This is a genomic window from Pedobacter sp. MC2016-14 (assembly GCF_020991475.1).
Lineage (GTDB): Bacteria > Bacteroidota > Bacteroidia > Sphingobacteriales > Sphingobacteriaceae > Pedobacter.
Genome location: NZ_JAJMPA010000001.1, coordinates 692,057 through 749,727, shown reverse-complemented (window position 1 = coordinate 749,727; position 57,671 = coordinate 692,057). Strand labels below are relative to the sequence as shown.

Below are 57,671 nucleotides of genomic sequence, written 5' to 3'. Positions count from 1 at the left end.
AAAGAAGGCTGGGCATTGGAAACAGAAGATGGTGTGGTGATGAATGGCAGTACTGTAGAGCACATTAAAGAGGCTGCTGCGGTAATGGGGCAGTATTGCGACATTCTTGGGCTTCGCTCTTTCCCTAAACTGCTTAACCGTGACGAGGATTACAACGAAGATTTTTTTAATAAATTTATAAAATACTGTGGAGTACCTGTAGTAAGCCTTGAAAGTGCTACCCGCCATCCACTACAAAGTCTTGCCGACCTGGTGACCATTCGTGAAACCTGGAAGGCGGAAAGCAAACCTAAAGTTGTTTTGACCTGGGCGCCCCATGTTAAAGCTTTGCCACAAGCAGTACCCAATTCTTTTGCAGAATGGATGTGTAAAGCACAGGCAGAGGGCCTGGTAGATTTTACCATTGCACAGCCAGAGGGATACGAGCTTTCTGAGGATTTTACAAAGGGAGCGACCATTCTGCACAACCAGGAGGAAGCTTTAAAAGATGCAGATTATATTTACGTTAAAAACTGGTCTAGCTTTAAGGAATATGGTAAGGTACTTACTTATCCTGATGGATGGATGATGACCAATGAAAAACTTAAAGGCACCAATGACGCTAAGGTAATGCATTGTTTGCCAGTACGCCGTGATCTGGAACTGTCGTCTGAGATTCTTGATGGACCAAATTCACTGGTAATTCATGAAGCAGGTAACCGGTTATGGGCAGCGCAGGCAGTTTTGAAAGATTTATTGCAAAACCTATCTTAGCATGATGAAAAGTCAGCTAACTGTTATTAAGATTGGTGGAAATGTTATAGATAATTCTGAAAAGCTACACCAGTTTCTGCTGGACTTTACCGCTTTGCCGGGTCAGAAGATTCTGATTCACGGTGGTGGAAAGATTGCAACGGAACTGGGTTTGTCACTAGGTATTGAAGCTAAGATGGTGGAAGGCCGTAGAATTACTGATATTGAGACCTTGCGGATAGTAACCATGGTTTATGCCGGACTGATCAATAAAAATATGGTAGCACAGTTGCAGGCTAAAGGTTGTAATGCCATTGGTTTAACTGGTGCAGATGGTAATATCGTCAAGGCGGTTAAACGTCCGGTAAAAGACATTGATTATGGTTTTGTTGGTGATCTGGATGTAAGTTCTGTTTCTTCAGCTACATTGGGTCAGTTGTTAAATGCGGGGCTGGTTCCTGTATTGTGTGCCATTACTCATGATGGTGATACCCAATTGTTAAATACCAATGCAGATACCATTGCCTCGGCCGTGGCTGTAGCGATGTCCGACTTATACGACACACGTTTGGTTTACTGTTTTGAAAAGAAAGGTGTACTTAGTGATGTAGATGATGACAGTTCTCTGGTTCCAGAAATCAGGATGAACGAATTTGAGGGCTTAAAGGCAGAAGGTGTGGTTTCTGGTGGAATGATCCCTAAGTTGCACAATGCATTTGAAGCTATAAAAAGTGGTGTAACCGAAGTATATATCGGCAAAGCGGATGAATTGGTACAAATAAATGAGGGTGGATTTGGCACCCGTTTAATTCAATAACTATGGAACAATATAAAGGGAAAATAGCCATTTTAGGCAGCGGAAATATAGGTTTGTCATTAGCCAAAGGTTTAGTTAAAGCCAATTATGTAAGTCCATCCCAAATTAGCCTTACCAGGCGTAACGTTGCTGGTTTGGATGCCTATGCTGCACATGGCTATCATGTAAGTACAGATAATGCTGCGGTAGTAGCGAATGCTGATATTGTTGTACTTGCGGTATTGCCCCAGCAACTTAACCAACTTTTAGATCAAATAAAGGGTGTTTTAGATGTAAATAAACAATTGTTTATTTCTGTAGCCTCGGGCGTAAGTTGTGCCGATGTGAGAAATAAGCTTGCCGATCAGGCACAGGTTGTTCGTGCAATGCCTAACACAGCTATCGCTATTGGTCAATCTATGACCTGCGTGGCTACAGACAATGCTTCGGAAGCCAACGTCAAAGAAGTTGTGCGGATGTTTGAGACTGTAGGTGCCGTAGTGAAGATCAATGAAGATTTAATGACTTCTGCCACTGCCTTATGTGCCTGTGGTATTGCTTTCTTTTTACGCGCTATCAGGGCGGCTTCGCAAGGTGGGGTAGAGATTGGTTTTCATGCTGATGAAGCACTTAAAATGGCGGTGCAAACCGCTAAGGGCGCCGCAGATTTGCTTCTGCAAATGGAATCGCATCCAGAGCAGGAAATTGATAAAGTTACTTCGCCAAAAGGATGTACGATTGCCGGATTGAATGAAATGGAACACAATGGCTTTAGTTCTTCACTAATCAAGGGCATTAAATTGAGTGCCGAGAAAGCAGGCGCTTTATATACAAAAGAATAATATGATAGAAAAACTGCAGGATGATAGTTTAGTGTTGTTAAAACAACTGATCAGTATCCAGTCCTTTAGCAGAGAAGAGGATAAAACGGCAACTTTAATTGAGCAATTCTTACAAGAAAGATCGGTTAAAACGCATCGTAAACTAAATAATATTTGGGCATACAATAAACATTTTGATGCTCAAAAACCTACTGTACTTTTAAACTCTCATCACGATACAGTAAAACCCAACTCGGGTTATACCCGTAATCCTTACCAGCCAGATGTTGAGGAAGGAAAGCTCTACGGCCTTGGCAGTAATGATGCCGGTGGTTGTCTGGTTTCCTTAATCGCCACATTTTTGTACTTCTATGAGCAGGAAGGTTTAAGTTATAACATCTGTCTTGCCGCCACTGCAGAAGAAGAAATTTCAGGAACCAACGGCCTGGAGTGCATTCTCCCGGAATTGGGTGAATTGGATTTTGCCATTGTTGGTGAACCTACAGAGATGCAACTGGCCATAGCAGAAAGGGGATTGCTGGTTTTGGATTGTACGGCTACAGGAAAGGCCGGGCATGCCGCACGTGAAGAAGGTGAAAATGCAATTTATAAAGCGTTAAAAGACATTGAATGGTTCCGTACCTATCGTTTTTCTAAGGTGTCGGAAATGTTTGGCCCTTTAAAAATGTCGGTAACCATCATTAATGCGGGTTCTCAGCACAATGTGGTGCCTGCAACTTGTACATTTACCGTTGATGTGCGGGTAACGGATGCTTACACGAATGAAGAAGTACTTAAAATTATCCGCACCAATGTAAATTGTGAGGTTAAACCACGGTCTGTGCGGTTAAAACCATCTTCTATAGAAAAGTCCCATCCTGTGGTACAATCTGGCTTGGCCCTTGGCAGGACCACCTATGGTTCTCCCACCACTTCAGATCAGGCGCTGTTGAGCATTCCCTCTGTAAAAGTGGGGCCAGGTGATTCAGCACGGTCGCACATGGCAGATGAATACGTTTTCGTAAAGGAAATTGCCGAAGGCATTGAATTGTACATTAATATTTTAAAACCTGTAATCCATGGTAAATAACAAGGCTATCTACCCTAATGGTATTATTCCTAATTTTGCGAAATGAAGATCTGGCAGAAAAACGTAAGCGTAAATAAAAACATAGATACTTTTACTGTAGGTAGAGACAGGGAACTGGATTTACAAATGGCAGCTTTTGATGTGCTGGGTTCACTGGCACATGTAGAAATGCTGGAAAGCATCGGGTTGCTGACTGCTGCGGAACTGGCAGAGATCCAAAAGGAATTGAAACACATTTATGTGGATATTGAAGCTGGAAACTTTGTTATTGAAGATGCGGTAGAAGATGTACACTCGCAGGTAGAGTGGTTATTGACCCAACGCATTGGTGAAGCTGGCAAGAAGATCCATAGCGGACGAAGCCGCAATGACCAGGTGCTGGTAGATTTAAAGTTATTTTTCAGGTACCGGATTGAAGAGATGGTTAAAAACACCGAAGTGTTATTTAATGAACTGATTTCGCTGAGCAATAGCCACGCCCATCAGCTGCTTCCCGGTTATACCCACCTGCAAATTGCTATGCCTTCTTCGTTTGGATTGTGGTTTGGTGCATATGCGGAAAGCCTGGTTGATGATTTGGAAATGATGCTGGCTGCATGGAAGGTATGCAATAAAAATCCATTAGGCTCTGCTGCCGGTTACGGTTCTTCCTTCCCGCTAAACAGAACAATGACCACAGAACTGTTGGGTTTTGAAACTTTAAACTACAATGTGGTTTATGCACAGATGGGCAGGGGCAAAACAGAGCGTATTTTAGCTCAGGCCATGTCTTCAATTGCGGCTACGCTGGCAAAAATGGCCATGGATGTTACTTTATTCATTAACCAAAACTTTGGCTTTATCAGTTTTCCTGATGAGCTGACTACCGGTTCGTCTATCATGCCGCATAAGAAGAACCCGGATGTATTTGAGCTGATCCGTTCCAGATGTAATAAAATTCAGGCTTTGCCTAATGAAATTGCGATGATGATCACTAACCTCCCTTCTGGCTATCACCGTGATTTGCAACTGCTCAAAGAAACACTTTTCCCTTCCATCATCTCCTTAAATGAATGTTTGGAAATGACCACCTATATGCTGCAAAACATCAGCATTAAGGACGATATTCTAAAAGACCCTAAATATGCTTATCTATTTAGTGTAGAGGTGGTGAATAACCTTGCGCTTGATGGTGTTCCTTTTAGAGAGGCTTATAAAATTGTTGGCGAAAGCATAGAGAAAGGTACGTTTGTACCCGATACAAAAGTAAATCATACCCACGAGGGTAGCATAGGCAACTTGTGCAACCAGGAAATTACAGGCATGATGAATGGCGTACTGCAGCAGTTCAACTTTGAAAAAATTAATACAGCCATTAAAAATTTATTGGCTTAAATACCCGTATAACACAAAACAAATATGAAAGTATCCGCTTTAGCAAGCTCTCTTATTGGCTCAGAAATTATCAAAATCGGTAATGAAGTAAATGAAATGAAACGTAAGGGTGCAAAAATCGCCAACCTTACCATTGGTGATTTTGACTCGAATATTTACCCAATTCCTGCTGAACTGAAAGAGGGTATTGTTGCCGCTTATCAAGATAATCAAACCAATTACCCACCTGCGGATGGTATTTTGCCATTACGTGAAACGGTATCGGCAATGCTTAAAGAAAGATTTGCGCTGGATTATGGCACCAATGAAATCTTGGTTTCGGGAGGCTCCAGACCGCTCATTTATGCTACTTACCTGGCCTTAATTGATCCGGGTGATACCGTAGTTTTCCCTGCACCATCATGGAACAATAACCATTATTGCCATTTGACTTCTGCCAGGGCTATAGCGGTAGAAACAGATGCAGCACATAATTTTATGCCTACGGCCGCACAGTTGAAACCACATTTAAAAGGAGCAACGTTGCTGGCACTTTGTTCTCCCCTAAACCCGACGGGAACCATGTTTACGGCAGATCAATTGGCTGAAATATGTGATGCGGTGCTGGAAGAAAACAACTCCCGTGCTGAAGGTGAGAAACCCCTGTACCTGATGTACGACCAAATTTATTCCTTACTTACCTTTGGAGTAGATCACGTAAATCCGGTGAGCTTAAGGCCTGAAATCAGAGACTACACCATCTTTGTAGATGGTAGTTCAAAATGTCTTGCTGCTACTGGTGTGCGTGTAGGATGGGGCTTTGGCCCGGCAGATATCATCAACCGCATGAAAGCATTGGTGGGACATATGGGTGCCTGGGCGCCTAAGGCCGAGCAGGTAGCTATGGCCAATTATTTCAACCAGACTGAAGTACTGGATGGCTTTTTAGCGGAGTTTAAATCACGGATACAAGATAGCTTAAATGCATTGTATACAGGCTTTATTGCGCTTAAAGAAGAAGGTTTTAGTGTAGATGCGGTACAGCCTATGGGCGCCATTTACCTCACTATTAAAATAGATTACATTGGTAAAACTACTCCCGAAGGTCAGGTGCTTAAAAATAGCGCAGATGTTAACTTTTATCTGATCAAAGAAGCCTTAGCCGCATTGGTGCCATTTTCTGCTTTCGGTAATGATGAAGATATGCCATGGTTCAGGGCATCTGTTGGCGCTTGTACTTTACAGGATGTGAAAGACATGATGCCAAGAATTAAAGCAGCACTAAGTAAGCTGAAGTAACAATGTCTAAAACAAAAGGCGATCCAAATGGGTCGCCTTTTGTTTTATTTAAACTCTGATGTTTTGTGGAATTCAATATCAGGATAATCCCTTTTGGTCATGTTAATCATAAAATCGTTATCAGCCAAATACACAGGATTCCCATCTTTATCTTCTCCAATGTGTTGTTGCTTCCGCTTTAAAAACTCTTCTAATTTCTTTTTATCAGTAGAAGTTACCCAGTTAGATCTGGTGTAGCTTAACATCCTAAAATGCGCTTTTGCCCCATATTCATGCTCCAGGCGGAAAGCAATAACCTCAAATTGCAAATCACCCACGGCACCAATTATTTTTCGGTTACCCGGCTGCTGAACAAAGAGCTGTGCTACCCCCTCTTCCGTAAGCTGTTGTATGCCCTTTTCAAGCTGTTTGGTTCTTAAAGGGTCAAGGTTCTCTACTTCCTTAAATATTTCGGGAGAGAAGCTTGGAATGCCCTTAAATTGCAATTGTTCTCCCTCAGTTAAGGTGTCTCCAATTTTAAAGTTGCCACTATCGTATAAACCAACTACGTCACCCGGCCATGCTTCCTCTACAATACTTTTCTCATTGGCCATGAAGTCCATCGGATTAGAGAACTTTAGTTTCTTTTGCTGGCGGGTATGGTAGTAGAACTTGTTTCGTTCAAATTTACCAGAGCAAATTCTTAAGAAAGCAATCCGGTCGCGGTGTTTAGGGTCCAGGTTGGCATGGATTTTAAATACAAAGCCACTAAAGTTTTTTTCATTTACCAATACTTCCCGCTGCTCCGCTTCCCTGCTTCTCGGACTTGGTGCAATGTCAATAAAAGTATCCAGCAATTCTTTAATCCCAAAGTTATTGATGGCACTGCCAAAAAATACAGGGGCAAGTAAGCCTTCCGTATACATGCTTTTATCCAGGTCTCCGTAAACGCCATGAACCAGCTCCAGGTCATCTTTTAAGCCCGAAAGTTCTTTTGGCTTAAGGAATTGGGTCAAACTTTCATCATTCAGGTCGTTAACCTCAATAACCGGCTCGCTGATTTTGGTTTTGTCTGGTTCAAAAAGATTTAAGTGTTTGTTATAGATGCTATATACGCCTTTAAAGGTATGTCCTTGCCCAATAGGCCATGACAAAGGACAAAGGCTAATGTTCAATTTGTTTTCTATTTCGTCAAGCAAGTCGAAAGCCTCTTTACCCTCCCGGTCCATTTTATTGATAAAAATGATTACCGGTGTATTCCGCATGCGGCATACCGACATTAACTTTTCCGTTTGCTCTTCCACACCCTTAACGCAATCTACCACTAGGATCACACTATCTACCGCAGATAATGTTCTGTAGGTATCTTCCGCGAAATCCTTGTGACCAGGGGTATCCAGGATGTTGATCCGTTTGTCGCTATACTCAAAGCCCATTACAGAAGTCGCTACGGAAATTCCACGTTGCTTTTCAATCTCCATAAAATCGGAGGTACTGCTTTGGTTGGCTTTATTTCGCTTTACAGCTCCGGCCGTATTGATGGCACCACCAAATAACAAAAACTTTTCTGTTAAAGTAGTTTTACCGGCATCCGGGTGACTGATAATGGCAAACGTTTTTCTTTTTTCTATTTCAGGGTGAATCATAAAAGGGTTCAGCGTGTTTTGCTGAAGCGGTTGCAAAGATAAAGATAAATAACAAAAGAAAAACCGGCCATTATAGCCGGTTTTCCATGCGCTTCAATCCCATCAATCCCTCTTCTCCGCAATATTTATGGTGTTAGTTTCTGCCTGATCTGCCACCACGTCCCTCGCCACCACCGCGGCTTTCAGAACTTCTTTGTTGTTGTTGCTGCTGACGTTGCTGTTCAACCTGCTGACGTTGTTGTTGCGCCTGCTGTTGTCTTTGTTGGTTTTCAGCTTCACTGCGTTGCTGTCTCTGCTGCTGCTCTGCTTGCTGCCTTTGTTGTTGCGCCTGCTCACGTTGCTGTTGTCTTTGTTGGTTTTCAGCCTCGCTGCGCTGCTGTCTCTGCTGTTGATCGGCTTGTTGCCTTTGCTGATCTGCCTGCTGACGTTGCGCTTCACCACGTTGTTGGCGCTGCTGCTCTCTTTGCTGGTTTTCAGCCTCAGTACGCTGTTGCCTTTGTTGATCACCTTGCTGACGTTGTGCATCGCCACGTTGCTGGCGTTGTTGCTCAAACTGCTGCTGGCGCTGTTGTCTTTGCTCAGGAGTTTGTGCGTCACGTTGCTGACGATCTGCTCCAGATTGGTTCCTGTTGCCTGGCGTTCCAAATCTTCCCGGACGACCACCTTCAGTTCCCCTATCTCCAGGGTTCGCAGTACCTCTGTCCGGCCTGTTCCCATCAGGATTTCTTTCAGCTGCACGATCTGGTCTGGTCCCATTGCCATTTTCGCCTCTGCCACCACGATTGGCTATATAGGAACTTCCAGGTGCTACAGTTCTTGGAACCGCATTGGCATTATCTCCCCTTCCGCCCCGTGGCGTATACATATTAATGCTGTTGTTAGAAATCCCTCCTCTTCCAGGTCTGTCAGAACGATTAATGTTATACACCCTTACATCCTGACGTGTTGCCCTCCTGATATCATCTCTTCTTGGACCTGTGTAATAAGAGTTTCTGTTGTGTACATAAACATTGGTAATATAGGTAGTACGACCCAGGATTCCATAATTTCTGTTGGCATAGTACCTTGGAAAGCGGCTATAGTAAATGTTGGCCTGTGGTACAAAACACCACCACAAGTCTGGAATGCTAAACCCAAAGTTCACACTTACACCCATTCTTGGCCCTAGTGGCGCCCAGCCATAGTAACCCCCGCCAGATCTCCAGCTTACCCATGCAGGTCCCCAGGTGGTATCCGGGATCCAAAGCCATTGATTGTACCTGTTGGTTACCCAGCGTCCGTAATGGAAAGGAGCCCAACCCCAATCATAATCAGATACCCATGTATTTCCATATTCGGTCATGGCCCATCGTCCATTGCTGTAGTATGGTCTAAAATCACTCTGATCTACATCAGGCCGCCATACATAGCCATACTCCTGATCTTGTATCCAGGTTCCATAAGGAGATAATTCATCGTAAAAAGTTTGCAGAGACACATCATCATCCTGCGCCTTTGTCTGCTGTGTGAATCCGGTGAGCAGGAGCAGTAGCCCCAAAACTATGGCCGGAAATTTAATCCTGTTTTTCATGTGTGTGTGATTTATATTTGTTTCTTAACCTATTTTTAAGATATCAATTTGAGTTCCGATAATTACATTAGTTTAATCTCCAATGTAATCTAATTGTAAACCTATACAGAACAGGCCTTGGTTTAGGTTTTGAGCCTGTAAAACATGATACAATTTACGAAGTATGATGCTAAAAAACAAGTAATTCCATACCACTATGCGCGCTGAGTAGAATATTTAACATTAAAATGCGCTTTACAACCAATTATTTTATTCTTTTGTAAACTGTAAAAAAAGCAATACAGTACTAATTTAATCTATTCAAATGAGCAAAGGCACCCTGTTTTTAATTCCTGTACCGTTAGCGGAAAATGCATCTGCAAAATCATATACACCCTATTTGTTAGATACAATTAACGCTCTGGATACTTACATTGTTGAAAATGAAAAGACAGCAAGAAAGTTTTTAAAAGAGGCGGGATTGCAAAAACCACAAAGTGAATTGAAAATTCACGATTACGGGAAGCACAAACGTAACGATTCTATGGTGCCTTATTTTAAGGAACTGATGACCGGTAAAGATGTGGGTTTGATGAGTGAAGCCGGAAGTCCGGGTATAGCAGATCCCGGTGCGGATGTTGTTGCCGAGGCACATAAAAGAGGGATAAAAGTGGTTCCACTGGTTGGCCCAAGTTCTATTCTTTTGGCTTTAATGGCTTCCGGATTTAACGGACAGAGCTTCACCTTTCATGGCTATCTGCCGATCGATAAAACCGAACGTGGAAAACGGATTAAAGAGCTGGAACAACTTGCCATAAAAAACAAGCAAACACAACTGTTTATAGAAACGCCATTTAGAAACAACCACCTTTACGAAGATATTTTAAAGAATACCGCTGCCCAGACTTTGCTGTGCGTAGCTTGTAACATTACCGGAGAAGATGAGATGATTAAAACCATGTCTATCGGACAATGGCGTCAGGAAAGAATAGACTTGCATAAAAAACCAACTATCTTTTTGTTGTACAGGTAATTTACCTGTACATGTTTTTGCTTTCAATAAAAGCGATTACGGCATCCGGAACCTGGAACTGAATGCTTTTATGCTCCTTAATGGCTTTACGGATAAATGTAGAAGAGATATCCATCTGTGGGGTATCTGTCAGTATAATAGAAGGATGGCTTTTCCATTCTGTTAAATCGATACCTGGTCTTGGGTAAACATAGAGCTGATAGTTTTTAAGCAAGACCTCGTAATTTTTCCATTTTTTAAAAGAAGCCAGGTTATCGGCACCCATAATCAATGCAAACGTTCTGTCTGGATATTTTTCCTGAAGATAAGTTAAAGTATCTATAGTATAAGAGGGCTGTGGTAAGCCAAACTCTATGTTGCTTACCTTAAGGTGTTCGGCCTTTTCCGTTGCCAGCCTGGCCATCTCCAACCTGTCGTACATGTTGCCAAGCCCTTTCTTCTCTTTTAATGGATTGTGTGGCGAGACCACTAACCATACTTCATCCAGTTCCGTAAAAGAAGCCATATAATTGGCTATAATCAGGTGCCCGGTGTGTATGGGGTTAAAAGAACCGAAGAAAAGGCCAGTCTTCATGACAGCACAAATTACGAAGCTATAAAATCAGCCACAAGCTTTTCTGCTTCCTGGCAGGCAACTTCCAGGTCATAATTCTTCAGGATCACATCAAACTTTTCTGCATATTCAAGCTCTTTTTCAGCCTTTGTAAAGCGTTCCTGAAGTTTTTCGGGACTGTCTGTACCTCTTCCTGTTAATCTTTCTTTAAGCACTTCAAGTGAGGGTGGCTGCACAAAAATAGCCAATGCATCTGCCTCATATTTTCTTTTTAACCTGATGCCACCTTCCACGTCAATATCAAAAATCACATGTTTACCAGCGTCCCAGATGCGTTGGATTTCAGAGCGCAGTGTGCCATAAAAAGTACCGTTATATACCTCTTCAAATTCCACAAACTCCTGGTGTGCTACTTTATGCAAAAAGGCTTCTTTGGAAATAAAGTAATAATCCTTTTCATGAACTTCATCTCCGCGCTGCTCTCTTGTTGTAGCAGAAATAGAAAAGGACAGGGATGGAAATTTAGTGAGCAGGTGTTTTACGATAGTGGTTTTCCCGGCACCGGAAGGAGCAGAAAATATGATCAGTTTTCCTTGTTTCATTGATGTTTCGTTATTATGCTAGAGGACGTTTAAAAGCTGTTCTTTTATCTTCTCCAGTTCTTCTTTCATACCCACAACCAGTTGCTGTATTTGGGCATCATTGGCTTTAGCACCCATGGTATTAATTTCCCTGCCTATCTCCTGAGAAATAAATCCGAGTTTTTTACCATTGGCATCCTTACCCTTCAAAGCTTCCACAAAGTAATCACAATGACTGCGTAAGCGAATTTTTTCTTCTGTAATGTCCAATTTGTCTATGTAATAAATCAATTCCTGCTCCAGGCGGTTTTGATCTACATTCAGCTTGCCTACATTGTCTTCCAAAAACTGGTTTAACCGGCTTCTGATTTGCGGAATCCTCAATGGTTCCAAAACTTCAATCTGAGCAAAAAACTGCAGAATGTTTTTAATTCTAAGTTCCAGGTCACTTCTTAAAACAGCGCCTTCATCTTCTCTAAATTTGTTGAAGTTTTTTAGGGCTGTATTAAAGGTTTCATTTAATACTTTCCATTCCGAATCGCTGGCCTCATCTTCCGTGTAGCTGATGACTTCAGGAAAATTAAGAACTGCTTGTAATAAATTACCGGAATTTGCACCCAAATCTATGTTGATGGCCTCCAGCTGTTTGTAGTATTTACTTAACAGTGCTGCATTTATGGTGGCCCCCTTCAGGTTCTCCGCAGAACGCTCAATATTAACAGACACATTTACTTTTCCGCGCTCAATATCCTTGCTACACACATTACGCAGTAAAAGTTCCTTATCGGCATATGCCCGCGGTAGTTTTAAATTCAGTTCCAGGAACTTACTGTTTAAAGATTTGATCTCTACGGCAAATTTAATATTTTCATGGTCTGTAGAGGCCAGGCCATAGCCTGTCATAGATTTTATCATGTGCAAAGATATAATTTATTGTTAAAACGGTTTAATGGTACGATTTTTAATCATTATGTTTAAATTTACATAATGATTTTCACAAGACTTCGCCCATTCACATTTCTTTTCTTTTTGATGTTCGCTTTAATGGTCGTGCCCTTTGTTTCTGAGGCCCAGCAGGCGGGTATTGTAAGGGGGGTAATTATGGAACGTGGTACCACAACACGACTTGGTGATGCAGAGGTTGTAAATAAAAGAACAGGGGCTTCTGTGCAAAGCAATAGCTTCGGTTTTTTTCAGATCGGTGGACTGGTTACAGATACCTTAATGATTTTCAGGATAGAGTATGCCACTACCGAGGCTGCCGTTACTTCTACTAAGGATATGGTTATTTACTTAAACCGGGGTACAAATTTAAAGGAAGTAAAGATTACCGCGGGTCAGAACAGGAAAGAGGAATTTAAAGAAATTAAACAGGATTACAGGGATAAGGGCACTTTTTACGAAGGTAAACCACCATTGTTATCCTATATTTTTTCTCCGCTAACGGCGGTTTATGAGCTTTTCGGAAAGACACCTAAAAATGCAAGGCGGTTTGGTAAATATGCCACCACGGAGCTGCAGCAATCAGAAATTGACGGACTTTTTAATGAGTTTATGGTTAAAAAGCATACGCCTTTAAAGGGAGGCAAAGAGCTGGATTATTTTATGATAAATTACCGTCCGGAGTATAGCAAAGCAAGAAAATGGGCTGAATATGATGCCATTAAGTACATCAGGGATGCTTATACAAAGTATACGGAAGATTTAAAGGCAAATCCTAATCTGACCAATCCAAATCTGGATTCGCTAAAAAGGGAAATATTAAAAGCAGATAGTTTAAAAAGAATTAAATAGAGAGTGCTTCGCAGGCTTTTTCAGCTGCAAGCTTTTCCGCATTCTTCTTGTTGTAGTCACGCCCGATGCCATAGTTTTCACCTTCAATCATAGCCTGAATGGTAAATAACTTAGTGCTTTCGCCTTCTCCGTTCTGCACCATATCAAAGGTGATATCTTTACCATGACGCTGGCACCATTCAATCAACTTACTTTTAAAGTTAGTTTCTGTAAGTTCCAGTGTATGAATGTCGATGTAAGGCTTTACAATCCTCTTCATCAAAAACTCCCTTGTAAAATCATATCCCTTATCAAGATATATTGCACCAATAAGCGCTTCAAAAGCATCACCAAGCATAGAGTGGTGTTTGGTTTGCACATTCACCATCTTCTGATCAAAGATAATCAGTTGGTCGAAACCCATTTTGCGGGCCAGCTGGTTTAAATTTACACGGTTCACAATTTTAGAACGCATTTCTGTTAAAAATCCCTCCTCTTTATAAGGATAGCTTTTAAACAAAAGTTCGGCAATTACAGAACCCAGGATGGCATCGCCAAGAAATTCTAAACGCTCATTGCTGCTCCGGCTCCCGTTTTTTAATACTTTAGCCACAGAACGGTGCCTGAAAGCCATTTTATATAAAACAGTATTTCCAGGAACAAACCCGAGTATGTTTTTCAGCTTTTTAACAAATTCCTTATCAGCCGATAAATAAAGCTTATAGAGGTCAAATAAGGGCATTGAGTTTCGCAAAGATCATGGTAGGTTATTCCTCGTATTTTTTGAATATAACAGATGCATTGTGACCACCAAAGCCAAAAGTGTTACTTAATGCTGCGCGTACAGTACGTTTTTCTGCAGTATTAAATGTAAAATTTAATTTCGGGTCAAACTGTGGATCATCTGTAAAGTGGTTAATTGTTGGAGGAACCACATCATTTTTTACGGACAAGATTGCGGCAATAGCCTCTACAGCACCAGCGGCACCAAGTAAATGTCCGGTCATGGATTTTGTAGAACTGATATTTAGCTGATAGGCATCTTCACCAAAAAGGTCTCCGATGGCACTAACCTCAGAAATATCACCAAGTGGGGTAGAGGTACCATGAACATTAATATAATCAATGTCTGAGGTTTTCATTCCGGCATCTCTAAGTGCGTTTGTCATCACCATTTTAGCACCAAGACCTTGAGGATGCGGGGCGGTAATATGGTTTGCATCTGCGCTCATTCCACCGCCCACAATTTCGGCATAGATTTTTGCACCACGTTTTTTTGCATGTTCAAGTTCTTCCAGAATAATTGTTCCGGCACCTTCACCTGCAACAAAGCCATCACGGTCTTTATCAAAAGGTCTGGATGCAGTTTCGGGACTATCATTACGGGTAGAAAGGGCGTGCATTGCATTAAAGCCACCAATACCGGCTTCATTTATAATGGCTTCAGATCCTCCGGTAATGATTACATCAGCCATATTGAGGCGAATGTAATTAAATCCGTCAATCATGGCATTGGTTGATGATGCACAGGCAGAAACAGTAGCAAAGTTTGGTCCGCGTAGACCATGTTTAATAGAGATGTGTCCAGGCACAATGTCTATAATCATTTTGGGAATGAAAAAAGGGTTAATGCGTGGCGTTCCGTCGCCAGCAAAAAAGTTCCTCATTTCATCTAAAAACGTTTTAATTCCGCCTATTCCAGATCCCCAGATTACGCCTATACGGTTGGTGTCCAATTTAGTAAAATCGAACTGACCATCCTTTACGGCTTCTTCTGTGGAAGCAATAGCAAATTGAACAAAAGGATCGAGTTTACGGGCTTCTTTCTTATCCATGAAGTCTTCAGGATTGAAATTTTTGACCTCGCAGGCAAATTTGGTCTTGAATTTTTCGGTATCAAAACCTTTAATCGGCCCCGCGCCGCTCACACCATTTAGCAAGGCAGCCCAGAAATCCGGGACTGTATTTCCAATTGGAGTGAGCGCACCAAGACCAGTAACTACTACTCTTTTTAATTCCATTTATACGGATTATACGGAGACCGTATGTTTTACTTTACGTTTTTCTCTAAATAGGCAACGGCTTGACCTACAGTGCCAATAGTCTCAGCCTGATCATCAGGAATTGCTACATTGAACTCTTTTTCGAACTCCATAATCAGCTCTACAGTATCCAAAGAATCCGCACCCAAGTCGTTTGTGAAAGAAGCTTCTGGTGTAACTTCGCTTTCATCCACACCTAATTTTTCAACGATAATAGCCTTAACTCTTGAAGCAATATCAGACATAATTTGTTATAATTTAATGGTTAAATAATTCAGTGCAAAGAAAAATAAATTCTAAGACATTTCAAATGTTTTTATTTCCCTGTCAATTTTAATGTTTTTATTCCAAACGGTAAAGTAAAATTAGTTTTATAATTTCGTATCCTCAAATCATACAGGCATTTTGAACAAAACCTATTTAAAATTATCATTAGATTTAGATTTCATTTTGATCGCAATCACCGCATCCTTAAAGGATTATGTGCTTTGCCATAAAATCAATACAAATCTAAGTCTTAACTTTGAGAAAGCCGAAGATCATGAGGTTTATTTTAACATCGATGAGCCGGCATTGTCTTTTTCTAAATATTGTTTTTTTTCTGACACCAGTGAGAACGAATATTATATTCTTAACAACCGAAACAGCGAAGGGTTTTTAATACCTGAAATGAATAAGGTAGATTACTTTATGATCATTCACCAATTTTTGGACAACGAAGACCTTAATTATATCCTTAGTGGATTAAATAAAATAGCTGATATTCAGGTTGCTGCAAAAATTGATCCTGCAAAAATACGCTCCCGTGAAAATTTGGTAATATAAATTTTATATGCTGAGTGTATAAAATACACTATATTTGAATCTTATACTCAAGATAATAACAAGAACTAACCACAACCCGGTAAGGTTTTTTGGTGTAAAAAAAGCTGATTCCAGGGCATTAATAATATAAATTAATTAAATGAAACCTTTTCATTCCAGAACAAAAATAGTAGCAACATTAGGTCCGGCTTCGGCTAAACCAGATGTATTGTTTAGCATGTTTAATGCAGGCTTAGACGTGTGTAGACTTAATTTCTCACATGGTTCTCAGGCTGATCATCAGGTAGTTTTAGATACTATCCGTGACCTTAATGAAAAACACGGTTATAACGTTGGTATCCTGGCAGATTTACAAGGACCTAAAATCCGTATCGGGATCGTTCAGGATGGCGGTATTCACTTGATTAACGGCGCAAAAACAACCATTACTACTAAAGAGTGCATTGGAAGTGAAGAGCGGATTTATATTACTTATGAGACCTTTCCACAAGATGTAAAAGCAGGTGAAATTATCCTTTTGGATGATGGTAAACTGCAGATGCGGGTTTTGGAAACCAATCTTGATGACGAAGTTCTGTGTGAAGTTGTTCACGGTGGCATCCTGACTTCTAGAAAAGGTGTAAATCTTCCAAACACAAAAGTTTCTATCCCTTCTTTGACGATTGAAGACCGTAAAAACTTAGAGTTTGTATTGGAAAATGATGTAGAATGGATTGGTCTTTCTTTTGTGCGTAACGCAGAAGACATTACTGAACTAAAAGATATTATTAAAGCCAGGGGCAAATCTGCAAGGGTAATTGCTAAAATTGAGAAACCTGAGGCTATTGCTAATATAGATGAAATTATCGCTGTTTCGGATGGTATCATGGTTGCCCGTGGTGATCTGGGTGTGGAGATGCCAATGGAAGAAGTTCCTTTGTTGCAGAAAATGATTGTTCAAAAATGTCGTGCAGCTTCAAAACCAGTTATTGTTGCTACACAGATGCTGGAGAGTATGATCACTACGCCAAGGCCAACACGTGCTGAGGTAAATGACGTGGCCAACTCTGTATTGGACGGCGCTGATGCAGTAATGCTAAGTGGAGAAACTTCTGTAGGAGAGTTTCCATTGATCGTTATTGAAACCATGCAAAAGATCATTCAAAATATCGAACAAAATAATTATCCCTTCCACCCGGAGAAATTCCTGAAACCAAAAGCAGAGACTTTTTTAAGTGATGCAGTTTGTGACTCAGCATGTTTCTTGTCTAAACAGACTGGTGCGGTAGGTATCGTATCTATGACTTTGAGCGGTTATACTGCGTTCCAGATTTCAAGCCACAGGCCAAAAGCCTTAACTTATATCTTTACTAGTAACAGAAGCTTGTTAAACAGCTTAAGCTTGCTATGGGGTGTACAAGGTTTCTACTATGATAAATTTGACAGTACCGATCAAACCATCGAAGATGTAAACCAGTTGCTTAAAGAATTTAAATTGGTTAAAAAAGGCGATATCCTGATCAACACCGCAGCAATTCCAATGGAGAAAAAAGGCAAAACAAACATGCTTAAAGTAACCGTTGTGGAATAAATCCTTTTAGGATTGGAAAAAATTAATACTTTTGCAATCCTGAAAAAGGAGAGGTGTCAGAGTGGCCGAACGAGCACGCTTGGAAAGCGTGTGTACCTCACGGTACCGAGGGTTCGAATCCCTCTCTCTCCGCAAATGGTCATTTGAAATAGGTAAAAGCCTACAAATTAAATATTTGTAGGCTTTTCTTTTTGTATTAAAACCTCATTAATTAATGTTATAACAGTTTTGATCTCATGGTTAAACTGCTCAAGTAATTCTGGAAAATTGGGCTTGTCAATGTCCTTCAAATGTTCAAGGTCGTTCGCTAATAGGGATAATTGGTATAGTCCTGATGAAATGGCTGTTCCGTAAAGTTTATGTCCTACACTATTTATCTCAGTAAGCGCTTGCTTTTCTGCTGCCTTTTCGATGAGCTCTCTTGAAGTCGTTAATTCTACAATCACCAGGTTAAGGGCGTCCTTAATTGTTGAATAATCCTCTCCCAAATAACTTTTAAGTTTTTTAATATCAAAATGTTGCGCTGATCCATTTTCAAAATCAGGTGATTTGCCATTTCCTTCTTCCCGGCCTAGGTCCAGCCATTTATTAAAAGTGGTCAGGATGTCGTTCTCTAAAAAAGGTTTAACCAGAAAGTCATCCATCCCGGAGGAAAGGCACTTTTCTTTTTCGCCTTTTACATTGCCGGCAGTAAGGGCAATGATCGGCACGTGCCTTTGGTCATTGATTTCTCGTATAGCCTTAGTGGCTTCATAGCCATTCATTTCTGGCATCTGGATGTCCATAAAGATCAGATCCGGTAACTTGTTTTTACATAGATCTAATGCTTCCAGACCGTTCCGTGCTTCTATAACGGTTGTATTAGGGGCGATTTTTTTGATGATTGTACGGGCCAGAAGCATATTGATTGCATTGTCTTCAGCAACAAGTATCAGGAAAGCAAGGCTTGATGGTTGCTTTTCTTCAGTGTCTGGCTGCTTTGTATTTGTCGCTTTATGATGAAGCCTTGATAATGCGTGGTAGAGTTCCTGCATTTTCAAAGGTTTGGTCAGGCGGTAAGCGATCTTGAGTTCTTCACTGGTTGCGATGATCTTGCCGTCGTCTGAAGAGCTATGCAGTAAAATGAATGCCTGCTCGGCACTGGTCCTGAGAAAATTCTCCCTGATCTTCCGGATCGTTTCCAGTCCGTCCATATACGGCATATGGTAATCCATGATGATCGCATCGTAAGTGTTACCTTTGGTAAGCAATTGAAGAACTTCAAAGCCGTTGGCTGCCTCGGTGGTTTGTATGTTTTTCAGCGAAAGCATGGTCGCTACGATATGCCGGTTGTTATCATTGTCATCTACGACCAGAACGTTTTTTACCTCGTTTAGGTCCGCCCATTCCAGCGCATCCCCTTGTTCGGAACGAAAAGTTACATCAAAATAAAATATGCTCCCTATGTTTGGCGTACTCGTTAATTCCAGCCTACTGCCCATTAAGCCGAGCAGTTTATTGGAGATCGTCAATCCAAGCCCCGTACCGCCATATTTCTTGGTGGTTGAGCTATCTTCCTGCGAAAATGCTTCAAATATCTTTTGTTGTTTATCTGCTTTAATCCCGATGCCAGTGTCCCTTACCGCGAAACGCATGATGGTTTCCTGAGGACTTGCGCTTAGCTTCTCAATCTTTAATTCGATTTCTCCATTTTCAGTAAACTTGGAGGCGTTACCTAAAAGGTTTACCAATACCTGTTTGATGCGGATCGCATCGGCGTAGATAAACCTTGGCAGGTCTGGTTGGAGGTTCAATAGCATCTCCAGTCCCTTGGTCTGCACCTGGTAGGTAATGATGTCTGTGGCCTGGCTGCTTATTTCGTAAAGGTCACACCTCTCAATGTCGAGTTCCAGCTTTCCGGCTTCTATCTTGGAAAAATCAAGGATATCATTGATGATACTAAGGAGGGCGTTGGCGGATTGGTTAACGATGTGAATATACTGGTGTTGGGTTTCGTTCAAAGGGGTCTTCATGACCAGATCTGTAAAGCCGATGACCCCGTTCAATGGCGTTCTGATTTCGTGGCTCATATTGGCCAGAAATTCAGACTTGGCAATATTAGCCTCTTCTGCCCGTTGTTTGGCTAGCTTAAGCTCCTCCCGCTGTAAAATGATTGAGGTGATATTTTGGGTAAAGATCATAATGCCGCCCACTTTTCCGTCATGGGCATACCATGGCCTCATTTCCCAGGTGATAAATTGATCTTCCAGGTCACCTTTCAAACGATACCTGTCTTCTTTTTTACTTTCGATTGCCCCGCCAAGTATTCTAAGGTGACGTGCGCGTCTTTCTTCATCAATATTTTCAAAAACTTCATAATAGGATGCACCGATAATGTTCCGGCCACTTAAATGGTAGTCCTCCAGCCAGCGGTTACTTACTGCAATGAACCGCATATCTCCATCCAGCATAGCGACCGCGGCAGGCGTATGTTCAACGAACGATCCCAGTCTTGCCCTCTCCACGCTGAGCGCATGCTCGATGATCCTCTGTTTAGTTATATCTGTCGCTATACCCAGGTAGCCATTAATCTGGTCGTTGATGTCCCGTATGGCCGTAACCACTAGCGAAACAGTACTTGTTGTGCCATTCTTTTTGATATAGGTCCATTCGTGTTGTTCAGTGCCCGTAATTTCTGCCTCCTGCACAAATACCCGGAAACCCGACACAGGAATGCCGAGCGATTCGCTTAGCTCCTGTCCACGCCGTTCTACCTCCACTGTTGAATGAATGATTGCGGGAGTTTGTTTCCCGACCATTTCGTCGGCCGTATAACCCAGGAGTTTTTCAGCCCCTTTGTTAAATACAGTAATCAAGCCGTTTACGTCCGTGGCGATGATACTGATCTCCGAGGCGGCCTGTAAAACATCATCGAGTAATTTTCGGGAGCTTTGAATCTCAAGCTGTACGCGTTTGGATTCGTCAATGTCCTGGAAAGTGCCGAAAATACGTTTACATACGCCGTTTTGGAATTCCGAATAACCGTGTGCGCTTACCCATAATTCCCTTCCCTGCAAAGTGATGATTTGTAGTTCCAGGTTCCAGGGTGTACCGTTGGTCATGGCCTCGTTAACCGCCGCAGTGATGGCATCCCGGCTATAACCTTCCTTGTAAAAATTGATCGCTTCTTCCAGTATTGGTTCATAATCGGGCTGTACGCCATGAATTTCTTTAGTGATCCTTGTCCAACTGATCTTTTGCGTTACGATATCGAATTCCCAACCGCCAACGTGCGCAACGCGGTTGGTTTGCTCCAGAATTTCTTTGGTTTTCCGAAGGTCTTCTTCCAGGTGATGTCTTTCTGTAATATCGATTGCATTCCCGATGACATAGGGTTCTCCATCCTGTCCACGCTCTAGGACGTTGTTGTACATCCAGATACAATAACCGCCATCTTTAGGCAAAGTGACCATCTGCCCTTTGTCCTTCCCTGTTTGACTGATCCGCTTAAGATAAGCTGCGATATTTTCATAACTTGCTGGAGGTACGATATCAAAAAGGCTCATGGCCAGTATCTCATCCTGGGTATAACCCAATATCGTAGCACCCGCACTGTTGACAGATAGAAACCGTCCCTGCAGGTCATGGGTACACATAAATCCCTGAGAATTCTCGAAAAAGGCCCGGGCGCGTTCCTCGCTCAACATCAACTGGTGTTCTTTTAGTTTCTCTTCGGAGATATCCCGTGCGATAGCGAACAAATTACCAGTTAAGGGTTCTGGCGTGGCTACCCACTGCAACGTTTTGTATTCGCCTGTTTTAGAATAAAACCGATGGGTAAAATTGATGGTATTAAATCCTTCGGACAGGTGCTGTATTTCATTGCGGGTTATTTCCAAATCATCAGGATGAACCAGTTCGAAAAAGGACGTGGTTAGTAATACTTCATTTTCCCAGCCCAGGATTTTATTGAAGGCGGGATTGACTTTTTTGAAAAAACCGTCGGTGCCCGCTATGCATATCAGGTCATTGGATAAATTAAAAAGATTTTCAAAATTCTTGAGCTCTGCTTTCTGGCGGCGTTCAACGATCAGTGTGATTGTTTGTTTGGCTAACAGTTGCAGCAGCCTGGTTTGTGTAGATGTGAGGGCCTTTGGCTCTCTATCGATTACGCACAGCGTGCCAAGCGCAAACCCATCTGGGTCGATCAGGGGTTGTCCGGCGTAAAAACGTATATTGGGATCTCCGGTAACAAGTTCATTGTTCTTAAATCTATCATCTTTTGTGGCGTCCTCCACTTCCAATATCTCGGTACCCAGAATAGCGTAATTACAAAAGGCGAGATCCCGGCTGGTCTCATTTACCGATAGCCCAACTTTAGACTTGAACCATTGGCGGTTTTCGTCTATTAGCGAGATGAGCGAGATGGGCACATCACAGATCAATGAAGCCTGCTCAGTGATCCTGTCAAATTCTTCTTCACTTAAAGAATCAAGTATACTGTAATTTTTAAGCGCGTTGAGACGAGCTTTCTCGTGGTCTGGCCTTGGTTGATGCATCGCTGATTGTATAAAGCGTGTTATACAAATATGCTGATAAATAAGTTGATTACGTAATGTTTCAGTTACATAAGGAGTGAAAAGTCATAAAAGGTTTTTTAGGTGGCTGAGTTTAGGCCTCTTTGAGGCCCAAATGATTGATCTACAGCGATGGTGATGTTGGATTTGAAAAAACCCCGCAGGATTGCAAAGCAAGTCGCTACGGGGTGGCAACGCTACGTTACAGTTCTTTATCCTCGAACATTTTTGCGTCACGGGTATTCTTTTGAACGGCAATGGCCGAAAACATACTTAACGAGAATGCCATGGCGTAAAATCCTTTTTCACTTAGCGTGATATCTGCGTTCCAAAGGCCAATCGTTAGCAGGACCATTGCTGCAATAGTAGCAAACCAACTCAGTCCGTAATAAAGATCTGTGACCGCGAGTCCTTCAGACCTGTCCCTGACACTTTTTTGTACAGAGATAACGGCGAATAAGCCAAATAATAAAATGGTGAAATAATAACCTTTTTCGTTCAATTCCATACCTGCATTCCATAAGCCGATGCAATAGCCTAATACACCTGCCAACAAGGCAAACCAGGAGGCACCAATAAATGCGGCTGTCGGTTTAAATGGGTTTCTAACTTTCTCATCATGTTTTTGCGTTGATGAATTTTCTTCTGTTCTGTATTGTAGCGGTTCCATATTATTTTGTTTTTGATTAATATGAAAGCAAATGTCGGATGTAAAGTCTACCCGAAAAAGGCAGGTTATTAAAATTACTGACGATATATTTTTTAATTATTGTACTTTTAGATCTATTAATATATCATATGGACTCACTTAAAGAGTTGATTAATTTATTCAATAGTACAGACAAAAGGCTATTCAGGCAGTTTTTGCAGCGAAAAAACAAAAGAGCAGATGTGAAAAACCTGCATTTGCTTGATTTGATAGAAACTGACGATATAGATGGCTTAAATAAACTATACAAATCAGAGCGAAATGGTGATGCGTACCATGCTTTGCGTAAAAGGCTGCAAGATAATGTGCTGCTATTCTTATCCCAAAAAACCTTTGAGAGCAATCATTCTGATACCTATGATGCACTAAGGCTGGTCGTAGTGGGACGTTTTTTGCTAGAAAATGATGTGATTAAGGTAGCATTCAAATGCCTGGATAAGGCTGAACGGTTGGCAGAACATCTGGAACAATTTAATTTACTGAATGAACTTTTATTGTTAAAGCTGCAATACGCCCATCTGTCAGGAGCAGAAGACCTGGAAGTTTTGACTGCACGCTTTCTACAGAACCAATCGGATATGCAACGCGAGGCTAAACTCAATATGGCTTATGCATTTTTAAGGAAAGAATTGCAGGAAATCCATCTGGAAGGGAAGATTGTCAATTTGACGACTTTGATAATGACGACTATCAAAAAATACAAAATTTCCAAACAGGACCTGATGACTTATAAGTCCATTTACCAAATTCTTTTCATTGCAAATGAATACGCAGCCATACAGCAGAATTACGGATTAATAGAACGCTACATTCACCAATCAGATCAATTTATACAAGACCAGGCGAAAAAACCGGCCTATCTTTTTTACCACATATCCATCTTGTATTATTTGGCGAACTTTCATTTACGACGCAGGGATTTTGAAAGGAGTACTTCCTATCTTAAAGAAATGAAAGACTTAATGGCAACGGATACCCGTTATCATACGCTTTTTTATTTGCGGTATCAGTTACTCTCTGCGCTTAACCTATTCTTCACCGGCTTTGCTCAGGAGGCAATCGCATTATTGCAAAAGTCGCTAGCCAGTGTAAAGCAAAGCTCTAAACCGGAAGATGTTGAAGATTTACGAATATGCCTGACCATGTTTTTGGCCTTGTGTAGCGACAGGGCGAGCTTAAAGCAGCTCAGTTTACTGACACGTACCGATGCCTGGTATGAGAAAAAAATGGGCATGTTATGGACCATTAGGAAGAATCTGATGGAAATTTTGGTCCAGGCGCAATTCTCTAACATCGAGCTGGCCATGTCCCGGTTAAACAGCTTCCGGAGGCGATATAAAAAGTATTTGCTAAAAACCTCGGAAGAACGTGTGTTGATATTTCTAAATCTGGTTGAAAAACACTTATTAAAACCAGATGTAGCTTTTGATGCGGCATATAGGAAAGCGGTTTTAAACCAGCTGGATGAAGTAGAAAATAATGATATCTTTACCTTAAGTTTTATCGCCTGGTTGATCGCTAGTTTGGATAAGAAAAATGCCTATGATGTCGTTCTCACACTGATATAGGCATTACGGAAAGATCATTAGATTCAAGTTATATGTTACAGTAATGTAGCGGTAGTAAATGGGAAATTGATAGAGGAGAGTTTTTAGTGCTAAGAATATTTTAACTAATTTTATCCATGCTAACTAACGCTTATTATGGATAGAAAGAAAAAAAAACTCGCTGCTACCAAAACTGCTGCACTCGTGGAACAACAGCGCAAAGCCATCAGAGACCGCTTCATCAGCCGGACGAAAGAAATAATCAGGCTGGTGGGCGGAGAAGAATTGCTGCTAAAATTCAATCCAATTTTCATTGAAAAGCTTTATTCCTGCAGGTACCCTAGCCTGAAAGCTAAAGCTGCGCCAGGTGTTGAGGTGCCAAAAACACGCGTCGTTCAGTTCCATAAATTGCTGCATGAGCTCATGGAAGGAAATGCCATCATCATTCCAAACGGCAATGCAATTCCGCTGAGCTGGTACCTTTCGGAAGCTCAGACACTGATAGACGCTATCGGGGAACTGGAACCGGATGGTGACCCGAAATTAATTGAGATTAAAAGACAATTTACCCCCTTCTTTACCGATAGCAAAATTCACCGGCAAGTTCAGGACATGGTGATGGATTTGGTTACCGAAACTTGTCGTTACCTGAGCGATTATAATGAACATTTATATAGGGGCGATGCGTCTATGACCCCATATTTTGCTGCATTCAATCCAAACAATGATATCCTTATCCATACCTTTAAACCTCAAGTGGAAAAGCTGATGACTAAAAAGGGATTTCGTGATGTCATCAAGTTCGGTTGGGCCAGTCCGGATTTCAAGTGGGAATATTTTAGAGTGAAGGCTTCTGCACTTGGATTTAAAGTAACCGGTCTGGATATTCCGTTAGACCTGTACATCAGTAAGCACACCTTGCAGCGACTGAAAGAAAGAATAAATATTACGCCCGGGGTGATGCATGAAATATTGCTGTATACCTTTATGCAAGATCGGATCGCCCATCACTGGACTGGGCAGGAAAGCCTTGTAGCTTATCATGTTGCGGACCAAAAAGTAGGCTATTTCACGGTTAAACTGCATGATAACAAATTGATAGTTCATACTTTTTTGTTTTTAACCAATAACGATACCCCCGAAGGTGATAAGTTAAATCGTCTTTTGAATTTAGAACTGGTAGACAAAAAGTATCTTGAAATTGATAACCTGCCAGACTTCAACGCGTATCATATCGATCAGAATGAGAAACTCAGTAAGCTGTTCAGGGATGCAGGCTGCGGATCGCTGTTGAAACTGGGACATCTTCAAGCCTTCACAGTTAACGAGGTTGCAGATAAAGATCCAGAGTCGATAATTAAATACCTTGCAGACGCATCTTATTTCAAAAAGATTCTGCTTCACTGAGTTTAATAGTGTACATAAATCTTAAATCTGCTCAATTTCGTATCTGTGCATAGGGGAATGATGTAAACAATAGACAGATGCCGTTAAAAGAACTTGAGCGCCTCCAGGCGGTACACCGTTTTATGAAGCTGGAAATCAGCAAGGATAAAGAGCTGCAAGACATTGTGAATTTTGCAGCTGATATTTGCGGGGTGCCTACCGCGCTAATTACATTGCTTGATGAAGAAGTTCAGCATATTCCCTTCAAGATAGGATTTGATCGGCAGAGTACTCACCGACAAGAAGCCTTTTGTAATTATGTGATTGGTCAGAAAGATATTGTGGTTGTACCTGATGCAACGCTTGATCGGCGGTTTTATCAAAACCCCCTGGTCATCAATGATCCTAATATCCGCTTTTACGCCGGTGCACCATTAACCACCAGTGATGGTTATGGTTTAGGTAGTCTATGTGTTATTGACAGCGTGCCCCGGGAACTTACAGCGCAGCAGCGAAAGATGCTTGCAATGCTTTCTCGTCAGGTCATCCAACTGCTAGAGTTTGACAGTAGTTTGAGTATTTTGAAAGAACAGTTTATCAAGGCCCGCAAGGCTGAGGTTGAATTGAGGTCTTTTTTTGAGAGTTCTATCGATAGTCACCTGCTTTTGGGTAAAGATTTTGAAGTGCTTGCATTTAACAAAGCAATGGAAAGAGAGGTAAATTCCATTATGACACTCAACTTAACACGGGGCAGTCAGATGGGAGAGTTTATCCATCCAACGATTAAAGAAAGCTTCTACCTGAATTATCTTCGGGCTTTAAAAGGAACCGCCATATTTGAACAACAGCGGCTGGATCACGGTGGTCGTTCCATTCATTGGGTAATGAAGTTTGAACCCGCATTGAGCCAGGCGGGTGAAATTATTGGGGTCTGCGTCAATTCTTCGGACGTTACCCTTCGCGTACAGCATGAAGAAAAAGTTGCCGTACAAAGCGACTCGCTAAACGAAATCGCCTTTCTTCAATCTCATGAGCTGCGAAAACCAGTTGCCTCAATCATGGGCTTACTTAACCTGATTAAGTATGACGGCCGTGCGGATGAATTTGAAGAATTTAAGCTCATGGAACAGGCCATCTACGAATTGGATGAGAAAATACGAATGGTCGTCAACCATACATCCGGGAGCGGTACAACACAGATAAGCTAACATTTAGTTAACATTAAGGTGTTACCTTAGTTCATTATTAATGAGAACTATGAAGGGTAAGCTGCGAGATCAGTTAAAGTATTGCATTTACATGCTGTTTTTCCTGCTTTTTACCTGCAATTGCAGTTTATGGGCGCAAGAAAAACCGATCACCAATTTCGCTAATAATGATGCAGGCGCTGTTTTCATCCGCATGAAACAGAAATTAACCGTAGCTTTAAAAGAGAATGACTTTAAAATCGCTGCAGAATGTTACCAAAAAATAGGCGAACTGTTTTATTATCAGGCGGCCTATTCCAGGGCTTTGGATCACTTCTTTAAAGCCGATAAACTATTTAAAGCAGAAAATTCCCAGCTAAATGTTGCGGTTAACCTTAACAAAATAGGTGAAACCTATTACCACGGCAGGCAATACAATGCAGCCACCAAAATCTTTCAGCAATCTCTGGGGATCTATAAGCAGTTAAATAACCATCAGGGCATTGCGCAAACCTATGGCTTTATAGGGCAGACCTTCGAAAAGACAAATGGTTACCATGAAGCGGTAAAGTACCAGCAGCTGGCGCTTGATGAATATGCAAAAGCAAATGATAAAAGCGGACTGGCAAAAATATATGAGAACCTGGGTAGCCTTCATGAAGACAAGCTTAAGCTTGACTCTGCGCTAAAGTACTTCACACTTGCCCTTTCGTTGAATAAAGCAAACCATAACCGATTGGCCCAGATAGAAGTGATCAACAACATCGGAGATGTTTACCGTAAATCAGGCAAGTATCAGCAATCGCTATCACATACCCATCAGGCGGCAAACCTGGCGAGGCAACTTAAAGACTATTACCAATTGGGCAGTGCCTACAGAGATCTCTCCAAAGCATTTAACCTGTTAAAGCGGAATGATAGTGCTTATTACTACAGTGAAGCCAGCAGGAGCATCTTTCTACAAATCTATACCAGGGACAATGAGAAGCAGATTGCTTTACTTCAAACCTTGTTTGAAATTGAGCAGAAAGACAATGCAATTAGTCATTTTGAAAACGAAAAGAAGATCAATAATGTCATCGCTATCGCTGCAGGGGCAATTGCAGTATTGGCCGCGCTATTGGCCTTTAGCGTCATCAGCCGCCAAAGGCTAAAAATAAAGAATGAACAAAAGCTGCATGAGCAAAACCAGCAAAGTTTAAAGGGTGACCTTGAAATTAAAAGCAAGGAATTGACCAGCCATACTTTACACCTGATCCAAAAGAACCAATTACTGGAAGATTTGAAGGAAAGGCTCAGCCTGATTGTAAAAGACGACAAGCGTGATCAGCGTAAAGAGTTAAAGCAGTTGCTGAACCTGATTAGCATTAACCATAACCAGGATAAAAACTGGGAAGATTTCAGAACTGTTTTTGAGCAGGTACACGAACATTTTTTTGACAGTGTGAAAAAACATTGTGCTACGCTGACCTCGTCAGACTTGCGTTTGCTTGCCTTGTTAAAAATGAACCTTAATTCTGCAGATATTGCAACCATGCTGGGCATATCTCAAGACAGCTTACGCATTTCGCGTTATAGATTACGTAAAAAACTTCAGCTTCCTGAAGGTGAAAACCTCAGCACTTTTATACAAAATGTATAATTTTTTTGCAGTTAAAATTAGGGTAACCTTCAGTTAATACAAACTTAATGGCTAAATTTTTACTAGGTAAATTGCTGTTTTTTAGTGAGTTGTTTGCTCTTTTGGGTGGTGTGTTGCTGTTGTGTAGACGCGTTTTTAAACCTTGTATCCATTTTGTAACACCAAAAAAGATAGCATAAGGATGGATGCCCCTAATCTTTGCAGCATCATGTCACAAAAACATTTTATGAACCTCAGAAAATTACCTCTTTTTTTCTTTCTCTTATTTGGAAGTACCCTGGCCATGGCGCAAAGGGGCATTATAAAAGGAAAGATCAGCAGCAGCGACTACAAGGAAGCATTAGCTGGTGCTACAGTATTTATTAATGGCACCAACAGCAGTACCGCCACAGGTATAAATGGCGAGTACCAGTTTTATGTAAATGCGGGTAAGCTTAAATTAACCGTAAGGTATCTTGGCTATAGAGATACCGTTGTAAGCATTAACGTAAATCCCAATGAACTAAAAGTGGTTAACCTTGCGCTGCAAAGTCGGCAATCGGCATTGCAGAATGTGGTTGTAACGGGCTTTACCCAAGGTCAGGGAAAGGCGTTAAACCAGCAAAAAAATGCTGATAACATCAAAAACATCATCGCCTCCGACCAGATGGGTAAGTTTCCTGACCCTAATGCGGCAGAGGCTTTACAGCGCGTTCCCGGTGTAAACATTGAGCGTGACCAGGGCGAAGGCCGGTATGTATCGTTAAGAGGTTTGGCGCCTCAATTTACCAATACCAGTGTTAACGGAGAGCAAATTCCTTCGCCAGAAGCAGATGTGCGTTACGTAGCGCTGGATGCGATCCCATCAGACCAGCTGGCTTCGATCGAGGTAAGCAAAGCCTTAACCCCAGACATGGACGGTGATGCCATAGGTGGATCTATCAACTTAGTAAGCCGTTCTGCACAAAGTAAAGTGCCGGTGATTTTAGGCTTTTTAGGTGGAGGATACAATAACCTGATGAAGAAGGGTAATGTGCAGGGTCAATTGCAATATGGCCAGCGTTTCGGGAAGGATGAAAAATTCGGAATGTTGTTCAATAGCAATTATTACCAAAACAATTTGGGTTCTGATGGTATTGAACGTGCCATAAACGACAATGAACTTGAGCTGCGGGATTATGAACTTACCCGGACACGCCTGGGCCTGAGTTCGGCCTTGGATTACCGCTTCAACAATCACCACGAAATATATTTCCGCACTTTGTATTCAAGGTTCACCGATCGGGAATGGCGACGCAGGTATGTGTTTGTTCCGGAAGATGAAGAAATTGAAAAGCTGACTAAAGACAGGTTCGAGTCGCAATCTGTACTATCATTGAACGCTGGTGCGAAACACATCTTTAAGAATTTTCTGCTGGATTATGAAGCCCAGTACAGTTACGCTGAGCAAAATACGCCCTATGACAATGAAGCTGGGTTTGTAGCAGGTATTCCTAGTACATTGAGCTACGCTGATACTAAATTTGCAGCCATAGCGGCAGCTGAGGATTACACGAACAATGCAAGATATGGTTTTGATGAATTGGGAATGGGCAGCTCCATCGCTAAAGATAAAAACCTGACGGCTAAATTTAATATTGGTGTTCCTTATCGGATCAATGGAAGCGACGGTTTGCTAAAATTTGGGGCTAAAGTAAGGTCTAAAAATAAAAGTTACGGCATCAGCCAAAATACCTATGAGAATTTAGGTGGAGTGCCTAATCTTGATCAGTTTGCAGGGCGTCCGGTAAAAGATGAGTTCTTCTCTGGCAGGTATGCCATGGGGAATCCTTTAGATGTTTCTAAGTTGATCGGATACTTTAATGCCAACCCTGCTCAGTTTGAGCTTCAAATTGCAGATAAAGCGGCTGATGAGGCATTGGAGTCTTATACGGCATCTGAGGATGTAATGGCCGCTTACCTGATGGGACGCCAGCAGATGAAAAAACTGATGGTTTTGGCTGGTGTAAGGTATGAGCACACTAAAGTTAGCTACAATTCTAAAGATGTTGTGATTGCCGCCAATGGCGATCTGGAAGCCATCCGTCCGGTAAGTGGCAGCAGTAGCTACGATTTTGTTTTGCCACAACTGCATTTCAAATACGAGCTTAGTAACCTGTCTAACCTGCGTGCGGCAGTTACCTATTCTTATGCCAGACCAAATTTCTCAGAGATTATCCCTTCTCAGGAAATTAACCGTGAGGATCGCATCGCTACTATAGGTAATGCAGACCTTAAGCCGGTAAGTGCCATTAACTACGACCTGATGGCTGAACATTATTTCGGATCTGTGGGTATATTATCGGCTGGTGTTTTTTATAAGCAGCTGGATGATTTCATCTATCGCCGGGTCATTTTCAATTCACCTTATCCTTTAACTGGTACGCCTGTTATCCCGCGTATCGACGTTACCCAGTCACAAAATGGAAACGATGCGAAAGTACTGGGTGCCGAGTTTGCTTTTCAGCGTAGAATGTCTTTTATTCCCTTATTAAAAGATTTCAGTGTTTACCTGAACTATACCTATACCCATTCAAAAGCTACCTTGCAAAGCCGGGAAGCTACGGAAGGCAATGCTGCCGTAACAGAAGAAATCAGATTGCCAGGACAAGCGAGTCATGTTGGGAACGGCTCTTTGGCTTATGATGGGCGCAAGTTTTCTGCAAGGTTATCCCTTAATTTTAGTGGCAGTTACCTCTCAGAAGTTGGTGGAACTAAAGATGAAGATATATTTATTAAAAACCGTCTGCAGCTGGATGCAACTGCAGGTTATGCCATCAATAAAAGATTTAGGTTGTATGTAGAGGCGTTGAACTTAACCAACCAGCCATTACAAGCTTACCAGGGAAATCCGGACCAATACATCCAACGTGAATTTTACTCGTACTGGATGCGTTTCGGGCTAAAGTTTAATTTATAATACCTAAAACTATCATCATGAACATATTTAAATATAGTGTGCTGTCACTTTTATTACTTGCTTTAGTGGCCTGTGATAAAAAGAACGACAATGTAATAGCGCCCATTGCGGGTGAAAACTTCCCACAGATTCTTAACTTAGCTGATGAAGGAGATGGGGAGCTGGAAGATGAAGACAAATTTAGTTTTAAAATTACCCTTGCAGATAGGGTTGATCCAAAAGGAGAATCACTGGAAGGCCGGATTGTTCCGCTTCAAAAAACAGTCCGTGTAAACTTTGAGGTGACCAGTTTTAAAGGCTTTAGCAAGCTATCTGATTATATTGAGGACGCGACTGCCTTTTATGAAATAGACGATTGCAATACTTCGGAAGACATGAACATTGATCTCCACCTCACATTTGATAAAGCAAGTGGTAAAGGGAGTGTTGATTTTCCTGCTGGAGTGGAGGAAATTGAAGTGGAGTTTGAAACTAATCCTGATCTCTTTGATGACGACATCTTAAATACCAGCGATCGTAAAATTGAGATCCAACTCAGTTCTGTGGTAGCAGGTGATGAAAAAGTTGTTGTTAATACTGCTAATAGGTTTGAATACCAGGTATTGGATGATGAATCTGTATATGGTAGTTATGAGGTAGATGTAGATGATGCCGCTCAATTTCAAAAATTTATCTCCTTGTTTGGGCTCATTAATGAAGATGTGAAGAATCTTACTGCGGATGAGGTGGAAGAGATTGAGGTTGAATTTCAATATGGTGAGTTTAAGGCTGTCATTGTGCTCAAAGAGACCGAGCAGATAGATGAATGCGGTGAAGTAGAAACCGTAAATAAAGAGATAGAAATAGAGGGCGGTATTGAAGAGTTGAGTACCGATGCACTGGAAGGTGATGTGGAGTTTGCTGATGATTTGGAGCAGGAAGATGGTTCTGAACTGGAATTTAAATATAAGGGTGGTTTTAAAATTGTTGGCAGTACCCTTCAGCTAACTTTAAAAGGTGAGTATAACGACGAAGAAACTGAAAAAATAACCCTTATCCTTAAGAAATAGAGATGACTACGTTTAAAAATATCATAATTCTAACTGCAGGCGCGTTGTCTTTTCTACAGGCCTGTACCAGCAATACGAATACACAACAACAAACCGCAACGGTTGCCGATAGCATCGTTAAACCGATGTATGTAACAGATACGGTTCAATTTGATACGGATGATCCTGCCATATGGCTGAACCCTGCTGATCCCAGTCAATCCCTGGTGATTGGTACGGATAAGGATGAAAATGGCGCCCTGTATGTATTTGATTTGAAAGGGAAAATAGTAACAGATAAAGTGGTTAGGGGATTGAAACGCCCCAATAATGTGGATATTGCCTACGGCTTGGTTCTGAATGGAAAGTCTGTAGACATTGCGGTTACCACAGAAAGAATGACCCATAAGCTCAGGGTTTATGCTTTGCCAGACATGAAAGCTATTGATCATGGAGGATTGCCTGTTTTTGAAGGCGAAACTACCGAAGGCTATCGTGACCTGATGGGGATTTCTCTATATACCAGTCCGACGAAGGAGATTTATGCCATCGTAGGCCGCAAGACTGGACCATTGGAGGGGGAATATTTATGGCAATATTTGCTAACGGATGATGGTAGCGGCAAGGTTAAAGCTACACTCAAAAGGAAGTTTGGCAAGTACAGCGGTAAAAAGGAAATTGAAGCGATTGCCGTAGACAATGAGCTTGGTTATGTCTATTATTCAGATGAACAGTTCGGGGTTCGTAAGTACTATGCCGATCCCTCTAAAGGTAATACGGAGCTGGGGATATTTGCCAAAGAAGGATTTAAAGAAGATCATGAGGGTATCAGTATCTATAAGACTACAGCTAAGACAGGATATATATTGGTGTCTGATCAGTCGGCCAACCAGTTTAAAGTATTTAAGCGGGAAGGTGATAATGCTTTTGTGAAGAGCATCCGAGTGTCTACCAACAACAGTGATGGTTCTGATGTGGTGGCTGTACCTCTGAATAGTGATTTTAAACATGGGTTATTTGTAGCCATGAGTGACAATAAGACTTTTCAGTACTACCGCTGGGAGGATATGATTGGAAAAGAATTAGCGGTTAAGAAATAATCTAATATAACGTACCGTTGAGAAACGGTACGTTTTTGAATGTCTTAGGGTGTATCAATTAAAGATTCAGGTGCTTCGGAAAGTGGACTGACCTCGCATGAGAAGGAACCATTAGTAATTTTTCTGTAGGAAGGAGGGGTAACAATAACTCTTTCTAGAGTGGATTCAAATTGACCTTCAACTTTTTTCTGGTTAAAGGAGGTGATTTTTAGCTTACCTGATATGCCAATACTATTTAAGGTAATCTCATTTGGTCCCTCAATAATTGAGTAGAGAATAACAACATCGGTTTCAATATCATATTCCCCAACTCCATTAAAAGGCCATATTACCAGAGATATGTTTTCATTATCTACCCTTGCATTGAGCATAAGAGTCTGATATCCCTCATTTTCTCCATAATATGTTTGAATACTTTGTTTTCCTGAGCTCTTTTTGGTAACGCCATCTAATTTGAATTCAATTTTAGTGTTATTGTCCACCAGTTCTCCTATACCCTTTTTACAAGAACTTAAAAGGATCATACTGGCGAAGAAGCAGAGGGATAATTTTAGAAATTTCATATGCGCTAATTTGGTTTAAGCCTGCAAGATAGGAAAAATATAAATCTATCTACAACACTGGTGTTTTCAATAAATAAACATTTTCCAATCCAAAGCGTTATAACTATAACATTAAATTATAAAGTTATGAATAGAGCACAGGATTCAAAGCTTACCGGCGATATGCAGGGCAGGCCAACATCAGATAGGGCATATCATGATGTTACAAACGACAAGAAACAACAAGGCATCACCAATGCAGGTGGCCAGCGGTCAGATCAAACGTCTAACAAAGACAACCAGCGTAAGCGGGGTCAATAATAGATAAAGCCTGAATCACAAACGATTCAGGCTTTCTTTTTAAAGCGAAATTTTGCAAAAGATGTAGCGTGTATATCATCGCATTTTAAAACAACAAACCCCGCTTCTATTTAAAGAAGACGGGGTTTAATCATTCATAGGGATGATGACTAGAACTTATAACCGAAACCTAGAGAGAATACCTGGTTTTTGTACTCAGGAGTTTGACTAGATCCGTTTTCGTTGTTTTTTTGGAAATCCAAAGCATAACGGCCGTGGAAATCTACGTTGCTGTTAATATCATATCTGAAACCGATCAAACCACCAACTAAACTTTTCTTAAACCTGTCAGAATCGTTTTCTACAATAGTTTGCTGTGCAGAACCAAATCCATTTTCAAATTTGTTTTTAGTAGAAGTTAAAAACGATACTTGTGGACCCACAACAAGGTTTAATCCGCTTCCACCCAATTTAATGCTGGCCAATAAAGGAATATCAATGAAACTGGTAGTTTGGGTAAACTCGCCAAATGTGCTTTCAGATTTATATCCTTTAGTAGCATACAATGCTTCTGGTGTAAATGATAATCCCTCGATTAAAGTGATGTCTAAGGTAACACCCACATTAAAACCAGGATTGATTTTAGTATTAAAATTATTGTTTCCATCATCCTTGATGATGTTTGGTAGGTTTACTCCACCTTTAATCCCTACTCTGATTGGGCTTTGTGCATTTGCAGCTCCTGCAACAAAAAGTCCGATTGCTAGTATAAATATCTTTTTCATTTTATTTCGGTTTTATTTGATAGGCTATATGTAAGAAATGTGCCAGTCTGTATAAATGCTTTAAATTAAATTGTATTGATTTGTTATGAATAGCTGTTTTATAGGTGTTTATGTTTGTTTTTTGCTGGCGTTGCTGAGGAAAAAAAGAGCATAGACAGATAATTGAAAAGTGTATCGAATTTAATACAAAACCTATGTGTTGCGATTCGAGTATGTATTTAATACCATCTGATTTTGTTTACCTTTGAGTTTTAAAGCCCGTCTAAATCCTAATGAATTTTAAGCAATACATTCTTCCTGTTTTTATTTTAACAGCCATATTTTCCTCCAAATCTGCCTTGGGACAACAAAAAACCTATCTTGAAACACTCGCATCTCCAAATGAATGGGTAGATTCTGTTTTTCATAAATTGGGTAAAAGGGCGAAAATCGCACAGCTATTCTTTGTGCGGGCACATACGGATAAGGGGAAAGCTTATGAAGATTCTGTAGGGAATGTGATTAAAAAAGAACGTATCGGTGGACTGGTTTTCTTTCAGGGTGGTCCGGGAAGGCAGGCTATCCTGACCAATAAATATCAGTCATTGTCGAGAACTCCCCTGCTTATTGCCATTGATGGAGAGTGGGGATTGGGCATGCGATTAGATAGTACCATTTCTTACCCCTACCAAATGTCGTTAGGTGCAGTTCAGGACAAACAGCTTTTATATAAAATGGGTCTTGAGGTTGCGAAGGATTTTAAACGCATTGGTTTGCATATGAACCTTGCACCGGATGTAGACATCAACAACAATCCTAAAAATCCGGTGATCAATTACCGGTCTTTTGGCGACAATAAATATAACGTTACTACAAAAGCTGCGGCTTATATCAATGGGATGCAGGATGGAGGATTGCTGGTGAGCATCAAACATTTTCCCGGCCACGGAGATACTGATGTAGATTCGCACTACGACCTTCCTCAGCTTAATTTCACAAAGACACGCCTGGATACCCTGGAAATCTTTCCTTTTAGAGAACTCATTGCTAAGGGCGCTTCTGGTGTTATGGTGGCACACATGAGTATTCCGGCATTGGATACTACTGCACACATTCCTTCTACTTTATCTAAACCCATAGTTACAGGGATCTTAAAAGAGGAGCTCGGTTTTAAGGGGCTTATTGTTTCAGATGCGATGGAAATGAAGGGCGTAGTAAAATATTTTAAAGATGGTGAAGCGGATGTAATGGGTGTAATTGCTGGTAATGATATTTTGGAACTCTCTGAAAATAGTGACCGTGCAGTAAAATTGGTACGCAAGGCGGTAAGGTCTGGCAGGATCAGTATGGAACGCATAGACGAGAGTGTAAAGAAAATTTTGGCAGCAAAGTATTATGCCGGTTTACATGTAAAAGATACCCTGGCAGAAAGCAATGTGGTTGCTGATGTAAATAGGGTAGAAAGCTTGAATTTAGTTCAGCAACTGGCCGACGCCTCAATGACGCTGTTAAGAAGCGCAGGCCCCATCAAAGCCTTGTCTACAGAAAAGAGAACGGCTATTATTAGTATTGGCACACCTAACGTTACCCTTTTTCAGCGTGATCTTGGTAGCGCTTACAAAAACTCCGTATTTTTTACGCTGGATAAAACTGCCAATGCCAATGCGGTAGCAAAAGTTGCCAGGGAATTGGGCATGTTTGATCAGGTCATTATCGGTATCCACGACAGCCGTTTGCGTCCGGGAAATGGCATGGTGCTGAGCGCTGATCTTAAAATGTTCATTAAAGACCAGTCTGCAAAAAATGCCATATTCGCACTCTTTGCTAATCCATATAATTTAAGTGGGCTTCCTGGTTTGGAAAATAGTAAAGCCTTAATTGTAGCCTATCAGAAAGAAGACTTTATGCAGCGGGCCGCTTCATCGGTCATCAAAAACCAATTGATTCCTACCGGGAGATTGCCTGTAACTGTAAATGCTTTTTACAAATATGGGGATGGGTTGTAAGCGAACAACAACTAATTTTGGTTACGGGAAACCATAAATTGAAAGATCTGTATCACGCTATATTTGTGGAATTGAAACAAATCAATTTTTAAATATCAATTATGGAAGCAATTAAACCTGGCCCGAAGCCAAAAAAAGACGATGGTAAAGATGATAGAAGACGGAGAGTCACACCTGAAGTTAAGCCTAAACATCCAGATTTAAAACCTCATGTACATAAGCCTAAAGATTAATCGGTTAGAAAAGTGAATCTAATTAAATCTTAATGACTCTTACAAGTTAAAACAAAAAAGCACTCGATTAAGGGTGCTTTTTTGTTTTAAGAATTGAATTAATTAATCTTCAAATCCACAAAGGCTTCTGCCGTCTTTTTTTGCATCGGCCAAAGTAATTGAGATCACTTCACTTTTACAATTATCTAACGAGGGGCAGTTGTGATTGAGGTGGTATTTTTTAGCAACACGGCTATTACATATATATACTTTTGTGGATTGCCAATATATATATGAACAAATCCCTCCCGTAATTAAAAAAAGTAAGGTAGCGGTGGGTATAGCTTTTTTTAATATGGATTTGCTATTCGATTTTTTGATTTGGAGCTTAACTGACTGCTCTGGATTTTTGGACTGATCTGTGTTAACATCGTCTTCTTCAATAGATACGTCTATCTTTTCCCTTTCTTCAAATATAGGACTGGTATTATAATCTGTTCCAAATTTATATGGTCGAGGCTCGAAGTCTATCAGCCACGCTAGAAGTTCAATGTTTCTTGGTTCCGGATTTTCAATTTTATCTTTTAGAAAGTTAACAAGGGGTCTTAATCTATCCGCATCAAATTTTCTAATGCTATGGCTGTAGTCAATAGATATCTCCCCCAAATTGAAAAAATCCTTAATAATCTTTTCATCCTTTCCTAGTGGCCTCGCGCTTAAAACTAGAAGGCATTCTTCCCTCAATTTTGCAGGGGTTGGATGTGACAAGTTTGAAGAAAGTTGTCCCTTAACTTTCTTTAGGTGGTAGCAAGTAGTCACCACTTTTTTATAATCCTCGAGCATAATGCAAATAATTCAAGGGTAAATGTAACCGGAATTTTTGGAATCTTTTACGGTTTTCCGGAATTCCATTGGAATTGTCCGAATCATCGGAACAAGATGAGGATCAATGTTTTTGGTCCCCATACATTTGCTTTCGAAATCGGTTGGAGGCTCAATCAGCTATTGTGGCTCATGTACAGACCGGTTTTAAAAGAGAGAAAATTGCGGTAGGTAATGACCGGTTTGGGAAGCAGTTGTTGCATCCCGCAATTGAATCTCATTCTTCCCAAAAATTTCAGAAGCGCTTCTGAAATGCAATCGTAGCAACCTCCATGATAGGATTCGTGGAGGCCTACAAAGTATTTCATTCTAAAATTTTTGAACCATGTTCGGATTTATTTTTTATCTTCTAATGGGATTTGTATCCCCTTCGCATTCTAATGCGAATTCGAAAAACGACTGTAAAGGTGCGGTTACTGCTAGCCGCCCAGGACCAGGTGGTGAAACGGGTAATAACGCACCTAGATAATAACTAAAATACGGGCATTTTGCCCGTATTTTTTTTAATTTAGAGGAATAATAAGAATCTTGAAAAGATACACTACGCTTCTTCTTTTAATTTTAATGCTTTCTTGTCGTCAGGATAAGGTAGCATCCAAGTTGCCTGCTGAAAACTTGTACTATGATCGGGCTTGGTACTTTTGGGATCGCAACCTTCCGGACAGTAGTTTCATTTACTTTAATAAAGCCAAAGAGAAATCTTTAAAAGACAGAGATAGCGTTAAAGTTGCGAAGTCACTAATCAATATGGCAATTATTAGCGGTGATCGCGGCGATTTCTTTGGAAGCCAGGAAATCTCGCTTTCAGCTATCAAATATCTTAATCCTCATATTGAAAGTGAAAAAGAAATTCTCTCCATGAATTATAATAATTTGGGGAAAATGGCTAATCGGTTGAAAAACTACAAAGAGGCCCACCAATTTTATCTCAAGTCTCTTGATCTCACTAATAAAGAAAGCTCTAAAAACATCTATCTGAATAATGTTGCAGTTAATCTGATAGATCAACATAAATATGGGCATGCCCTTAAATACTTTAATAAGCTACTCTCTACCAAAAGTATAGAGAAAGATCTGGTTACATTTTCAAGGATACTTTCCAATACTTCTAAAACGAAATGGCTTCAGAACTCATCCTATAACCCGGTACCAGGCTTTCTCAGAGCCTATCAAATCAGGTTAAAAGGAAATGACCTTTTGGGGCAAAATGCCAGTTTAGCGCATCTTGCCGATTTTTATATGGAGAATAGGCCAGATTCGGCAGTTTTGTATGCATATAAAATGTATCAAGTTGCCCAGCAGACTGGCATCGCAGACGACCAGCTGTATGCTTTAGAGAGACTCATTAAATTGACTCCACAGGACAAGTCAAGACAATATTTTAAACGGTATAGAAAACTGGAGGATAGTTTAGATACCGACCGAAACGCTGCCAAAAACCAGTTTGCGGTGATCCGGTATGAAACAGAAAAAAATAAAGTAGACAATCTCAACCTGCAGAAGGAAAATGCAGAAAAGAAATATCAGATTATCAAGCATAAGGCTTTTCTTTATGGATCGTTCCTATTCATTGTCGCTGCGGCTATCATTGCTGTTCTATGGTATAAGAAAAGAAGACAAAAGCTTACGCTTGAAGCGGAAGCTACCATTCGCGAGAATAAACTTAAGCTTCATAAAAAGGTTCACGACGTAGTCGCAAATGGACTATATACGGTAATGTCCGAAATTGAGAATAGGGAAGGACTAAACAAGGATCGAATTTTGGATAAGATGGAAATACTCTATGAAAAATCGAGGAACCTGACTTACGAAGAGAGTCCAGACGTAAATTCCAACTTCAAGGAGAAAATTACTGGTCTTATGACATCATTCAGTTCAGCAGAGAGGAGGGTCTTAATAGTTGGTAATGGGGAAGAATTGTGGGCAGAGGTGAATGTAAAAGCAAAACATGAAATTGAGCACATCCTTCAGGAGCTGATGGTAAATATGGGAAAGCATAGTGCGGCAAGTACTGTAGTGGTGAAGTTTGAACAAATTGGAAATCATGTTAATATTTATTATAATGATGATGGTATTGGTATAAAAGGAGCACCTAATTTCAAAAATGGACTGAACAATACGGGAAACCGTATTCAAAGCATCGGCGGAGAAATTACTTTTGGTGCAAATAAAGACAAGGGTTTGAGCATATTCATTTCCTTTCCAATAATCTAAATAAATATGATGTTCGAACGTGTACTAATTGCAGAAGATCACGAAAATACAAGCCTTTCGGTACAGACGGTACTTAAGGAACTCGGAGTTAAGGATCCAAAATATGTGTTTTATTGCGATGATGCATTAGCTTGGATTCAAAAGGGACTGAAAACTGCTCAGCCATACGACTTGCTGATCACCGATCTTTCGTTTGAGGAAGACCACAATATTCAAAAAATCACTGATGGCACAGCGCTTATCAAAGCTGCCAAAGATCAGCAGCCCGGACTTAAGATTCTGGTGTTTTCTGCTGAAGGTAGAGCTGATGTTATTGATCCTTTAATTAAAAACCTTGGTATTAATGCATATGTGCGTAAAGCCCGTCAAGATGCTAAGGAGCTAAAGGTTGCATTAGAGGCAATTTCAAATGGAAAAAGATATTTCTCGGTCCCGGCAAGACGGAATCTACATGAACGCAATTCCTATAACTTCGATACTTACGATACGACCGTTATTGCATTGTTGGCGGGAGGTATGAAACAAAAGGATATTCCAGAATATCTTAAGAAAAATAGCATTAAGCCGGGTGGTTTAAGTAGTGTAGAAAAACGACTTAATCTCATTAAGGATGTTCTAGGATTTTCCACGAATGAACAGCTTATTGCATATTGTAAGGACTACAGAATTATTTAAAATAAATTTTGACTTTACGGTTTCCCGTAAGGAAAGCGCTGTTTGTGAGGCTACTTTTGATTCATAATAAGGAACTAAAAATTTGATTATGAAAAAGTATTACGTAAACAAGAAATCCCAGTCCAATGGTGATCATGAGGTTCATGATGAAACCTGTTCTTATCTCCCAATAGTCGCGAATAGATTATATTTAGGAGAATTCTATTCCTGTGTTAGTGCAGTGTTAGAATCAAAAAAACATTACAATAATTCCAACGGTTGCTATTATTGTTCTCGGAATTGCCATACTAGTTGATTAATGTGAGATATGGAATATAAAGTAGTACCATTCACTGCAACTTTGGATCAGAAAAAGGAAACCACAGCAGTCGTAGCCGAGCAATTGGGCAAACTAATAGAACATTACAGTAGTCAAGGTTGGAAATATATAAGATTAGAAGGTGTTTCTACTTATGTACAGCCAGATCCCGGATGCTTCGGGCTGGGGGCAAAACCGGGCTATATCGCTTCTTATCAAATGGTTGTTTTTAGTAAATAGACCTGTCGTGAAAATTCTTTTACTGTTGCTAATTAAGGCGTATTGGGCCATGATTCCCAGAGCGAAAAGAAGATCATGCATTTTTAAGATAAGTTGCTCTCAATATGTATACCAGAAGACTACAAAGTACGGTCTTTATGAAGGCCTTCGGGCCTTCAGGTATAGATTTTACAATTGCCGTTCCGGTTTTCATGTATTCGAGCATCCTTCTGAATTAACAACCTTAATGATCTTAAGAAATGGAGAGATCATTTCTCAAAATGAGATTTCTGAACGATTTATTAAAAATGAACAATAGCAAAATATAATATGGACAGTATAATCAGCACTGAATTGCAGAGTCATTTCCTAAGACTTTATCAAATGGCATGCTCGGATGAGAATTTTGACAAACTTGAAATGAAGCAGCTCTATAAATTCGCAGAACAGAGAGGCGTAGAGACCGAACATTTGAACGAAATGCTTATCAATCCTATCCAGAGAATGGAGATTCCGGTTTCCGTAGAGAAACGTATAGAATATTTATATGATCTCGCTATCATGATATGGGTAGATCAGGAAGTTACAGAGGACGAGTACAACCTTCTTAAGAAATACTGTAAGACATTTGAATTTTTGGATGAAAACGTAATTGCAATTTGTGACTACCTCATCGACTGCGCCAAGCAAGAAAAATTACTGCCAGAAGTGTTACAATCAATAAACTAAGCGTTATGGAGATTAAAAAGTTATTCGTGATTAAAAAAAAAGAGGCTCCTGAAGCTGAGGTGGCAACAAGTGCAGAAACAGACGAGCACAATATAAGAATCACTTACTACCAAAGTGGGTATGGAGCCGCATTGAAGGCCATGGGAGGTCCAATAAATTTTAAGGCATGCTTGGAAAATGTATACGAAAGCTTTGAGCAACAATGCCGTGATCAGGAAACTCAACAAGCAAGATTAAAACGGCCCTACATTGACGAGAAAACGAGGAAGCACAGCGAGCTTAAAAATACAGAGACTGCCATATCAATTTTTGAGGAGAAGAGACAAGCATTAGTGGATAAAATCAATAAAGCGACTAACGAAATTGAGGATGTAAAACACAATCCTGAAAAATATGGGGTAGAAACATCCAAACGTCCGAAAGCACAGTTTTATATAGGTTTATTCCTGCTTATTCCCATCACGCTTTATTTGTTTGTCTTCTATATTTCGGCTACTTACTCTGCATTCTTCAAGGACTTCTCCAATGATAGCCTTACCGCTGCCATTTTCGATGCCCAGGCTTTTAGTCGTGCTCTAAATGCTGGCTGGTTAGAAGGAGTGCTGATCTTTACAATTCCTTCAGTATTCCTGGGCTTGGGGTATATTATTCATATGTTGCAAAAGGGAAAAGGACTTAAGAACGTTTTCAAGGTAATTGCTCTTTTCATTACAACATTTTTATTTGATGGGCTTTTGGCTTATCAGATTGAGAAAAAAATCTATGATTTTAATAAGACACCAGATTCAGCACCTTACAATCTAAAAATTGCTTTAGGGGAAGCAGAATTTTGGATGATTATTTTTGCAGGTTTTGTTGTGTATATCATCTGGGGTCTTGTATTCGACATTACAATGAAGGAGCATGAAAATCTTGACAAGATCAGAGGATATATTAAAACGAAGCTTGAGGAACTAAAAGCACTCGAAGCCTCTAGAAGCGAGGCGGTAATTGAAATTGAGCAGCTTAGGAAAAAAGTTGTAGAGATTAGTGGTAAGATTACCGAATTGCAAACTACCATTGATGGATTTGTATTTAACATCAGGCAATATCTTTTGTATCATGCACAATATAAAGAAGGATGGTTTCAGGCGGTAGCATCTGAAATTGCGCTACCACAACAAAGGCAAACTGAGATACTGGAACAATGTGAAAGTGTCGCCCAAGAACATCTCCAAGGACTTAATCTCATCAATCCAACATACCAAAATGTCATTTATTCCAAAATATCGTAGTTATGAAAGCTAGAATAATTAGATTGCTGTTACTATTTAGTGCCTTACTTATAATAAGTTGTGATAAAAAAAGTAAAGATGGTAACAACTCAAATAGTGCGAAACAACCAGCGACGACTAGGAAGGATAATCTAAACATAAGTATTCTGCTAGACCTTTCTGATCGGATAGATCCTGTAAAACACGCAAATCAGGGGATGGATTTCTACAAACGAGACTTAGGATACATCGAAGCAATCGTTAAAGGTTTTGAAACTCATTTGAGATCAAAGCCTGTCAGGCAAGATAATGATGATATTCAAGTCTACTTTGAACCGGAACCATTGAATTCTGAAATAAATAGTCTGGCTAAAAAGCTCAAATTTTCCTTTACAAAAGATAATACCACAAAGGCATCAATTTTGAAAATATCGAAACAGTATAATTTAGCCTCCAACGAAATTTATAAGCTCGCAATTAAAAATAGTGAGTATATAGGATCTGACATATGGGGGTTCTTCAAAAATAAAGTAAATGACTACTGTATTAAGTCAAACCATAGAAATATTCTATTCATTCTAACCGATGGCTATGTATATCACCGCTACTCAAAGTTCACTGAGGGGTCGAGAAGTTCTTACATAACTCCTGAATTTCTTAAAGCTTTAAAACTGAATACTTCCAGCTTCCAGACAGTTATGATGAGGAACGATTATGGATTTGTAAAGGCAAATGATAATTTAAGCGATCTAGAAGTTATCGTATTGGGTGTTAATCCGGCAAAAGGTAATCCGTTTGAAGGAGATGTGATTAACGAATATTGGGTAAAATGGCTTAAAGAGATGGGGGTGAAGCAACCTATAATGAAACCGATTCCTGCCGACTTACCATCGAATTTGGAATCAATCATTCAAAGTCACATTAATCGAAATAAAATTCACGTAGATAGATAGCAATCCGATTGCTTCAAATAATAGTGAATCCGGAAGGGGAAAGAATAGAAGGGTAAAGATAAAATTGTATCAAAAAGATCGCAAGCTCTTTCGATGGGTATGCTAAAGTTTCTTCATGAATTAAAATAAAAACGAGCAGAAGAATTTATACTTACTGCTCGTTTTATATTTAGATTTATTTTACCTTTTCATGCACAGCTTCATAAGTCCAGTTGTGTAAAAAACCTTGAATCTTTTTAACGCTGTGACCGTCATTTTCTTCCAGATATGCCGAATTTTCGATGTGCAGCACTTTGCCATCGCCATCCAAAATCAAAAATACGGGATAACCAAAGCGGCCGGGATTGCCCAGCTTATTCAAAAGAACGGCATTCTTGTTTTCTTTACTCATGTTTACAAGTACGGTCTCAAATTTGTCGTTAAGGTATGTTTTTAGCTCTGGTGTTTTTTCTACCAGGTTATGAAACCGGATACACCAAACGCACCAATTGCCTCCAACTTGTACGAATACATTTTTGTTGGCCTTTTTTGCTTTGGCTGCTGCAGCATTGATGTCAGCCTGTGCATCAGCTTTAGGGTTATAAATGTGAACAGCCTCTTGTGCTATAGCCGCTGTGGATAGCATCATAAAAGCAAATGCAACTAAAACTAATCTCTTCATGTTTATAGATTTATACACAATTCTAAGAATTTATAATTTAAGGATCGTAATAAGTACTCAATATTATTTTAGAGTTTAACCCGTCTGAAGTTATTGATATATGGCTTTGTTTGCAAAAGAACCTTCTTCACGAATCGAGAGCACAAGGACGGGCTTTAGTCTGGTTGAAAAAAAATTGTTATATTTGTTTAAAACAACAGGTTATGTATTCAGCAGTTAAAGGTATTTATGAAAATGGGACGCTCAGGTTATTAGAACCGGCTCCTGATGTGAATAAATCTGAAGTATTAGTGATGTTTTTAACAGAAACTAAGACAGCTTTAAGGTCTGTAAGACAGCCAGGAGGTTTACTTCGCCTTAACAAATTAAAAGGAAAAACATTAGATATCCCAGATGATTTTAATGATCCCATTGACGATTTGAAAGATTATATGTAAATGAAGCTTTTGATAGATACTCAGATACTTATTTGGTTTCAATTAAATCATCCTCAGCTTAAATCAGAGATCGTAAAATTGCTTACGGATACTAAAAATGATGTCTACGTAAGTGATATTAGTCTATATGAAATTGCAATTAAACAAACCATAGGCAAGCTTCCTGATCTTCAGGCAAGTATTCATGACGTTATTTCTGTAGCACTTGAAGATGGTTTCTCCTTTCTTCCACTTTCACAGGAGCATATAAACAACTATAAACATGTGCCACTGTTTCCAGATCACCGCGATCCATTCGATAGAATTATTATATCAACTGCTAAATTTGAAAAAATGACTATGGTGTCAGCTGATGAAAAATTTATTCAATATAAAGACTACTTAGAGCTGATTGCGGGATAAGTAAAATATTAATTTTATGCCTCAACAACCGCTAAAAATACTACAAGCATCCGCAGGATCTGGTAAAACATTCAGTTTAACAGCACATTACCTTACACTGGTACTCAGCAGCGAGAACAAGTATCGGGAGATATTGGCCGTAACTTTTACCAATAAGGCTACGGAAGAAATGAAGACCCGCATTATGGAGGTGCTGAAGGGCTTTGCGGAGGGCGATGCTTCTAAAAAGATCGGCGATTACCGGGAAATTGTGCTGCGGGCGCATCCGGATTTATCTGCAGAGGAGCTGAAGTTAAAGGCAGATGTAATTTACCGGAAGATTTTGCATGACTATAATCGCTTTTCGGTAAGTACCATCGATGGTTTTGTGCAGAAAGTCATCCGCGGCTTTGCATTTGAATTGGGATTGGATGCAGGTTATGGTTTGGAAATGAACTATGATAAGGTAAAAGCGGAACTGGCAGACCGCTTAGATAAAGCCTTAGATAAAAACCCTGTTTTATTGCAATGGATTATTGATCTGGCGCTTGACAGGATTAATAATAACCTGAGCTGGAATTACAGAAGGGAATTGATCAACCTTACGGATGAAATTTTTAAAGAACGGTATCAACCATTTGAAAATGCGGTTAAGCTGCTAGGAGAGCATGCCGATATCGACCTGTTGTTTAAAGAATACAATAAAATCACCAGGCTTGGGATGGAAACCTTTGAAAGCGGTGTAAAGGAACTTGCAGCGCAAGCATTGGAGGTTTTTCAGGTAGAAGGTATTGATGTGTCAAGCTTAAAGGGGAAATCCAGATCGCCCCTTATGGGACTTCAAAAGATAGTTGAGGGTGATTTTTCAAAGATCAATTCCTTGTTAAAACTGGTAGATCAGCCAGAAGAATGGTTTCAAAAAGGACAGGATAATGCCTCATACTATCAAATCAATCCAATCGTCTCTAAACTGGTGGCTACTTACCAGGAGGGTTTGGCGGGCTATGTTCTGGCACAGGCATTCAATAAAAACCTTTACTATCTGCGGCTGATGCAGGAAATGGCTTCCTTGCTAAAGGAATACAGGAACGATAGTCCGAATTTATTGATCAGCGATGCGCAAACTTTACTTAAGGGAATTACAGACGATGCAAATGATAACCCTTCCTTCATTTGGGAAAAGATGGGCAATAGGTATCGTAATTTCCTGTTTGATGAATTTCAGGACACTTCCTCTAATCAATGGCATAGCTTTAAATCTTTACTGACCAATGCAATTGCCTCGCCAAGTGGCAAATTGATAGATCATTTGATTGTTGGAGATACCAAGCAATCTATCTATAGATGGCGTAATGGCGATTGGAACATCCTTCACCAGCAGGCGAAAAATGATGTGAAGATCCATAATGTAATCGAAGACAGCCTTGCTGAAAATTATAGAAGTACTAAAAATATCATTGGGTTTAATAATGATCTTTTTAAACGGCTTCCACCGTTGATGCAAACCAATATCAATGGTTTGATTGAAGAAGCGGAAGCAAAAGATGTTGAACACTGGTGGAAAGAAAAGGGCTTTGATCACATCGTTACCGATGTGTATGCGGAATCGGAGCAAAAAATTACGCCTTTTACACTAGAAGGCGGAACCATAAGTTTTAATGTGCTTAAAGACGATGGCGAGGGCGGAACGTTAACCAAGACAGGCTTTATGAGTCTTTCGCTGGTTAAAATGATTGCAGAGATCGATCAGTTGATTAACCTGAAGCAATATAAGCCAAGGGATATTTGCGTATTGGTGCGCTCCAATTCTGAGGCTGTTGCTGCAGTGGAAACCTTGATGGATTATGGAGTTGATGTAATTTCTGGTGAGGCCCTGCTGTTGAGTAATAACAGTGCGGTAAAACTGATTTTAAATACTTTACAAGTCATGGGCGGCCTGGCGGAAAACACAGCACTCTATAAAGCCAATTGTTTAAGCCTGTACGCCAAACTACAACATAGAACGGTAAGTCCGGAGCATTATTTTGGATTAAAGGCGAAAGGTCTGACAGATTTAAGTGGTCTTTTACCCGAAGATTTATGCCAGCATTGGCAGGCATGGATGCAGCAGCCACTTCCGGCCTTGCTGGAAAAAATTATTGAATCTTATGGTTTACATGAACAGGTATTTGCATCGAATCTTCCCTATTTATTTGCCTTAAGGGACCTTGCCGGGCGTTTTGCGCAACAGGGAGAACGGGGGATTGCCGCTTTTCTTTCCTATTGGGAAGAAGAAGGATTGAAAAAGACATTGCCTTCATCAGAAAATACAGATGCGGTGCAGGTCATTACCATTCATAAGTCGAAAGGTTTGGCGTTTAGAGCGGTAATGCTTCCCTTTTGTAACTGGGACATCAACGGTAAACCAAATGGCATATTTTGGGTGCCTGCTGAAGGAACACCATACCATCATTTGAATAGTATTCCTTTGAAATATGGTAAAGAACTTGGCAGATCAACCGTTGCAAAACCCTATTTTGAGGAGCTGCTTTACAACAACATGGATGCCCTAAATATGGTGTATGTTGCTACTACACGTGCTAAGGAGTATTTGTATATCAGTACAATGGGCAAGAAAACGGATACAGTAACCAATATTGGTGATTTGCTGTTTAGGGTTTTTAGGGATGATTTGGATGAAGACGGACGTTTGATCAAAGACGAGCCTGTGCCCGTGTTACCCGAAAAAGAAATATACAGAAATGAAATAGAGATGGAAAGTTATCCCGTTTCGGACAGGCTGAGCCAGGTATTTGATTCCAATCTGAAAAGAAGAGACATCGATTTCTTTACTGGTGAAAGTGCGGGACGTACCGGTACAATCCTTCATGAGGTGCTGGCCAGAGCGGCTGATGTCAAAGAAGTAGATACCGTATTGGAATCTATGCTTCTTGAAGGCGTGTTCAAAGAGGTAGAACTTTCATCTTTAAAAGCTCAAGCCCGTTCCGTTTTAAACCATTCAGGTTTGCAGGAAATTCTGAGTTTGAGTAAGGAGAGCCTGAATGAGAAGAGCATCATTGATGCGGATGGGAAAAGCTACCGACCGGATAAGGTACTGGTTAAAGGCAGTCACATAACGATAGTTGACTACAAATTTACGCAGCAGGAAAGTGATGCCCACATTGCGCAGGTGAGCCATTATAAAAGCCTGTTGATGGCGATGGGATATACCGATGTAAAGACCTATTTGTTTTATGCCAGTACAGGCCAATTAAAATTAGTATAAACTATGGAGCCATTTTTAAGAGAAGTAGCGGCGGATTTGGTGGCGCGTTTGGGCGGGGATTTGCAGCATGCGGCGATAGTTTTTAACAATAAACGTCCAGTAGCTTATTTGCAAAATCATCTTGCAGAGGTTATTGGAAAGCCCTTTTGGAGTCCCGCTTTTTATACCATTCAGGAGTTTTTTGCACTTTCATCCAGCTCGAAGGTAGCTGATGCCTTTACCCAATTCTTTGTGCTGTTTCAGCAATATAACAAGCTGATGGTACAGGATGGGGAAACCCCTATAGAGCCCGCTAAGTTTTACCCTATAGCACGGATAATATTAAGTGATTTTGCACAGGTAGATAGTGACCTGGTAGATGCGGAGAAGTTATTTAGGCAGCTGGAGGATTTTGCAGAGATTGATTACCAGTTCGATTACCTGACGGAAGAGCAGCAGGAGTTTTTAACGGGCTTCTGGAAATCTTACTCTGAAGGAAAGCATAAAAAGCAACAGGAGCAATTCATCAGAATGTGGCACAGGATGCCAAAGTTATACAGCGGTTATCATGAAGCGCTGAAGGACAAAGGGCTTACAACGATGGGCAATATCTACCGGCAACTGGCGATAAATAAAGCAGAGTGGCCGGATTTTACCGCCTCTTTTAGTAGGCTCATTTTTGTGGGTTTTAATGCCTTGAGTAAGTCGGAAGCCGTGGTTTTTAAACGGTGGCAGGAGCAAGATAAAACCTTATTTTACTTTGATACGGATACGTATTACCTAGAAGATACAACCCAGGAGGCCGGTCTTTTTTTGAGAAAGAACTTGCAACAAACGGGATTATTAAATGCGCTGGATACAGGCAAAAGCTTTATTAAAGCAAACCCTAAAACCATTGATGTTTATAAAGTTCAGGGTCAGGTTGCCCAGGCAAAGGTGCTCTCTACAGCCTTGCAGAAAGATTACCCGCTGCTGGAAGAGCAGAATAACGCAGGTAAAATTGCTTTGATCCTTGCTGACGAAAGTTTGCTCTTGCCTGTTTTACAAACCATACCAACGCAGTATCAAAATGGTGATCAGGTAAAGCCCGTAAATCTGAACATCACAATGGGGTATCCGCTGGCCGCCTCCTCCATTTTTGGTTTGGCAGATCTTTGGATCAATGTACAGGTACAGTTGATCCAGGCAAACAAGGATACTGTTTACCATCGGGATGTAGAAGCTTTTTTATCACACCCCCTTACTGGGGTATCGGAACAAATGCGTTCAAAAATTCAGCAGAAATTGTTGGGAGAGCAACTGGCTGAAGTACCCTTAAAGCGTTTGCAAAGTCAGAAGGGTTTGCTGGAGCTTTTTTTTACGCGGGTTAGTGATGGTGCAACTGCTACAGAAAGCTTACAGTCTATATTCAGGTGGATACTGGAACAGCAATTGGCTGTTAAAACACTGAAGCAAACAGAAGCAGATCTTTTTGTGGCAGTAATTAAAGAATTGAATAGACTGCACGATGGGCTGATGTTGTACTTACCACAACTCACAGGCCTTAAAGAATTGTTGTTTATCTTCTCTCTTATTCAGAAATCTGTACAGGGGATTGCTGTGCCGCTAACAGGAGAGCCACTTCAAGGGGTGCAGGTAATGGGCTTGCTGGAAAGCAGGAGCCTGGATTTTGAACACGTTTATATTCTGGGTGTAAACGAGGGCTTGTTGCCGCAAACCAGTATTGCGCCAAGTTTTATTCCGGATAGCATCCGCCGTGCATACGGCTTGTCGGTTATAGAAAACCTGGACGCCATTTCTGCTTATATGTTTTACCGGTTGCTGCAGCGCTCAAAAAAAGTGAGTCTGGTGTACAACGTGCAGGCAGATGAAAGCAATACCGGTGAGCCAACCCGATTTTTAAAACAACTGGAATATGAAAGCGGGTATATGTTTAATTACCTGGACCAGAAACAGCGGTTGGCTACGGAATCCAGACAGCAGGTTGTGGTGCAAAAAGATGAACAAGTAATGGCGGTATTGAATAAATACCTGGATGGAACCCTACGGCTTTCGGCTTCTGCCCTAACATCTTACATCAATTGTCCGCTGCAATTCTTCTATAAGTATGTAGCCAGGATTGAGGAGCCGAAGGAGATTTCTGAGAATATGGAAGCTCATGAAATTGGTTCTATCCTGCATTTTGTTATGGAAACATTCTATAGGGAATTAAAGGCTGAAGATGCGATGATTACAAAAGAGCGCATCAGCATTCACCGTAAAACATTGGATGAACTGGCTATTCGCGGCTTTGCAGAAGTTATGTTTGAAAATGAGAATTTTCAGCTACAGCATAACGGAATGCAAAAAGTTGTATTGGCCATTGTAACTGAATATGCGAACCTGATTCTTGATTACGATGAAATTGAAGCACCATTTGAGATTCTTGACCTGGAAAAAAAGGATGCGGTTAACTTTAAATTTGAAGTAAATGGTTTGGAAAAAAGCCTTACCCTACATGGGATTATTGATCGTGTGGACCGGAAGAACGGTATTACCAGGATTGTAGATTATAAAACAGGGGCAGATATTTTAAGGTATTCTAACCTGGAAGATGTTTTTGATACCAATGGAAACAAACAAAACAAGGCGCTTGTGCAGACCTTATTTTATACTTATGTTTTTGAGCAGGCAAACGGGCACCAGTTGGTAGAGCCTAATTTGTACAGCATCCGTAACATGAGAAAAGAAGGCACTTTCTTTATGGAGGGGAAGGAGAAGCTGAAGTTGAACGGGGAGAAACTGGAAACTGTAAAAGAAGAATTTGTGGTATTTATGAAGGCTAAACTTTCTGAATTGTTTGATGAGCACATACCCTTTGTGCGTACGGAAAATGAAGCAGGATTTGCTTATTCTCCTTATTTAACACTATGTGGGATCTGATGTGCGCAAAAACCGCTTTCATTTCCGAATAAAACACCGGTCAAATTATAAAATGCCAAATTACTTTTGCCGGTGACGCGCTTGCAATTGTAATTAAAAGAGTGCTTTTAATTTACATTACAATACTTATATTTGCCATCAGTTAACATTTGAATATACAATGAGAGAGATTCAATTTAGAGAAGCACTGCGTGAAGCACTGAGCGAAGAAATGCGCAAAAATGAGAACGTTTTTTTAATGGGCGAAGAAGTAGCGCAATACAACGGAGCATACAAAGTTAGTCAGGGTATGTTGGATGAGTTTGGCGACAAACGCATCATAGATACGCCTATCGCTGAGTTGGGCTTTACTGGAATCGGAATTGGCGCTGCCATGAACGGCCTTGTTCCAATTATAGAATTTATGACGTTCAACTTCTCTTTGGTTGCAATTGATCAAATTATTAACGGTGCTGCAAAAATGCTGTCAATGAGCGGCGGGCAGTTCTCTATTCCAATTGTATTTCGTGGGCCAACAGGTAATGCTGGTCAGCTTGGTGCCCAGCACTCTCAGAATTTCGAGAACTGGTATGCCAACTGCCCTGGTTTAAAGGTTGTGGTTCCATCTACACCATATGAAGCTAAAGGATTATTGAAACAAGCTATCCTTGATCCGGATCCGGTAATTTTCATGGAATCGGAAGTAATGTACGGTGATAAAGGTGAAGTTCCAGAAGAGGAATATTACCTGCCAATAGGAAAAGCTAACGTGACTAAAGAAGGTACTGATGTAACTATCGTTACTTTTGGAAAAATGTTAACCCGTGTAGTAAATCCTGCTGTTGAAGAATTGACAAAAGAAGGTATTAGTGTAGAAGTAATTGATTTGCGTACTGTACGTCCTATTGATTATGCAACCATCATCGAGTCTGTTAAAAAAACAAACAGATTGGTTATTGTTGAAGAGGCATGGCCTTTGGCTTCCATTTCATCAGAGATTGCATTTAATGTTCAGAAAAATGCTTTCGATCATTTGGATGCTCCGGTATTGCGTATTACCTGCGCAGATGTACCACTTCCATATGCACCAACGCTGATTGCGGCAAGCTTACCTAATGCAGAGCGTGTGGTTAAAGCTGTTAAAGAAGTAATGTACGTAGCAAAATAAGCTACCTAAAAAATAATGATATATAATCCCGCTTGGCTAAAAACTTGCGGGATTTTTATTTAAGACCAAATATGGGTAATCACTCAACTATTATCGCCGCAGAGCTGGTGGTGGCAGAACAACAAGTTCTGGCGACGATCGATCTACTGGAAGGCGGGGCTACGGTACCATTTGTAGCCCGTTACCGTAAAGAAATGACAGGTGGTTTGGATGAAGTTCAAATCGCATTGATCCGGGACCGTTCACAACAACTTAAAGAATTAGATAAGCGCAGGGAAGCGATATTAAAAGCCCTTTCTGCACTGGATAAGCTAAGTCCTGAATTGGAAAAACAGATCCTTGAAGCAACCAGTATTACGGTGATTGAAGATCTTTATCTTCCGTATAAGCCAAAAAGGAAAACAAGAGCTTCAGAAGCACGTAAGAAAGGACTGGAGCCCTTGGCGCTGGAGATCTTTAAGCAGGGGCGGATCAATCCTGAGACTGCCGCCCAGGCTTATCTTAATGGAGAACTTGGATTACAGACCATTGAAGATGTACTGTCTGGTGCCAGAGATATACTTGCGGAAATGATCAATGAGGACGCCGAAATGCGGGGTATCATACGAAAGCATTTCTTGCAGAAGGCCAGACTGAAATCTACAGTTGTGACCGGAAAGGAAGCGGATGGCCATAAGTATAAAGACTATTTTGACTGGGAAGAGCTAATGAAAACTGCCCCTTCTCATCGTTTGCTGGCAATTTTTAGAGCTGAAAATGAGGGCTTCTTAAAAATTGAAGTGATGCCTGCAGAACAGGGAGTACTTTCTGTAATGGAAAACTACTTTATTAAAGGCTTTAGCCCGTCCTCAGCACAGGTAAAACTGGCTATTCAGGACAGTTATAAAAGATTGATGGGTCCATCAATGGAAAATGAAGTTCGTAACAGCTACAAAGAGCTGGCGGATATTGAAGCCATCAGGGTATTTACAGAAAATGCACGTCAGTTGTTGCTTGCTGCACCACTAGGGCAAAAAAATGTATTGGCTATTGACCCCGGTTTTAGGACTGGTTGTAAAATCGTGTGTTTGGACAAACAAGGGAAATTGCTCTATAACAATACGATTTACCCACATACAGGCGGCGATCAGAAAAAGCCGGCTACAGTGGTTGTACATCTCTGTGAAAAATACAATATAGAAGCAATTGCAGTTGGTAATGGTACCGCGGGTAGGGAAACCGAAGCCTTTATTAAAGGACTGGACATAAAAGATGTGCCTGTGGTAATGGTTAACGAAAGTGGGGCGTCTATTTATTCAGCATCAGAAACTGCACGTGAAGAGTTTCCCGATCAGGATATTACTGTTCGCGGAGCGGTATCCATCGGGAGAAGGCTGCTCGACCCATTGGCCGAATTGGTTAAAATTGATCCTAAATCCATTGGTGTTGGTCAATATCAGCATGATGTAGACCAGGCCAAACTACAGGCCTCTCTGGATGATACAGTGATGAGCTGTGTGAATTCAGTAGGTGTGGAGCTAAATACGGCTTCTAAACAACTGCTGGCGTATGTTTCTGGGATTGGCCCTCAGCTGGCACAAAATATTGTCGAATTCAGGAATAAAAACGGAGCCTTTAAAAATAGAGAGAGTCTGCGTCAGGTTCCTCGTTTGGGTGACAAAGCCTTTGAGCAGGCGGCGGGATTTTTAAGGATAGCAGATGGCGAGCAATTGCTGGATGCCAGTGCTGTGCACCCGGAGCGCTATGCCCTGGTGCATAAAATGGCGAGAGACCTGAATTGCAGCATCAATTCACTGGTGAGTGATAAAGCACTTTTGCAGGCAATTGAACCAAAAAAATACGTAACAGACGAGATTGGACTGCCAACATTAACCGATATTCTTTCCGAGCTGGCTAAGCCCGGTCGCGATCCAAGGGGAGCATTTGAGGCTTTCAGCTTTACGCCAGGTGTAAATAAAATCACAGATTTAAAAGTAGGGATGAAGCTGGCAGGGATCATCACCAATATTACCAATTTTGGTGCTTTTGTAGATATAGGCGTCCATCAGGACGGTTTAGTCCACATCAGTCTGATTGCAGAAAGAAGTATGCCGGATGTGAGCGACATCTTGAAAAAGTATAAAATCCAGCAAAGGGTTGATGTGGTGGTGAATGGTGTTGATGTAGAGCGTAAACGCATCAGTCTGGGTTTGCCAAATGAGGCTGGCGTAACGGCTAAAAATAAAAGGCCAGCTCCAGCAAAGACACATGATCCTAAACAGCAATCAAAGGCGGTTTCCAGGCCACGTGAGGTTAAACGTCAGGACAGTAGACCAGTTCAAAAACCGAAGGCAACGCCAGACGGAGACCTGCAAATGAAATTGAGCGCGCTTAAAGAACTGTTCAAGTCTTAAAAATAAAAGGCAAATAGATTACAATTCTATTTGCCTTTTAATACTTTCTTCAAGTGATATTAGTGTTTCTGTACGCTGGATTCCACTTACTGCCTGTATTTCTTCATTTAATACATGTCTCAAATGAGTGGTATCACGACAAATTATCTTTGCGAACATGCTATACGAGCCGGTCGTGTAATGTAGTTCAACCACTTCCTTGATTTTGCTAAGTTGTTCAACTGCGTCTTTATATTGAATTCCTTTTTCCAGATATATGCCCAGAAAGGCACAAATGTCAAATCCTGCTTTTTGAGGATCTATAATTAAATGAGAGCCTTTAATGATTCCCATTTCCTGGAGTTTTTTCATCCTGACATGAATAGTTCCGCCAGAAACGATTAAATCTTTGGCGATTTCAGTGTAAGGTTTGGTAGCATCCTGCATTAATTGTTTCAAAATGTCGATATCAAGGTTATCAATTTCTAAATTTTGACTTTCTTTTTTAAGCATGGTTTTTATATTTGGTAATCAATAGCGAAGTTAATTATAAATATTATAAAAATAAAATTATTTGTTTAAAATATTTGCAATGCAATCTAGGTGTTGTTACATTTGTATCAAGCAAGTAAGCAAAAATAGTTCTTTAAAGCTTGCTAAACAATGTAAGGTGATGAAACTGGCAAACATACCTCCTTGTCTCGGTGGCGGAGAATCTGGAAAACCCGAAAGGGCTAACCACTCCCTGAAGGTTCGACTCCTTCCCTTACAGCAATAAGCAGCGGAGTTACAAACCTAAATTTTAACTTCTGCTGCTTATACTTTAGTTCTTTACATAATGTTGGGTGGTGAAATTGGCAGACACGCCTTCTTGTCTCGGTGGTGGGGATAAATGGATAAACGCAGTTTATGGGTTGACCACAAATTAATTTTTGAACTGTAGCTAACTACCCCTTGAAGGTTCGACTCCTTCCCCAACAGCCAGTTTTTTTATGAATAATAAGTTAGTTAAAAACAGCGATACCAGGATTGGATCGCTTTTTTTGTTTTTAGGGGGAGGACTCTTAAGCTTGTTTGTGTTAGAATAATGACTATTTTTGAAATAAAATTTATAATATGTATCAGATTTTAAAGAGTGCACATTCGGGATGGCGCTATGTGGTTGTGGCTTTGCTGCTTGTCGCTATTTTTACCGCCGTATCTGGCTGGTTAGGAAAAAAAACATATACAGAGGGAAACCGGAAGTTAAATGTGTTTGCTTTAATTAGTGTTCATATACAATTCTTGCTTGGATTGGTTATTTATTTCACAAATGGCTGGTTTAAGGTGGATAGTTCGGTTGTATATGGCCGATATTGGAAAATGGAGCATATTTCTATGATGATTTTGGCTGTTATTTTGGTGACTATCGGGAATTCACGCTCAAAAAAGATAGAAGAGGCTTCAAAAAAGCATAAAACTGTCTTTATTTTCTTTGGATTTGCTTTGTTAATCATAACGGTGGCAATTTTGCTGATGTTAAAGGCCGATCCGTCGCGTCATTTATTCGGCATGTAACGTTTTATTTCACATTTAATTTTGCTTTGTTATATTTATTTATATTTTTGCTGAACAATGATGAACAATACACATACCTGGCAATGGCACAGTACCTTTAAAAAGAGTTACGTCGCTTCCTGGTATACCTTATAGTTATCAACCTAAACCAAACCACAAAAGAACCCG

49 protein-coding genes, 3 tRNA genes and 1 pseudogene (1 of these 53 cut by a window edge) are annotated in these 57,671 nt (G+C 40.6%); 37 read left to right on the top strand and 16 right to left on the bottom strand.

Annotated features, from left to right (window positions below; translation table 11 throughout):
- The 6 genes in view from LPB86_RS03095 to LPB86_RS03070 are tightly spaced (at most 42 nt apart) and all read left to right on the top strand, a layout consistent with a single transcriptional unit that may run on beyond the window.
- Nucleotides 1-753: the 3' portion of an acetylornithine carbamoyltransferase gene (locus tag LPB86_RS03095; RefSeq protein ID WP_230641078.1), read on the top strand. 213 nt of this gene lie to the left of the window's left edge; only the last 753 of its 966 coding nucleotides appear in the window; its start codon lies beyond the left edge, outside the window; it ends in the stop codon at nucleotides 751-753.
- Between the two features lie 4 nt (nucleotides 754-757).
- Nucleotides 758-1,549, top strand: a complete 792-nt coding sequence (argB, locus tag LPB86_RS03090; protein ID WP_370632811.1) for an acetylglutamate kinase — start codon at nucleotides 758-760, stop codon at nucleotides 1,547-1,549.
- Between the two features lie 2 nt (nucleotides 1,550-1,551).
- Complete coding sequence (gene proC / locus LPB86_RS03085) at nucleotides 1,552-2,370, top strand: pyrroline-5-carboxylate reductase (protein ID WP_230641076.1); 819 nt, start codon at nucleotides 1,552-1,554, stop codon at nucleotides 2,368-2,370.
- Between the two features lies 1 nt (nucleotide 2,371).
- Nucleotides 2,372-3,439 carry a M20 family metallo-hydrolase gene (locus LPB86_RS03080; RefSeq protein ID WP_230641075.1) on the top strand — a complete coding sequence of 356 codons (1,068 nt, stop codon included), beginning with the start codon at nucleotides 2,372-2,374 and terminating at the stop codon, nucleotides 3,437-3,439.
- Between the two features lie 42 nt (nucleotides 3,440-3,481).
- On the top strand, nucleotides 3,482-4,813 hold the full coding sequence (argH, locus tag LPB86_RS03075) for an argininosuccinate lyase (protein ID WP_230641074.1): 1,332 nt from the start codon (nucleotides 3,482-3,484) through the stop codon (nucleotides 4,811-4,813).
- Between the two features lie 24 nt (nucleotides 4,814-4,837).
- Nucleotides 4,838-6,091 carry a pyridoxal phosphate-dependent aminotransferase gene (locus LPB86_RS03070; protein ID WP_230641073.1) on the top strand — a complete coding sequence of 418 codons (1,254 nt, stop codon included), beginning with the start codon at nucleotides 4,838-4,840 and terminating at the stop codon, nucleotides 6,089-6,091.
- Nucleotides 6,092-6,135: 44 nt separating this feature from the next.
- Here LPB86_RS03070 and LPB86_RS03065 read toward each other — a convergent pair whose 3' ends face one another.
- The 3 genes and pseudogenes from LPB86_RS03065 to LPB86_RS20925 form a co-directional block, all read right to left on the bottom strand.
- Nucleotides 6,136-7,716, bottom strand: coding sequence for a peptide chain release factor 3 (locus tag LPB86_RS03065; protein ID WP_230641072.1), 1,581 nt, complete (start codon nucleotides 7,714-7,716; stop codon nucleotides 6,136-6,138).
- A 102-nt stretch (nucleotides 7,717-7,818) separates the two neighbouring features.
- Entirely contained in the window at nucleotides 7,819-8,433 is a 615-nt protein-coding gene (locus tag LPB86_RS20930; protein ID WP_370632810.1) for a hypothetical protein, read from the bottom strand.
- Between the two features lie 451 nt (nucleotides 8,434-8,884).
- Nucleotides 8,885-9,286, bottom strand: a pseudogene (locus tag LPB86_RS20925) (DUF6600 domain-containing protein); the annotation flags it as partial.
- Nucleotides 9,287-9,590: 304 nt separating this feature from the next.
- On the opposite strand from LPB86_RS20925, the gene LPB86_RS03055 reads away from it, so the two are divergent.
- Nucleotides 9,591-10,298 carry an SAM-dependent methyltransferase gene (locus tag LPB86_RS03055; RefSeq protein ID WP_230641070.1) on the top strand — a complete coding sequence of 236 codons (708 nt, stop codon included), beginning with the start codon at nucleotides 9,591-9,593 and terminating at the stop codon, nucleotides 10,296-10,298.
- 1 nt (nucleotide 10,299) lies between these two features.
- On the opposite strand, the gene nadD is transcribed toward LPB86_RS03055, so the two are convergent.
- Genes nadD through LPB86_RS03040 form a run of 3 tightly spaced genes read right to left on the bottom strand, consistent with a single transcriptional unit; the run spans nucleotide 10,300 to nucleotide 12,335 of the window.
- Entirely contained in the window at nucleotides 10,300-10,872 is a 573-nt protein-coding gene (gene nadD, locus LPB86_RS03050) for a nicotinate (nicotinamide) nucleotide adenylyltransferase (RefSeq protein WP_230641069.1), read from the bottom strand.
- Between the two features lie 11 nt (nucleotides 10,873-10,883).
- Nucleotides 10,884-11,453: a guanylate kinase gene (gene gmk / locus LPB86_RS03045; RefSeq protein ID WP_230641068.1), complete on the bottom strand. Its 570-nt coding sequence runs from the start codon at nucleotides 11,451-11,453 to the stop codon at nucleotides 10,884-10,886.
- A gap of 18 nt (nucleotides 11,454-11,471) precedes the next feature.
- Complete coding sequence (locus tag LPB86_RS03040) at nucleotides 11,472-12,335, bottom strand: YicC/YloC family endoribonuclease (protein WP_230644281.1); 864 nt, start codon at nucleotides 12,333-12,335, stop codon at nucleotides 11,472-11,474.
- Between the two features lie 84 nt (nucleotides 12,336-12,419).
- Here LPB86_RS03040 and LPB86_RS03035 point away from each other — a divergent pair, with 84 nt between their 5' ends.
- Entirely contained in the window at nucleotides 12,420-13,226 is an 807-nt protein-coding gene (locus LPB86_RS03035; protein WP_230641067.1) for a hypothetical protein, read from the top strand.
- On the opposite strand, the gene rnc is transcribed toward LPB86_RS03035, so the two are convergent.
- From rnc to LPB86_RS03020, 3 genes are read right to left on the bottom strand one after another with little or no spacing between them, the layout of a single operon-like run.
- Nucleotides 13,219-13,947 (bottom strand): ribonuclease III, encoded by a 729-nt coding sequence (gene rnc, locus LPB86_RS03030; protein WP_230641066.1) that lies wholly within the window; start codon nucleotides 13,945-13,947, stop codon nucleotides 13,219-13,221. The two genes, LPB86_RS03035 and rnc, sit on opposite strands and share 8 nt — an antisense overlap.
- 25 nt (nucleotides 13,948-13,972) lie before the next feature.
- Nucleotides 13,973-15,226 carry a beta-ketoacyl-ACP synthase II gene (gene fabF, locus LPB86_RS03025; protein ID WP_230641065.1) on the bottom strand — a complete coding sequence of 418 codons (1,254 nt, stop codon included), beginning with the start codon at nucleotides 15,224-15,226 and terminating at the stop codon, nucleotides 13,973-13,975.
- A 29-nt stretch (nucleotides 15,227-15,255) separates the two neighbouring features.
- Nucleotides 15,256-15,492, bottom strand: a complete 237-nt coding sequence (locus LPB86_RS03020; RefSeq protein WP_031266521.1) for an acyl carrier protein — start codon at nucleotides 15,490-15,492, stop codon at nucleotides 15,256-15,258.
- 160 nt (nucleotides 15,493-15,652) lie between these two features.
- Between LPB86_RS03020 and LPB86_RS03015 the strand changes: the two genes are divergently transcribed.
- The 3 genes from LPB86_RS03015 (at nucleotide 15,653) to LPB86_RS03005 (ending at nucleotide 17,774) form a co-directional block, all read left to right on the top strand.
- Nucleotides 15,653-16,072, top strand: coding sequence for an IPExxxVDY family protein (locus tag LPB86_RS03015; RefSeq protein ID WP_230641064.1), 420 nt, complete (start codon nucleotides 15,653-15,655; stop codon nucleotides 16,070-16,072).
- Between the two features lie 139 nt (nucleotides 16,073-16,211).
- On the top strand, nucleotides 16,212-17,642 hold the full coding sequence (gene pyk, locus LPB86_RS03010; RefSeq protein ID WP_230641063.1) for a pyruvate kinase: 1,431 nt from the start codon (nucleotides 16,212-16,214) through the stop codon (nucleotides 17,640-17,642).
- Between the two features lie 47 nt (nucleotides 17,643-17,689).
- Nucleotides 17,690-17,774, top strand: a tRNA-Ser gene (locus tag LPB86_RS03005).
- A 35-nt stretch (nucleotides 17,775-17,809) separates the two neighbouring features.
- Here LPB86_RS03005 and LPB86_RS03000 read toward each other — a convergent pair.
- On the bottom strand, nucleotides 17,810-22,180 hold the full coding sequence (locus LPB86_RS03000) for a PAS domain S-box protein (RefSeq protein ID WP_230641062.1): 4,371 nt from the start codon (nucleotides 22,178-22,180) through the stop codon (nucleotides 17,810-17,812).
- A gap of 220 nt (nucleotides 22,181-22,400) precedes the next feature.
- On the bottom strand, nucleotides 22,401-22,868 hold the full coding sequence (yiaA, locus tag LPB86_RS02995; protein ID WP_230641061.1) for an inner membrane protein YiaA: 468 nt from the start codon (nucleotides 22,866-22,868) through the stop codon (nucleotides 22,401-22,403).
- Between the two features lie 128 nt (nucleotides 22,869-22,996).
- Between yiaA and LPB86_RS02990 the strand changes: the two genes are divergently transcribed.
- The 7 genes from LPB86_RS02990 (at nucleotide 22,997) to LPB86_RS02960 (ending at nucleotide 33,735) form a co-directional block, all read left to right on the top strand.
- Nucleotides 22,997-24,475, top strand: a complete 1,479-nt coding sequence (locus LPB86_RS02990) for a hypothetical protein (RefSeq protein WP_230641060.1) — start codon at nucleotides 22,997-22,999, stop codon at nucleotides 24,473-24,475.
- Between the two features lie 135 nt (nucleotides 24,476-24,610).
- Complete coding sequence (locus LPB86_RS02985; RefSeq protein ID WP_230641059.1) at nucleotides 24,611-25,861, top strand: hypothetical protein; 1,251 nt, start codon at nucleotides 24,611-24,613, stop codon at nucleotides 25,859-25,861.
- Nucleotides 25,862-25,938: 77 nt separating this feature from the next.
- Nucleotides 25,939-27,048, top strand: a complete 1,110-nt coding sequence (locus LPB86_RS02980; RefSeq protein WP_230641058.1) for a GAF domain-containing protein — start codon at nucleotides 25,939-25,941, stop codon at nucleotides 27,046-27,048.
- A gap of 40 nt (nucleotides 27,049-27,088) precedes the next feature.
- Nucleotides 27,089-28,669, top strand: a complete 1,581-nt coding sequence (locus LPB86_RS02975) for a tetratricopeptide repeat protein (RefSeq protein ID WP_230641057.1) — start codon at nucleotides 27,089-27,091, stop codon at nucleotides 28,667-28,669.
- 226 nt (nucleotides 28,670-28,895) lie between these two features.
- On the top strand, nucleotides 28,896-31,607 hold the full coding sequence (locus LPB86_RS02970; protein WP_230641056.1) for a TonB-dependent receptor: 2,712 nt from the start codon (nucleotides 28,896-28,898) through the stop codon (nucleotides 31,605-31,607).
- A gap of 17 nt (nucleotides 31,608-31,624) precedes the next feature.
- A complete protein-coding gene (locus tag LPB86_RS02965) occupies nucleotides 31,625-32,656 on the top strand; it encodes a hypothetical protein (protein WP_230641055.1) in 1,032 nt (343 codons plus the stop codon).
- 2 nt (nucleotides 32,657-32,658) lie between these two features.
- Nucleotides 32,659-33,735, top strand: a complete 1,077-nt coding sequence (locus LPB86_RS02960) for a phytase (RefSeq protein ID WP_230641054.1) — start codon at nucleotides 32,659-32,661, stop codon at nucleotides 33,733-33,735.
- 44 nt (nucleotides 33,736-33,779) lie between these two features.
- Here LPB86_RS02960 and LPB86_RS02955 read toward each other — a convergent pair whose 3' ends face one another.
- Nucleotides 33,780-34,298 (bottom strand): hypothetical protein, encoded by a 519-nt coding sequence (locus LPB86_RS02955; protein ID WP_230641053.1) that lies wholly within the window; start codon nucleotides 34,296-34,298, stop codon nucleotides 33,780-33,782.
- 126 nt (nucleotides 34,299-34,424) lie between these two features.
- On the opposite strand from LPB86_RS02955, the gene LPB86_RS02950 reads away from it, so the two are divergent.
- Nucleotides 34,425-34,598, top strand: coding sequence for a hypothetical protein (locus tag LPB86_RS02950; protein ID WP_230641052.1), 174 nt, complete (start codon nucleotides 34,425-34,427; stop codon nucleotides 34,596-34,598).
- 149 nt (nucleotides 34,599-34,747) lie between these two features.
- Here the strand turns inward: LPB86_RS02950 and LPB86_RS02945 are convergent, their stop codons facing one another.
- The gene (locus tag LPB86_RS02945; RefSeq protein WP_230641051.1) at nucleotides 34,748-35,362 is read right to left on the bottom strand and encodes a porin family protein; all 615 of its coding nucleotides are present in this window, start codon (nucleotides 35,360-35,362) and stop codon (nucleotides 34,748-34,750) included.
- A 272-nt stretch (nucleotides 35,363-35,634) separates the two neighbouring features.
- Between LPB86_RS02945 and LPB86_RS02940 the strand changes: the two genes are divergently transcribed.
- Both LPB86_RS02940 and LPB86_RS20830 read left to right on the top strand, forming a co-directional pair.
- Entirely contained in the window at nucleotides 35,635-37,347 is a 1,713-nt protein-coding gene (locus LPB86_RS02940) for a glycoside hydrolase family 3 protein (protein ID WP_230641050.1), read from the top strand.
- A 101-nt stretch (nucleotides 37,348-37,448) separates the two neighbouring features.
- A complete protein-coding gene (locus LPB86_RS20830; protein WP_255695474.1) occupies nucleotides 37,449-37,580 on the top strand; it encodes a hypothetical protein in 132 nt (43 codons plus the stop codon).
- A gap of 102 nt (nucleotides 37,581-37,682) precedes the next feature.
- Here LPB86_RS20830 and LPB86_RS02935 read toward each other — a convergent pair whose 3' ends face one another.
- Nucleotides 37,683-38,402 carry a hypothetical protein gene (locus tag LPB86_RS02935; RefSeq protein WP_230641049.1) on the bottom strand — a complete coding sequence of 240 codons (720 nt, stop codon included), beginning with the start codon at nucleotides 38,400-38,402 and terminating at the stop codon, nucleotides 37,683-37,685.
- Nucleotides 38,403-38,969: 567 nt separating this feature from the next.
- Here LPB86_RS02935 and LPB86_RS02930 point away from each other — a divergent pair.
- The 7 genes from LPB86_RS02930 (at nucleotide 38,970) to LPB86_RS02905 (ending at nucleotide 44,782) form a co-directional block, all read left to right on the top strand.
- Nucleotides 38,970-40,655, top strand: coding sequence for a tetratricopeptide repeat-containing sensor histidine kinase (locus tag LPB86_RS02930; protein ID WP_230641048.1), 1,686 nt, complete (start codon nucleotides 38,970-38,972; stop codon nucleotides 40,653-40,655).
- A 6-nt stretch (nucleotides 40,656-40,661) separates the two neighbouring features.
- Nucleotides 40,662-41,330, top strand: coding sequence for a response regulator (locus LPB86_RS02925; protein ID WP_230641047.1), 669 nt, complete (start codon nucleotides 40,662-40,664; stop codon nucleotides 41,328-41,330).
- 307 nt (nucleotides 41,331-41,637) lie between these two features.
- The gene (locus LPB86_RS02920; RefSeq protein ID WP_230641046.1) at nucleotides 41,638-41,868 is read left to right on the top strand and encodes a hypothetical protein; all 231 of its coding nucleotides are present in this window, start codon (nucleotides 41,638-41,640) and stop codon (nucleotides 41,866-41,868) included.
- Nucleotides 41,783-42,166, top strand: a complete 384-nt coding sequence (yidD, locus tag LPB86_RS20920) for a membrane protein insertion efficiency factor YidD (RefSeq protein ID WP_370632793.1) — start codon at nucleotides 41,783-41,785, stop codon at nucleotides 42,164-42,166. The genes LPB86_RS02920 and yidD overlap by 86 nt, the downstream gene beginning before the upstream one ends.
- A gap of 101 nt (nucleotides 42,167-42,267) precedes the next feature.
- On the top strand, nucleotides 42,268-42,576 hold the full coding sequence (locus LPB86_RS02915; protein ID WP_230641045.1) for a hypothetical protein: 309 nt from the start codon (nucleotides 42,268-42,270) through the stop codon (nucleotides 42,574-42,576).
- A 5-nt stretch (nucleotides 42,577-42,581) separates the two neighbouring features.
- Nucleotides 42,582-43,850 (top strand): hypothetical protein, encoded by a 1,269-nt coding sequence (locus tag LPB86_RS02910; RefSeq protein WP_230641044.1) that lies wholly within the window; start codon nucleotides 42,582-42,584, stop codon nucleotides 43,848-43,850.
- A 2-nt stretch (nucleotides 43,851-43,852) separates the two neighbouring features.
- On the top strand, nucleotides 43,853-44,782 hold the full coding sequence (locus tag LPB86_RS02905; protein WP_230641043.1) for a hypothetical protein: 930 nt from the start codon (nucleotides 43,853-43,855) through the stop codon (nucleotides 44,780-44,782).
- A gap of 175 nt (nucleotides 44,783-44,957) precedes the next feature.
- Here the strand turns inward: LPB86_RS02905 and LPB86_RS02900 are convergent, their stop codons facing one another.
- Nucleotides 44,958-45,443, bottom strand: a complete 486-nt coding sequence (locus tag LPB86_RS02900) for a thioredoxin family protein (protein ID WP_230641042.1) — start codon at nucleotides 45,441-45,443, stop codon at nucleotides 44,958-44,960.
- Nucleotides 45,444-45,646: 203 nt separating this feature from the next.
- Between LPB86_RS02900 and LPB86_RS02895 the strand changes: the two genes are divergently transcribed.
- From LPB86_RS02895 to LPB86_RS02870, 6 genes are all read left to right on the top strand, one after another.
- Nucleotides 45,647-45,880, top strand: a complete 234-nt coding sequence (locus LPB86_RS02895; RefSeq protein ID WP_230641041.1) for a hypothetical protein — start codon at nucleotides 45,647-45,649, stop codon at nucleotides 45,878-45,880.
- Nucleotides 45,881-46,282 (top strand): type II toxin-antitoxin system VapC family toxin, encoded by a 402-nt coding sequence (locus LPB86_RS02890; protein ID WP_230641040.1) that lies wholly within the window; start codon nucleotides 45,881-45,883, stop codon nucleotides 46,280-46,282.
- 16 nt (nucleotides 46,283-46,298) lie between these two features.
- The gene (locus LPB86_RS02885; protein WP_230641039.1) at nucleotides 46,299-49,526 is read left to right on the top strand and encodes an exodeoxyribonuclease V subunit beta; all 3,228 of its coding nucleotides are present in this window, start codon (nucleotides 46,299-46,301) and stop codon (nucleotides 49,524-49,526) included.
- 3 nt (nucleotides 49,527-49,529) lie between these two features.
- Entirely contained in the window at nucleotides 49,530-52,427 is a 2,898-nt protein-coding gene (locus LPB86_RS02880; protein WP_230641038.1) for a PD-(D/E)XK nuclease family protein, read from the top strand.
- Nucleotides 52,428-52,587: 160 nt separating this feature from the next.
- Nucleotides 52,588-53,574, top strand: a complete 987-nt coding sequence (locus tag LPB86_RS02875) for a pyruvate dehydrogenase complex E1 component subunit beta (RefSeq protein ID WP_230641037.1) — start codon at nucleotides 52,588-52,590, stop codon at nucleotides 53,572-53,574.
- Nucleotides 53,575-53,645: 71 nt separating this feature from the next.
- Entirely contained in the window at nucleotides 53,646-55,967 is a 2,322-nt protein-coding gene (locus LPB86_RS02870) for a Tex family protein (RefSeq protein ID WP_230641036.1), read from the top strand.
- An 18-nt stretch (nucleotides 55,968-55,985) separates the two neighbouring features.
- On the opposite strand, the gene LPB86_RS02865 is transcribed toward LPB86_RS02870, so the two are convergent.
- Nucleotides 55,986-56,459 (bottom strand): Lrp/AsnC ligand binding domain-containing protein, encoded by a 474-nt coding sequence (locus LPB86_RS02865; RefSeq protein WP_230641035.1) that lies wholly within the window; start codon nucleotides 56,457-56,459, stop codon nucleotides 55,986-55,988.
- 151 nt (nucleotides 56,460-56,610) lie between these two features.
- Between LPB86_RS02865 and LPB86_RS02860 the strand changes: the two genes are divergently transcribed.
- The 3 genes from LPB86_RS02860 (at nucleotide 56,611) to LPB86_RS02850 (ending at nucleotide 57,503) form a co-directional block, all read left to right on the top strand.
- Nucleotides 56,611-56,718: transfer RNA gene (locus LPB86_RS02860), tRNA-Asp, on the top strand.
- 67 nt (nucleotides 56,719-56,785) lie between these two features.
- Nucleotides 56,786-56,930, top strand: a tRNA-Asp gene (locus LPB86_RS02855).
- Between the two features lie 132 nt (nucleotides 56,931-57,062).
- The gene (locus LPB86_RS02850; RefSeq protein ID WP_230641034.1) at nucleotides 57,063-57,503 is read left to right on the top strand and encodes a cytochrome B; all 441 of its coding nucleotides are present in this window, start codon (nucleotides 57,063-57,065) and stop codon (nucleotides 57,501-57,503) included.
- The last annotated feature ends 168 nt before the right edge of the window (nucleotides 57,504-57,671 follow it).

What these genes read in the sequence shown, in the direction of transcription:
- LPB86_RS02865 (WP_230641035.1), bottom strand. Translation starts at nt 56,459, where the DNA reads ATGCTTAAAAAAGAAAGTCAAAATTTAGAAATTGATAACCTTGATATC.
- yidD (WP_370632793.1), top strand. Translation starts at nt 41,783, where the DNA reads ATGTACAGCCAGATCCCGGATGCTTCGGGCTGGGGGCAAAACCGGGCT.
- LPB86_RS02955 (WP_230641053.1), bottom strand. Translation starts at nt 34,298, where the DNA reads ATGAAATTTCTAAAATTATCCCTCTGCTTCTTCGCCAGTATGATCCTT.
- LPB86_RS20930 (WP_370632810.1), bottom strand. Translation starts at nt 8,433, where the DNA reads ATGGGAACAGGCCGGACAGAGGTACTGCGAACCCTGGAGATAGGGGAA.
- LPB86_RS03070 (WP_230641073.1), top strand. Translation starts at nt 4,838, where the DNA reads ATGAAAGTATCCGCTTTAGCAAGCTCTCTTATTGGCTCAGAAATTATC.
- LPB86_RS02960 (WP_230641054.1), top strand. Translation starts at nt 32,659, where the DNA reads ATGACTACGTTTAAAAATATCATAATTCTAACTGCAGGCGCGTTGTCT.
- fabF (WP_230641065.1), bottom strand. Translation starts at nt 15,226, where the DNA reads ATGGAATTAAAAAGAGTAGTAGTTACTGGTCTTGGTGCGCTCACTCCA.
- LPB86_RS03035 (WP_230641067.1), top strand. Translation starts at nt 12,420, where the DNA reads ATGATTTTCACAAGACTTCGCCCATTCACATTTCTTTTCTTTTTGATG.
- LPB86_RS02895 (WP_230641041.1), top strand. Translation starts at nt 45,647, where the DNA reads ATGTATTCAGCAGTTAAAGGTATTTATGAAAATGGGACGCTCAGGTTA.
- LPB86_RS02970 (WP_230641056.1), top strand. Translation starts at nt 28,896, where the DNA reads ATGAACCTCAGAAAATTACCTCTTTTTTTCTTTCTCTTATTTGGAAGT.
- argB (WP_370632811.1), top strand. Translation starts at nt 758, where the DNA reads ATGAAAAGTCAGCTAACTGTTATTAAGATTGGTGGAAATGTTATAGAT.
- rnc (WP_230641066.1), bottom strand. Translation starts at nt 13,947, where the DNA reads ATGCCCTTATTTGACCTCTATAAGCTTTATTTATCGGCTGATAAGGAA.
- gmk (WP_230641068.1), bottom strand. Translation starts at nt 11,453, where the DNA reads ATGAAACAAGGAAAACTGATCATATTTTCTGCTCCTTCCGGTGCCGGG.
- LPB86_RS02925 (WP_230641047.1), top strand. Translation starts at nt 40,662, where the DNA reads ATGATGTTCGAACGTGTACTAATTGCAGAAGATCACGAAAATACAAGC.
- proC (WP_230641076.1), top strand. Translation starts at nt 1,552, where the DNA reads ATGGAACAATATAAAGGGAAAATAGCCATTTTAGGCAGCGGAAATATA.
- LPB86_RS02975 (WP_230641057.1), top strand. Translation starts at nt 27,089, where the DNA reads ATGAGAACTATGAAGGGTAAGCTGCGAGATCAGTTAAAGTATTGCATT.
- LPB86_RS02915 (WP_230641045.1), top strand. Translation starts at nt 42,268, where the DNA reads ATGAAGCAGCTCTATAAATTCGCAGAACAGAGAGGCGTAGAGACCGAA.
- LPB86_RS03000 (WP_230641062.1), bottom strand. Translation starts at nt 22,180, where the DNA reads ATGCATCAACCAAGGCCAGACCACGAGAAAGCTCGTCTCAACGCGCTT.
- LPB86_RS03020 (WP_031266521.1), bottom strand. Translation starts at nt 15,492, where the DNA reads ATGTCTGATATTGCTTCAAGAGTTAAGGCTATTATCGTTGAAAAATTA.
- LPB86_RS02875 (WP_230641037.1), top strand. Translation starts at nt 52,588, where the DNA reads ATGAGAGAGATTCAATTTAGAGAAGCACTGCGTGAAGCACTGAGCGAA.
- LPB86_RS02940 (WP_230641050.1), top strand. Translation starts at nt 35,635, where the DNA reads ATGAATTTTAAGCAATACATTCTTCCTGTTTTTATTTTAACAGCCATA.
- LPB86_RS02990 (WP_230641060.1), top strand. Translation starts at nt 22,997, where the DNA reads ATGGACTCACTTAAAGAGTTGATTAATTTATTCAATAGTACAGACAAA.
- LPB86_RS02980 (WP_230641058.1), top strand. Translation starts at nt 25,939, where the DNA reads ATGCCGTTAAAAGAACTTGAGCGCCTCCAGGCGGTACACCGTTTTATG.
- LPB86_RS02850 (WP_230641034.1), top strand. Translation starts at nt 57,063, where the DNA reads ATGTATCAGATTTTAAAGAGTGCACATTCGGGATGGCGCTATGTGGTT.
- LPB86_RS02905 (WP_230641043.1), top strand. Translation starts at nt 43,853, where the DNA reads ATGAAAGCTAGAATAATTAGATTGCTGTTACTATTTAGTGCCTTACTT.
- LPB86_RS02885 (WP_230641039.1), top strand. Translation starts at nt 46,299, where the DNA reads ATGCCTCAACAACCGCTAAAAATACTACAAGCATCCGCAGGATCTGGT.
- LPB86_RS02945 (WP_230641051.1), bottom strand. Translation starts at nt 35,362, where the DNA reads ATGAAAAAGATATTTATACTAGCAATCGGACTTTTTGTTGCAGGAGCT.
- LPB86_RS03080 (WP_230641075.1), top strand. Translation starts at nt 2,372, where the DNA reads ATGATAGAAAAACTGCAGGATGATAGTTTAGTGTTGTTAAAACAACTG.
- LPB86_RS02935 (WP_230641049.1), bottom strand. Translation starts at nt 38,402, where the DNA reads ATGCTCGAGGATTATAAAAAAGTGGTGACTACTTGCTACCACCTAAAG.
- LPB86_RS02870 (WP_230641036.1), top strand. Translation starts at nt 53,646, where the DNA reads ATGGGTAATCACTCAACTATTATCGCCGCAGAGCTGGTGGTGGCAGAA.
- LPB86_RS02900 (WP_230641042.1), bottom strand. Translation starts at nt 45,443, where the DNA reads ATGAAGAGATTAGTTTTAGTTGCATTTGCTTTTATGATGCTATCCACA.
- LPB86_RS03040 (WP_230644281.1), bottom strand. Translation starts at nt 12,335, where the DNA reads ATGACAGGCTATGGCCTGGCCTCTACAGACCATGAAAATATTAAATTT.
- LPB86_RS02880 (WP_230641038.1), top strand. Translation starts at nt 49,530, where the DNA reads ATGGAGCCATTTTTAAGAGAAGTAGCGGCGGATTTGGTGGCGCGTTTG.
- yiaA (WP_230641061.1), bottom strand. Translation starts at nt 22,868, where the DNA reads ATGGAACCGCTACAATACAGAACAGAAGAAAATTCATCAACGCAAAAA.
- LPB86_RS03065 (WP_230641072.1), bottom strand. Translation starts at nt 7,716, where the DNA reads ATGATTCACCCTGAAATAGAAAAAAGAAAAACGTTTGCCATTATCAGT.
- pyk (WP_230641063.1), top strand. Translation starts at nt 16,212, where the DNA reads ATGAAACCTTTTCATTCCAGAACAAAAATAGTAGCAACATTAGGTCCG.
- LPB86_RS02910 (WP_230641044.1), top strand. Translation starts at nt 42,582, where the DNA reads ATGGAGATTAAAAAGTTATTCGTGATTAAAAAAAAAGAGGCTCCTGAA.
- LPB86_RS02950 (WP_230641052.1), top strand. Translation starts at nt 34,425, where the DNA reads ATGAATAGAGCACAGGATTCAAAGCTTACCGGCGATATGCAGGGCAGG.
- LPB86_RS02965 (WP_230641055.1), top strand. Translation starts at nt 31,625, where the DNA reads ATGAACATATTTAAATATAGTGTGCTGTCACTTTTATTACTTGCTTTA.
- argH (WP_230641074.1), top strand. Translation starts at nt 3,482, where the DNA reads ATGAAGATCTGGCAGAAAAACGTAAGCGTAAATAAAAACATAGATACT.
- LPB86_RS02920 (WP_230641046.1), top strand. Translation starts at nt 41,638, where the DNA reads ATGGAATATAAAGTAGTACCATTCACTGCAACTTTGGATCAGAAAAAG.
- nadD (WP_230641069.1), bottom strand. Translation starts at nt 10,872, where the DNA reads ATGAAGACTGGCCTTTTCTTCGGTTCTTTTAACCCCATACACACCGGG.
- LPB86_RS02890 (WP_230641040.1), top strand. Translation starts at nt 45,881, where the DNA reads ATGAAGCTTTTGATAGATACTCAGATACTTATTTGGTTTCAATTAAAT.
- LPB86_RS20830 (WP_255695474.1), top strand. Translation starts at nt 37,449, where the DNA reads ATGGAAGCAATTAAACCTGGCCCGAAGCCAAAAAAAGACGATGGTAAA.
- LPB86_RS03055 (WP_230641070.1), top strand. Translation starts at nt 9,591, where the DNA reads ATGAGCAAAGGCACCCTGTTTTTAATTCCTGTACCGTTAGCGGAAAAT.
- LPB86_RS02985 (WP_230641059.1), top strand. Translation starts at nt 24,611, where the DNA reads ATGGATAGAAAGAAAAAAAAACTCGCTGCTACCAAAACTGCTGCACTC.